Source organism: Mesorhizobium huakuii, from assembly GCF_014189455.1.
GTDB lineage: Bacteria > Pseudomonadota > Alphaproteobacteria > Rhizobiales > Rhizobiaceae > Mesorhizobium > Mesorhizobium huakuii_A.
Genome location: NZ_CP050296.1, coordinates 5,169,322 through 5,225,812 on the forward strand (window position 1 = coordinate 5,169,322; position 56,491 = coordinate 5,225,812).

The 56,491-nt window shown below is 62.4% G+C and carries 52 protein-coding genes, 1 tRNA gene and 6 pseudogenes (2 of these 59 running past the window's edge); 35 read left to right on the top strand and 24 right to left on the bottom strand.

Annotated elements, in window-relative coordinates; all coding sequences use genetic code 11:
• The 5 genes from HB778_RS24820 to HB778_RS24840 form a co-directional block, all read right to left on the bottom strand.
• On the bottom strand, positions 1-456 hold the 5' portion of the coding sequence (locus HB778_RS24820; RefSeq protein ID WP_183457771.1) for an O-acetyl-ADP-ribose deacetylase. The gene continues 75 nt to the left of window position 1, outside the view; the window shows 456 of its 531 coding nt (coding positions 1-456); its start codon is at positions 454-456; its stop codon lies beyond the left edge, outside the window.
• Position 457: 1 nt separating this feature from the next.
• Complete coding sequence (locus HB778_RS24825; protein ID WP_183457773.1) at positions 458-2,065, bottom strand: carboxyl transferase domain-containing protein; 1,608 nt, start codon at positions 2,063-2,065, stop codon at positions 458-460.
• Between the two features lie 2 nt (positions 2,066-2,067).
• On the bottom strand, positions 2,068-3,231 hold the full coding sequence (locus HB778_RS24830; RefSeq protein ID WP_183457775.1) for an isovaleryl-CoA dehydrogenase: 1,164 nt from the start codon (positions 3,229-3,231) through the stop codon (positions 2,068-2,070).
• Between the two features lie 73 nt (positions 3,232-3,304).
• On the bottom strand, positions 3,305-3,946 hold the full coding sequence (locus HB778_RS24835; RefSeq protein WP_183457777.1) for a TetR/AcrR family transcriptional regulator: 642 nt from the start codon (positions 3,944-3,946) through the stop codon (positions 3,305-3,307).
• A gap of 82 nt (positions 3,947-4,028) precedes the next feature.
• Positions 4,029-4,313, bottom strand: coding sequence for an acylphosphatase (locus HB778_RS24840; RefSeq protein ID WP_183457779.1), 285 nt, complete (start codon positions 4,311-4,313; stop codon positions 4,029-4,031).
• 182 nt (positions 4,314-4,495) lie between these two features.
• Here HB778_RS24840 and HB778_RS24845 point away from each other — a divergent pair, with 182 nt between their 5' ends.
• Positions 4,496-5,026 (top strand): MarR family winged helix-turn-helix transcriptional regulator, encoded by a 531-nt coding sequence (locus HB778_RS24845; protein ID WP_183457781.1) that lies wholly within the window; start codon positions 4,496-4,498, stop codon positions 5,024-5,026.
• Here HB778_RS24845 and HB778_RS24850 read toward each other — a convergent pair.
• From HB778_RS24850 to HB778_RS24865, 4 genes are all read right to left on the bottom strand, one after another.
• Entirely contained in the window at positions 5,023-6,135 is a 1,113-nt protein-coding gene (locus HB778_RS24850) for a pyridoxal phosphate-dependent aminotransferase (protein ID WP_183457783.1), read from the bottom strand. The genes HB778_RS24845 and HB778_RS24850 overlap by 4 nt on opposite strands.
• Positions 6,136-6,506: 371 nt before the next feature.
• Positions 6,507-7,688 carry a porin gene (locus tag HB778_RS24855; protein WP_183457784.1) on the bottom strand — a complete coding sequence of 394 codons (1,182 nt, stop codon included), beginning with the start codon at positions 7,686-7,688 and terminating at the stop codon, positions 6,507-6,509.
• Between the two features lie 97 nt (positions 7,689-7,785).
• Positions 7,786-8,037 carry a GIY-YIG nuclease family protein gene (locus tag HB778_RS24860; RefSeq protein ID WP_183457785.1) on the bottom strand — a complete coding sequence of 84 codons (252 nt, stop codon included), beginning with the start codon at positions 8,035-8,037 and terminating at the stop codon, positions 7,786-7,788.
• A 93-nt stretch (positions 8,038-8,130) separates the two neighbouring features.
• Positions 8,131-8,221, bottom strand: a tRNA-Ser gene (locus HB778_RS24865).
• 450 nt (positions 8,222-8,671) lie between these two features.
• On the opposite strand from HB778_RS24865, the gene HB778_RS24870 reads away from it, so the two are divergent.
• Complete coding sequence (locus HB778_RS24870) at positions 8,672-9,844, top strand: porin (protein WP_183457786.1); 1,173 nt, start codon at positions 8,672-8,674, stop codon at positions 9,842-9,844.
• A gap of 241 nt (positions 9,845-10,085) precedes the next feature.
• Positions 10,086-11,161 (top strand): annotated as a pseudogene (locus HB778_RS24875) (tyrosine-type recombinase/integrase).
• 234 nt (positions 11,162-11,395) lie between these two features.
• On the opposite strand, the gene HB778_RS24880 reads toward HB778_RS24875, so the two are convergent.
• Positions 11,396-12,280 (bottom strand): alpha/beta fold hydrolase, encoded by an 885-nt coding sequence (locus HB778_RS24880; protein ID WP_183457787.1) that lies wholly within the window; start codon positions 12,278-12,280, stop codon positions 11,396-11,398.
• Between the two features lie 108 nt (positions 12,281-12,388).
• Positions 12,389-14,419 (bottom strand): lytic transglycosylase domain-containing protein, encoded by a 2,031-nt coding sequence (locus HB778_RS24885; protein ID WP_183457788.1) that lies wholly within the window; start codon positions 14,417-14,419, stop codon positions 12,389-12,391.
• 410 nt (positions 14,420-14,829) lie between these two features.
• Here HB778_RS24885 and dapA point away from each other — a divergent pair.
• From dapA to HB778_RS24900, 3 genes and pseudogenes are all read left to right on the top strand, one after another.
• Positions 14,830-15,713, top strand: a pseudogene (dapA, locus tag HB778_RS24890) (4-hydroxy-tetrahydrodipicolinate synthase).
• 25 nt (positions 15,714-15,738) lie between these two features.
• Positions 15,739-16,218 carry an SsrA-binding protein SmpB gene (gene smpB / locus HB778_RS24895; RefSeq protein WP_006202221.1) on the top strand — a complete coding sequence of 160 codons (480 nt, stop codon included), beginning with the start codon at positions 15,739-15,741 and terminating at the stop codon, positions 16,216-16,218.
• Between the two features lie 87 nt (positions 16,219-16,305).
• Entirely contained in the window at positions 16,306-17,016 is a 711-nt protein-coding gene (locus HB778_RS24900; protein WP_183457789.1) for a glycoside hydrolase family 25 protein, read from the top strand.
• 153 nt (positions 17,017-17,169) lie between these two features.
• On the opposite strand, the gene HB778_RS24905 is transcribed toward HB778_RS24900, so the two are convergent.
• On the bottom strand, positions 17,170-17,532 hold the full coding sequence (locus HB778_RS24905; protein ID WP_183457790.1) for a winged helix-turn-helix transcriptional regulator: 363 nt from the start codon (positions 17,530-17,532) through the stop codon (positions 17,170-17,172).
• 110 nt (positions 17,533-17,642) lie between these two features.
• Between HB778_RS24905 and HB778_RS24910 the strand changes: the two genes are divergently transcribed.
• Positions 17,643-18,656, top strand: a complete 1,014-nt coding sequence (locus HB778_RS24910; RefSeq protein WP_183457791.1) for a zinc-binding alcohol dehydrogenase family protein — start codon at positions 17,643-17,645, stop codon at positions 18,654-18,656.
• A gap of 7 nt (positions 18,657-18,663) precedes the next feature.
• Here HB778_RS24910 and HB778_RS24915 read toward each other — a convergent pair whose 3' ends face one another.
• Together HB778_RS24915 and HB778_RS24920 are read right to left on the bottom strand one after the other, a co-directional pair.
• Entirely contained in the window at positions 18,664-19,320 is a 657-nt protein-coding gene (locus HB778_RS24915; protein WP_183457792.1) for a uracil-DNA glycosylase, read from the bottom strand.
• An 11-nt stretch (positions 19,321-19,331) separates the two neighbouring features.
• Positions 19,332-19,913 carry an NYN domain-containing protein gene (locus tag HB778_RS24920; RefSeq protein WP_010915096.1) on the bottom strand — a complete coding sequence of 194 codons (582 nt, stop codon included), beginning with the start codon at positions 19,911-19,913 and terminating at the stop codon, positions 19,332-19,334.
• 324 nt (positions 19,914-20,237) lie between these two features.
• On the opposite strand from HB778_RS24920, the gene rpoZ reads away from it, so the two are divergent.
• From rpoZ to HB778_RS25010, 18 genes and pseudogenes are all read left to right on the top strand, one after another.
• Positions 20,238-20,639, top strand: a complete 402-nt coding sequence (rpoZ, locus tag HB778_RS24925) for a DNA-directed RNA polymerase subunit omega (protein WP_183457793.1) — start codon at positions 20,238-20,240, stop codon at positions 20,637-20,639.
• Between the two features lie 128 nt (positions 20,640-20,767).
• Positions 20,768-22,996 (top strand): RelA/SpoT family protein, encoded by a 2,229-nt coding sequence (locus HB778_RS24930; RefSeq protein WP_183457794.1) that lies wholly within the window; start codon positions 20,768-20,770, stop codon positions 22,994-22,996.
• 30 nt (positions 22,997-23,026) lie between these two features.
• A complete protein-coding gene (pyrE, locus tag HB778_RS24935; RefSeq protein ID WP_183457795.1) occupies positions 23,027-23,605 on the top strand; it encodes an orotate phosphoribosyltransferase in 579 nt (192 codons plus the stop codon).
• Between the two features lie 13 nt (positions 23,606-23,618).
• Positions 23,619-23,999: a VOC family protein gene (locus HB778_RS24940; protein WP_183457796.1), complete on the top strand. Its 381-nt coding sequence runs from the start codon at positions 23,619-23,621 to the stop codon at positions 23,997-23,999.
• A 263-nt stretch (positions 24,000-24,262) separates the two neighbouring features.
• Entirely contained in the window at positions 24,263-24,862 is a 600-nt protein-coding gene (locus tag HB778_RS24945) for a DUF2062 domain-containing protein (RefSeq protein WP_183457797.1), read from the top strand.
• Positions 24,859-25,272: a holo-ACP synthase gene (gene acpS / locus HB778_RS24950; protein ID WP_172230668.1), complete on the top strand. Its 414-nt coding sequence runs from the start codon at positions 24,859-24,861 to the stop codon at positions 25,270-25,272. The genes HB778_RS24945 and acpS overlap by 4 nt, the downstream gene beginning before the upstream one ends.
• Positions 25,273-25,349: 77 nt before the next feature.
• Positions 25,350-26,099 carry a signal peptidase I gene (gene lepB, locus HB778_RS24955; protein ID WP_183457798.1) on the top strand — a complete coding sequence of 250 codons (750 nt, stop codon included), beginning with the start codon at positions 25,350-25,352 and terminating at the stop codon, positions 26,097-26,099.
• Between the two features lie 2 nt (positions 26,100-26,101).
• Positions 26,102-26,815 carry a ribonuclease III gene (gene rnc / locus HB778_RS24960; RefSeq protein ID WP_183457799.1) on the top strand — a complete coding sequence of 238 codons (714 nt, stop codon included), beginning with the start codon at positions 26,102-26,104 and terminating at the stop codon, positions 26,813-26,815.
• Positions 26,800-27,732, top strand: coding sequence for a GTPase Era (gene era / locus HB778_RS24965; RefSeq protein WP_096456325.1), 933 nt, complete (start codon positions 26,800-26,802; stop codon positions 27,730-27,732). Before rnc ends, era begins: the two co-directional genes overlap by 16 nt.
• Positions 27,733-28,624, top strand: a pseudogene (locus HB778_RS24970) (aminoglycoside phosphotransferase family protein). It begins immediately after the preceding gene.
• 598 nt (positions 28,625-29,222) lie between these two features.
• Entirely contained in the window at positions 29,223-30,401 is a 1,179-nt protein-coding gene (locus HB778_RS24975) for a porin (protein ID WP_183457801.1), read from the top strand.
• A 132-nt stretch (positions 30,402-30,533) separates the two neighbouring features.
• On the top strand, positions 30,534-31,295 hold the full coding sequence (gene recO / locus HB778_RS24980; protein WP_183457804.1) for a DNA repair protein RecO: 762 nt from the start codon (positions 30,534-30,536) through the stop codon (positions 31,293-31,295).
• A 200-nt stretch (positions 31,296-31,495) separates the two neighbouring features.
• Positions 31,496-34,240, top strand: a complete 2,745-nt coding sequence (locus tag HB778_RS24985; RefSeq protein ID WP_183457806.1) for a DUF2339 domain-containing protein — start codon at positions 31,496-31,498, stop codon at positions 34,238-34,240.
• Between the two features lie 174 nt (positions 34,241-34,414).
• A complete protein-coding gene (locus tag HB778_RS24990) occupies positions 34,415-34,933 on the top strand; it encodes an RNA polymerase sigma factor (RefSeq protein ID WP_056563409.1) in 519 nt (172 codons plus the stop codon).
• Positions 34,930-35,720: pseudogene (locus HB778_RS24995) on the top strand (anti-sigma factor family protein). The gene HB778_RS24990 and the pseudogene HB778_RS24995 overlap by 4 nt, the downstream one beginning before the upstream one ends.
• Before the next feature lie 208 nt (positions 35,721-35,928).
• A complete protein-coding gene (locus HB778_RS25000; RefSeq protein WP_095203278.1) occupies positions 35,929-37,035 on the top strand; it encodes a peptidase C39 family protein in 1,107 nt (368 codons plus the stop codon).
• The gene (locus HB778_RS25005; RefSeq protein ID WP_095203252.1) at positions 37,032-38,498 is read left to right on the top strand and encodes a RimK family protein; all 1,467 of its coding nucleotides are present in this window, start codon (positions 37,032-37,034) and stop codon (positions 38,496-38,498) included. The genes HB778_RS25000 and HB778_RS25005 overlap by 4 nt, the downstream gene beginning before the upstream one ends.
• An 89-nt stretch (positions 38,499-38,587) precedes the next feature.
• On the top strand, positions 38,588-38,860 hold the full coding sequence (locus HB778_RS25010; protein ID WP_095203253.1) for a DUF3303 domain-containing protein: 273 nt from the start codon (positions 38,588-38,590) through the stop codon (positions 38,858-38,860).
• A gap of 18 nt (positions 38,861-38,878) precedes the next feature.
• Here HB778_RS25010 and HB778_RS25015 read toward each other — a convergent pair whose 3' ends face one another.
• Entirely contained in the window at positions 38,879-39,796 is a 918-nt protein-coding gene (locus HB778_RS25015; RefSeq protein WP_183457808.1) for a LysR substrate-binding domain-containing protein, read from the bottom strand.
• 113 nt (positions 39,797-39,909) lie between these two features.
• Here HB778_RS25015 and HB778_RS25020 point away from each other — a divergent pair, with 113 nt between their 5' ends.
• Positions 39,910-40,800: a fatty acid desaturase family protein gene (locus tag HB778_RS25020; protein WP_183457810.1), complete on the top strand. Its 891-nt coding sequence runs from the start codon at positions 39,910-39,912 to the stop codon at positions 40,798-40,800.
• Between the two features lie 59 nt (positions 40,801-40,859).
• Here the strand turns inward: HB778_RS25020 and HB778_RS25025 are convergent, their stop codons facing one another.
• Positions 40,860-41,615 carry an SDR family oxidoreductase gene (locus HB778_RS25025; RefSeq protein WP_183465216.1) on the bottom strand — a complete coding sequence of 252 codons (756 nt, stop codon included), beginning with the start codon at positions 41,613-41,615 and terminating at the stop codon, positions 40,860-40,862.
• Positions 41,616-41,709: 94 nt separating this feature from the next.
• Here HB778_RS25025 and HB778_RS25030 point away from each other — a divergent pair, with 94 nt between their 5' ends.
• On the top strand, positions 41,710-42,630 hold the full coding sequence (locus tag HB778_RS25030) for a LysR family transcriptional regulator (protein ID WP_183457812.1): 921 nt from the start codon (positions 41,710-41,712) through the stop codon (positions 42,628-42,630).
• Positions 42,631-42,653: 23 nt separating this feature from the next.
• Here HB778_RS25030 and HB778_RS25035 read toward each other — a convergent pair whose 3' ends face one another.
• The 3 genes and pseudogenes from HB778_RS25035 to HB778_RS25045 form a co-directional block, all read right to left on the bottom strand.
• Positions 42,654-44,795 (bottom strand): putative bifunctional diguanylate cyclase/phosphodiesterase, encoded by a 2,142-nt coding sequence (locus HB778_RS25035; protein WP_183457814.1) that lies wholly within the window; start codon positions 44,793-44,795, stop codon positions 42,654-42,656.
• Between the two features lie 63 nt (positions 44,796-44,858).
• A pseudogene (locus HB778_RS25040) lies at positions 44,859-45,496 on the bottom strand (hydrolase).
• Positions 45,493-46,353 carry a YgfZ/GcvT domain-containing protein gene (locus tag HB778_RS25045; protein WP_183457816.1) on the bottom strand — a complete coding sequence of 287 codons (861 nt, stop codon included), beginning with the start codon at positions 46,351-46,353 and terminating at the stop codon, positions 45,493-45,495. Before HB778_RS25045 ends, HB778_RS25040 begins: the two are co-directional and overlap by 4 nt.
• Before the next feature lie 74 nt (positions 46,354-46,427).
• Between HB778_RS25045 and HB778_RS25050 the strand changes: the two genes are divergently transcribed.
• Positions 46,428-47,759, top strand: coding sequence for a dihydroorotase (locus tag HB778_RS25050; RefSeq protein WP_183457818.1), 1,332 nt, complete (start codon positions 46,428-46,430; stop codon positions 47,757-47,759).
• 34 nt (positions 47,760-47,793) lie between these two features.
• Here HB778_RS25050 and HB778_RS25055 read toward each other — a convergent pair whose 3' ends face one another.
• From HB778_RS25055 to HB778_RS25070, 4 genes are all read right to left on the bottom strand, one after another.
• A complete protein-coding gene (locus HB778_RS25055) occupies positions 47,794-48,582 on the bottom strand; it encodes a hypothetical protein (RefSeq protein WP_183457820.1) in 789 nt (262 codons plus the stop codon).
• Positions 48,583-48,653: 71 nt separating this feature from the next.
• Positions 48,654-48,911 carry a hypothetical protein gene (locus tag HB778_RS25060; RefSeq protein ID WP_095203263.1) on the bottom strand — a complete coding sequence of 86 codons (258 nt, stop codon included), beginning with the start codon at positions 48,909-48,911 and terminating at the stop codon, positions 48,654-48,656.
• A gap of 350 nt (positions 48,912-49,261) precedes the next feature.
• Entirely contained in the window at positions 49,262-49,639 is a 378-nt protein-coding gene (locus tag HB778_RS25065; RefSeq protein WP_183457822.1) for a TIGR02301 family protein, read from the bottom strand.
• A gap of 62 nt (positions 49,640-49,701) precedes the next feature.
• Positions 49,702-50,136, bottom strand: a complete 435-nt coding sequence (locus tag HB778_RS25070; protein ID WP_183457824.1) for an NUDIX hydrolase — start codon at positions 50,134-50,136, stop codon at positions 49,702-49,704.
• Positions 50,137-50,262: 126 nt separating this feature from the next.
• Between HB778_RS25070 and HB778_RS25075 the strand changes: the two genes are divergently transcribed.
• Positions 50,263-51,024, top strand: a complete 762-nt coding sequence (locus tag HB778_RS25075; protein ID WP_183457826.1) for an SOS response-associated peptidase — start codon at positions 50,263-50,265, stop codon at positions 51,022-51,024.
• A 126-nt stretch (positions 51,025-51,150) separates the two neighbouring features.
• Here the strand turns inward: HB778_RS25075 and HB778_RS25080 are convergent, their stop codons facing one another.
• The gene (locus HB778_RS25080; protein ID WP_095203266.1) at positions 51,151-51,306 is read right to left on the bottom strand and encodes a hypothetical protein; all 156 of its coding nucleotides are present in this window, start codon (positions 51,304-51,306) and stop codon (positions 51,151-51,153) included.
• 417 nt (positions 51,307-51,723) lie between these two features.
• On the opposite strand from HB778_RS25080, the gene cysS reads away from it, so the two are divergent.
• The 6 genes and pseudogenes from cysS to cimA all read left to right on the top strand — a co-directional run.
• A complete protein-coding gene (cysS, locus tag HB778_RS25085; RefSeq protein ID WP_183457828.1) occupies positions 51,724-53,157 on the top strand; it encodes a cysteine--tRNA ligase in 1,434 nt (477 codons plus the stop codon).
• A complete protein-coding gene (locus HB778_RS25090; protein WP_183457830.1) occupies positions 53,154-53,540 on the top strand; it encodes a VOC family protein in 387 nt (128 codons plus the stop codon). Before cysS ends, HB778_RS25090 begins: the two co-directional genes overlap by 4 nt.
• Positions 53,541-53,543: 3 nt before the next feature.
• Positions 53,544-54,035 carry a GFA family protein gene (locus tag HB778_RS25095; protein ID WP_183457832.1) on the top strand — a complete coding sequence of 164 codons (492 nt, stop codon included), beginning with the start codon at positions 53,544-53,546 and terminating at the stop codon, positions 54,033-54,035.
• Positions 54,032-54,508: a GFA family protein gene (locus HB778_RS25100; protein ID WP_183457834.1), complete on the top strand. Its 477-nt coding sequence runs from the start codon at positions 54,032-54,034 to the stop codon at positions 54,506-54,508. The genes HB778_RS25095 and HB778_RS25100 overlap by 4 nt, the downstream gene beginning before the upstream one ends.
• A complete protein-coding gene (gene pip / locus HB778_RS25105) occupies positions 54,505-55,470 on the top strand; it encodes a prolyl aminopeptidase (RefSeq protein ID WP_183457836.1) in 966 nt (321 codons plus the stop codon). The genes HB778_RS25100 and pip overlap by 4 nt, the downstream gene beginning before the upstream one ends.
• A gap of 2 nt (positions 55,471-55,472) precedes the next feature.
• Positions 55,473-56,491, top strand: a pseudogene (gene cimA, locus HB778_RS25110) (citramalate synthase) (it continues 599 nt past the right edge of the window).

Genomic DNA, 56,491 nt, shown 5'->3' on the forward strand with positions numbered 1-56,491 from the left:
GGTTTCGGGCATGTTTTTCTCTTCGACGACCATGCTGACCGTGCTGACGGCGATCTCGGTCGCCTCATCTTTCGGGTAGCGATAAACACCGGTCGAGATCGCCGGAAACGCCACCGTGCGGCAGCCATTGGCGGCCGCGAGTTCCAGCGACCTGCGATAGCAGGAGGCCAGCAGTTCGGCTTCGCCCTTGCCGCCGCCTAGCCAGACTGGTCCGACCGTGTGGATGATGTGCCGAGCCGGCAGTTTATAACCCTTGGTGATCTTGGCGTCGCCGACCTTGCATCCGTTCAGCATCCGGCATTCGAACTCGAGTTCGCGGCCCGCCGCGCGATGGATGGCGCCATCGACCCCGCCGCCGCCCAGCAGCGACGAATTGGCGGCATTGACGATGGCGTCGACATCCAGTTTCGTGATGTCGCCGATGTGGATGCGGAGCCTGTCCAGCGCCTTGCTCATCTCACATCCTGAACACGCCGAAGCGCGTGTCCTCGATTTCGGCGTTCAGCGCCGCGGACAGGCTGAGCGCCAGCACCTCGCGCGTCTTCGCCGGGTCGATGATGCCGTCATCCCAGAGGCGGGCGGACGAGTAGAGCGGATGGCCCTCATGCTCGTATTTCATCAGGATCGGCTTCTTGAATTTCGCCTCCTCCTCCGCGCTCCACTCCCCGCCCTTGCGCTCGATGCCTTCGCGCTTGACCATGGCAAGCACGGTCGCCGCCTGCTCGCCGCCCATCACCGAGATGCGGGCGTTCGGCCACATCCACAGGAAGCGCGGCGAATAGGCCCGGCCGCACATGCCGTAGTTGCCGGCACCGAACGAACCGCCGATGATGACGGTCACCTTCGGCACCCTGGCGGTGGCAACCGCCATCACCAGCTTGGCGCCGTCCTTGGCGATGCCGCCTGCCTCGTACTTCCGGCCGACCATGAAGCCGGTGATGTTCTGCAGGAAGACCAGCGGGATCCTGCGCTGGCAGCACAATTCGATGAAGTGCGCGCCCTTCAGCGCGCTTTCGGAGAACAGCACGCCGTTGTTGGCGATGATGCCGACCGGCATGCCGTGGAGATGGGCAAAGCCGGTAATCAGCGTTGTGCCGTAGTTCTGCTTGAACTCGTCGAATTCGGACCCGTCGACAAGGCGCGCGATCACCTCGCGCACATCATAGGGCTGGCGCAGATCGGTCGGCACGACGCCATAGAGTTCGTCCGCCGGATGAAGTGGCGGAATCGATCTCTGTAAGTTCAGACTTACGGTCTTGTTCCGATTTAGGTTTTTGACGATGCGACGGCAGATGGCGAGCGCATGTTCGTCGTCCATCGCATAGTGGTCGGCGACGCCGGAAAGCCGCGTATGCACATCCGCGCCACCCAGATCCTCGGCGCTGACATCCTCGCCGGTGGCCGCCTTCACCAGTGGCGGTCCGCCGAGGAAGATCGTCGCCTGGTTGCGCACCATGATCGTCTCGTCCGACATCGCCGGCACATAGGCGCCACCCGCGGTGCAGGACCCCATGACGCAGGCGATCTGCGGGATGCCGGCGGCGGACATGTTGGCCTGGTTGTAGAAGATGCGGCCGAAATGCTCGCGGTCGGGAAACACCTCGTCCTGGTTGGGCAGGTTGGCGCCGCCGCTGTCGACCAGGTAGATGCAGGGCAGATTGTTCTGCAGCGCGATCTCCTGGGCGCGCAGGTGCTTTTTCACCGTCAGCGGATAGTAGGTGCCACCCTTCACCGTGGCGTCGTTGACGACGATCATCACCTCGGTGCCCTCGACCCGGCCGACGCCGGCGATCATGCCGGCCGAGGAAATCTCCTCGCCATACATTGACCACGCCGCGAACTGGCCGATCTCGAGGAACGGCGAGCCGGTGTCGAGCAATTGCGCGAGCCGTTCGCGCGGCAACAGCTTGCCGCGGCCGACATGGCGCTCGCGTGCCTCCTCCGAGCCGCCGCGCTCAACGGTGGCAGCCTTTTCGGCGATATCAGCGACCAGTTCGCGCATGCGTTCGGCATTGGCGCGAAAGGTGTCGGAGGAGGGGGAGATCTGGGTTTGCAGGACGGCCATGCTCACACCCCCTCCGCCATGATCTCGCGGCCGATCAACCAGCGCCGGATTTCGCTGGTGCCGGCGCCGATCTCGTAGAGCTTGGCGTCGCGCAGCAAGCGGCCGGTCGGATAGTCGTTGATATAGCCATTGCCGCCCAGCAGCTGAAGCGCGTCGAGCGCCATCTGCGTCGCCTTCTCGGCGGCGAACAGCACGCAGCCGGCGGCATCCTTGCGGGTCGTCTGGCCGCGGTCGCAGGCGGCCGCGACGGCGTAGACGTAAGCGCGCGCGGCGTTCATCACCGTGTACATGTCGGCCAGCTTGCCTTGCACCAGCTGGAATTCGCCGATCGGCTGACCGAACTGCTTGCGGTCGTGCACATAGGGGATCGCCACATCGAGGCAGGCGGCCATCAGGCCGATCGGGCCGCCGGCAAGCACCGTGCGCTCGTAGTCGAGGCCCGACATCAGCACCTCGACGCCACGTCCTTCTTCATGCAGCACGTTGTCGAACGGCACCTCGACATCCTCGAACACCAACTCCCCGGTGTTGGAGCCGCGCATGCCGAGCTTGTCGAGTTTCTGCGCCACGGAGAATCCCGTCATCGCCTTCTCGACGATGAAAGCGGTGATGCCGCGCGATTTCCGCTCCGGATCGGTCTTGGCGTAGACGACCAGCGTATCGGCGTCCGGCCCGTTGGTGATCCACATCTTGGTGCCGTTGAGCACATAGCGGTCGTTGCGCTTTTCGGCACGCAGCTTGAGCGAGACGACGTCGGAGCCGGCGCCGGATTCCGACATCGCCAGCGCGCCAACGCGCTCGCCCGAACACAGCGGCGGCAGGAATCTTTCCTTCTGCGCCGGCGTTGCCCAGCGGTTGATCTGGTTGACGCAAAGATTGGAATGGGCGCCGTAGGAGAGGCCGACTGAAGCCGAGGCGCGGGAAATCTCTTCCACCGCGATCACATGGGCGAGGTAGCCCATGCCGCTGCCGCCGAAATCGGGATCGGCGATGATGCCGAGCAGGCCGAGTTCTCCGAGCTCGCGCCACAGATGCGCCGGAAATTCGTTCTGGCGATCGATGTCGCCGGCGATCGGCGCGATCCTGTCCTGGGCGAAGCGCCGCACCAGGTCGCGCAACGCCTCGATGTCCTCGTCATGCCCGAAGCTGAGCGTGTTCGTGTACATGGCGTTCCTCCTGCCGCATGACCCCGAAAATCGACTTCGATTTTCGGAAAGGATCATGCGCAAAATTCAAGTGCTACAGCGTCCTTTGCACGTCCGAGGGGCGTGCGGCGCTGTAGGTATCCATCCTCGCGCCAACCAGGCGCATTGTCATCGAAAGATATGTCGCTGTTACTTCAGGAACCGACAGCCGCTCGCCAGGGCGATACCAGACGATGACGCCGGTCATCATCTGGATTAGCGCCATGGCCGTCAGGCCGGTGTCCTCGATGCTGAAGGCGCCGGTCTCGGCGCCATCGCGCAAGATGGTGCGCAGTTCCTTTTCGTAGGCCGTGCGCATGCGCAGCATTTGTGTCAGCCTGTCGGGCGACAGGCTGCGCAATTCCATGTTCGACACATGCGTGGCGTGCCGGCGCTCGATGTGGAAAGCGATATGGTTGCGCACATAGGCCGCAAGCTGCTCTGTCGGATCGGCGCCGGTTGGCCTGATATGTTCCCAGGCCTCGCGAAGCCCTTCCATGTGCTCGCGCATCAGGGTGAACAGCAGGTCTTCCTTGGTTGGGAAATAGCGGTAGAGCGCGGCCGCCTGCACGCCGACCTCGGCGGCCAGCTGGCGCATCGACATGGCCTCGTAGCCGTGGCGCGCGATCAAATTGACCGCCGCTTCGCGGACCGCCGCTTCAGTTCGCCCGCCGTCGGATCCTGTGGTGCGCGCCATGATCACCTCGTTAAGGCGAAGATAATAAAACGAACGTTCAATTAATTCAAGGGCATCCGATGAATTCAAGACGCGCATGCACCTATGCGACGATCCTGAAGTCTCCAGGCGCGGTCCAGGTCTCGAACTCCTCCACGTCGACCCGTGAGACCGAAGCGCCTGCCGGGCCTTGCCAGAGCCGTTCGATCATGGCCGAAACCGCCGCGTCGGCGCCGGCAAGCCATGCCGTCACCGAGCCGTCTCTTTCGTTGCGCACCCAGCCCACCAGCCCAAGCCCGGCCGCTTCGCCTCTCGCCCAGATCCTGTAGCCGACGCCTTGCACTCTGCCGTGTATGCGGGCCTGCACTGCCCGTTTCCGATCGTTCATCGCTCGCTCCCTTGCACAGAGTCTGGCGCAGGATCGAACGAAGGCAACTGGCTTGAACGGAGGATGCTATCAAATTGAGTCATCGCTTGTCCTGAGATAGATGACTTGCGCCAATAAATAATTGACTAAGTCAACTTTTTCGCGATGATCCGGCAGCATGGAAATTGTCTGGGACGCTTGACATGCCAACCGATCGGAATGCCTTGGTCCGCGACCTCAGGTGCTTCAACCGGTTCTATACCGGCCTGATCGGGCTTCTCGACGAAACTTTGACGCACAGTGCCTATACGTTGACCGAGGCGCGGGTGCTGTTCGAACTGGGCCGTCGGCCCGGCTATATTGCGACCAGCCCTGGCGGCAAGGCAGGCTTTCTCGCACGGGCGCTTCAGATCGATTTCGGACCGGCAGCGTCCGACATTGCCCGGGAGCTCCAGCTGGATCCTGCCTATGTCACGAGAATCCTTCGAAAATTCTCTTCCGCCGGCCTGATCGAAACGCTCCCCGGCTCCGATGCTCTGCGCCGGCGTGTCCTTGCGCTCACCGTCCGCGGTGAGGCCGCGCTTGCCGCACTCCAGGCGGCGGCGGATCGCGATCTTACCCGCCTGACCGCGGGCCTGGGCGACGAGGAGGCCGCCGAGTTGTCGGATATGCTGGCACGCGTCAGGGATCTGCTAGGCGGAGCGCCGGCATCCGAACGCCGCGAAATTGGCTAGTTCCCTCGCGCCGCCGCCAAGGCGCCGGGCAATTCCTCGGCAAAAATGTCCAGCTCGTGGTCGAGGCCGACGCTGACGCGGACGCAGCGGTCGAGCCCTGGCGCCATCGGCTTGCGGATGAACACATCGCGCGACAGCAGCCCCTGCAGCACTTTCAGCGCGAAGGCACCATCATGGCCACAATCGATGGTGACGAAATTGGTCGCCGAGGCCAGCGGCTGCAACCCGTTCTGCTCGGCGATCGCCGCGATGCGCCGGCGCCCGGCAGCCACCCGCGCCACCACCGTCTCGAGATAGGCCCGGTCGGCAAGCGCCTCGACGCCGGCGATCTGCGCCATGCGGCTGACGCCATAGTGGTTGCGGATCTTCTCGAAGTCGCGGATCACCTGGGTCTCCGCAATCGCATAGCCGCAGCGTATGCCGGCAAGCCCGTAAGCCTTTGAAAAGGTTCGCATGCGGATGACATTCGGCCGCGAGACATCGATCGGCGGCAAAGCCGAGGCCGGCCCCAATTCGCCATAGGCCTCGTCGAGCACCAGCATGGTGGTCTGCGGCAACGCTTCGATGAAGCGGATCACCTCGTCCGCTTCCCACCAACTGCCCATCGGATTGTCCGGGTTGGACAGATAGACCAACGGTGCCTTCTCCTTGACGACAGCCGCGAGCAAACCATCCAGACTTTCGTGGTCGTTCACGTAGGGGACGGCCACCAGCCGCCCGCCGACGCCGGCAACATGGAAGTTGAAGGTCGGATAGGCGCCGAGCGAGGTCACCACCGCATCGCCAGGCGCCACATACATGCGCGCCACCAGGCTGAGCAGGCCATCGATGCCTTCGCCGACAACGACATTCTCGATTGCCACGCCGTGATGCGCGGCCGCCGCCACCTTCAACTCGTAATTATCGGGATCGCAATACATCCACTGGTCGCGCGCAACGCGCTCCATGCGGGCGATGACGCGTGGCGAAGGGCCAAAACTGCTTTCATTGGCGCCGATGCGGGCACGAAAAGCCCGCCCGCGCTCGCGCTCCTGTGCTTCCGGGCCGACAAACGGCACGGTTGAGGGGAGTGCTGCAATGATCGGCGAGAGGGCAGGGCGCTGACGCATGGTGGGAGCTCGCTTGGAAAGGGAGTTTCTTGCTAGCGTGGCGGGGGGTGGTGCAAGTCCGGAGGAGGCGTCGGCAGGGAATGCGATGTGTCCTTGGAGGTCAGCATCACGTCGGATTTGCCGGATTCTCCCGCCCCTTTTGCCGGCGAGACAAGATGGGCAGCCGCTCGCCTGGTCAATGTACCTGAAGGTCCCAACCCTCGGCCAAGACGGTAGGGGCGAAGGCCGCACCACCAAGGCGTTCTTCGACTGCCCCGCTTCACATTTATTCTCCCCGATATCCATGCCACCATCTGATGGTCGAGGGTCGTGCCGGCAACGAAAACCCGGCGGTTGCCCGCCGGGTTTCTTGTCTCCGAAAGTATCTGGTCTTAGAAGTCGCGCTGGAAGCGGATGATACCGCCGACGCTGTTCTTCTTGGTGGCGCCGGTCCAGTTCGAGTTGTCGGCCTCGTCGAACTTGCCGTCGTGAAGGTAGTCAACTTCGCCGGTGACCGTGAAGCCCGGAACGAGAGTGTAGGCAACGTTCGCCGCGACCCCGTAATTCTTCCACTGATCACCCGACACCTGGAGATTGAACGAGGTCTTCTCGTTGAACTTGTAGGTGCCGCCGGCCCAGAATGCCCAATTGCCGCCCCACTGTTTGTAGAAGCCGCGGCCGCCCGCGGGGCTACCAACGATGAAACCGCCGCTATCGCGATTAACATCATTGAGCTTGCCGTCAGAGCCGTAACCACCGATGACGAACAGCGACAGTTCGTTGGAGACGTTGACGTCCAAGCGAATCTTGCCGGCCACCGACTCATAGTTGCTGTCATAAGCAACGACGCCGCTGATGCCGCCCCAGCCCTGCGTCCACTTCACGCCGCCGACGACATGCGGAACATAGCTATCAATCGTGCCCACGCCGTAGAAGCCAGGAGTGCCGCCGCCCGCACCTTCTTCCAGCGAAACCACGGCCGAGAAACCGTTGCCGGCGTCGAAGTAATACTGGATCTCGTTCGTCTGGAAATCGCCATAAGGAACCAGCGTATCGTTGATGACGTTGCCGGCGTAGCCGATGAACGTATCGAAGGCCGATTCGTCGAGACCAACGCGCAGACCGCCGAGCTGCACCCAGGCGAAGTGCAAGTCGAAGTCCTTGTTGCCGGCGGAATTGACATCGTCATCAGCGTTATGATTACCGAAATTCATGCGCATTTCGGTGTAGGTCTTCAACGTGCCGAGCTCGGTTTCCTGGCCGGTCCAGGTCTTCAGCGTGAAGCGGGTGTTCTTGAACCAGGTGCCCTGGTCCTTGCCGCTCGTCACGTCACCAGTGCGAGCACCATCGAACGAGCCGATATCGCCGCCGGCGGCATCGTAACGGACATAGCCGCCGATGCGCAGGCAGGTCTCGGTGCCGGGGATGTAGAAGTAGCCAGCGCCGTAGACGTCGCAGATCTTGACGTATTCAGCGGGTTCCGGCTCGGCGACGACGACGGCGTCGGCGGCGCGCGCACCGGAAACTGCGATCAGGGCCGCAGCGGAGCCGAGAAGAAGGCTCTTGATGTTCATTTTCTGACCTCCAGTCAGAATCGAGATCGGAGGTCAGCGAAAAGCAGATCGGATGGCCGTTTCTCGTTTTATCTCAGATAGATAGCGTCATGGGCCATCAGTGGGGCTCAGATCGCCAAAATCGCTTGCTCGCAAAAGCCTTGCCCGATCCGGTCTTGAAATATCGCTCGAGCTGCCGTGCATTGGCCTCGGTTTCGACCGCAATATACGTCTTCAAGGCGACAGGCAGATGAGCCTTGGTCGAAGTCACATAGCCCGACTGATGTGATTCGAACCGGCGTCGAAGGTCGTTTGTCGACCCAACATAGACGTCACCATTATGGAGCTGCAGGAAATAAACGTACCACATAGTCCCCCTACGCTACTTCGTAGCTTCGGGCGACACCCCACGCCCAAATGCGGCTTCGGGTGGCCTGCCACCCGAAGCCCGCAGGGCGTAGGGTGGCGGAGAGGATGGGATTCGAACCCACGAGAAGCTTTTGACCTCTACTCCCTTAGCAGGGGAGCGCCTTCGACCACTCGGCCACCTCTCCGTTGCGCCGCTGGATAAAGAAAAGCGCCGGCACAATCAACAAGCCCGCGTCATTATATGGAAAAATAACGGCGCACCGAACCGCGGCTTTCCCAGGTGCGGCGGTTCTGCGGCAATTCCCGGGCCGGTGACTCGCGGCCTTGCCATGATTCCGTCGGCCGGTTGCCGGATTCGGCTGGAAATAGGCCGCTGCGGCGGAGCCAATGGTTAACGAGAGCTTTCTGAGTGAGGCCAAATCGTGTCATTTGTGCAACAACGCTGGGGGATAGCAGCCGAACAGCCCTTTCGCAGGTACGATCGTGGTTGAACGCCGCCGCCTCATGGGTAATGTCGAATTCGAAGGAGCGGCGCGGTGCGCATCTTTTTCGGTAGTGGGGATGGGGCAGGGAACGCTGTCCTTCAGCAAAGAATACCCAGACCCGTTTTTTAACTTTTGACTGGAGGTCAGAAAATGAACATCAAGAGCCTTCTTCTCGGCTCCGCTGCGGCCCTGATCGCAGTTTCCGGTGCGCGCGCCGCCGACGCCGTCGTCGTCGCCGAGCCGGAACCCGCTGAATACGTCAAGATTTGCGACGTCTACGGCGCTGGCTACTTCTACATCCCCGGCACCGAAACCTGCCTGCGCATCGGCGGCTATGTCCGTTACGACATCGGCGGCGGCGACATCGGTTCGTTTGACGGTGCGACAAGCGCCGATCACAGGGATGGTAGCAGCAACGACACCTGGTTCAAGAAGGCCCGCTTCACGTTGAAGACCTGGACTGGCCAGGAAACCGAACTCGGTACCTTGAAGACCTACACCGAAGTCCGCTGGAACTTCGCCAACCATCAGTCCGACTTGGGTGCTGACCCTGACGGCCCCGGTCCGCTCACCAACTCGCTCAATGAGGCCGGCAACAGCACCTCGCTGAACTTCGCCTGGATCCAGCTCGGTGGTCTCCGCGTCGGTAAGGACGAATCGGCCTTCAATACGTTCATCGGCTACGCCGGCAACGTCATCCAGGATACGCTGGTTCCGTATGGTGATTTCGACACCAACGTCATCCAGTACTACTTCGACGCTGGCAACGGCTTCTCGGCCGTGGTCTCGCTCGAAGAGGGCTCCGGTTTCCATACGATCGACAGCTACGTTCCGCATGTCGTCGGTGGCGTGAAGTGGACTCAGGGCTGGGGCGCGATCACCGGCGTTGTGTCATACGACAGCAACTACGAAGAAGTGGCCGGCAAGGTTCGCTTGGACGTGAACGTCAACGACGCCATCCAGCTGTGGGTCATGGGCGGTTACGGCTCCGACAGCAACCTCTCCGACGATGCCGGCAATGCGTTCGACGCGCACGGCCGCGGCTTCTACAAGCAGTGGGGCGGCAACTGGGCAGTGTGGGGCGGTGGCACCTACAAGTTCAACGAGAAGACCTCGTTCAACGCCCAGATTTCGTATGACGAGTGGAAGAATCTCGGCGTCGCCGCGAACATCGCCTACGACATCGTTCCCGGCATGACGATCACGGCCGAAGTCGACTACCTCAATGCAGGCAAGTTCGACGACGCCGACTTCTCCAACTGGACCGGTGCAACCAAGAAGAGCAGCGTCGGCGGTCTCCTCCGCTTCCAGCGCTCCTTCTAAGGGCTGGTTCCTTACAGGTGAAATCCAGCCCGGGCGCACAAACGCCCGGGCTGTTTTTGTTTCGTGACTGGGTCAACGCAACAGAAGGAACAGGGGGAATCGGTAGCTGAATAAATCCGCGGGACGATGTCGTGGGATCCGTTGATGGGCGGATGGGATCACAACCGCGTGATTAAAATCTCTTGAAAGGACGCTTCCAAGCGGATAGGGCTGATCTATCCACTCGGGGGTGTGATCAATTATGACCAACGAAGCGATTCAAGAGGGTAGCCCCCGGATCCGTTTTCGATGTTTTCTTCTCAGAACTCAAAGATCAAGTACACCTACAACAAGATAAGAGAAGTAAAATCGTACAGGGTCGGAGAGCTTTTTTCAGCTTACCGGGATATACTTTGGGATGATGGGCGGCATAAATACAATGTCAGCTCTTTCATCGGCGAGATAGACGAGATCCTCCTTGGGGAGCGTTTCAGCGCCTTTGACCAAAGTACCCTTGATAACCTTATCGGCACCTTGCGCCAGCGCGGCAACAGCAATGCAACCATCAATCGAAAGATGGCTGCCCTCAGCAAACTGCTGCGCAAGGCTTACAAGATGGGAGATATCCACAGCCTGCCCGAGTTCCGCCGCCAGAAGGAGCGGGCGGGGCGGATTCGCTTCCTCGAGAGGGAGGAAGAGGCAAGGCTGTTCGCTGCCATCAGAAGCCGCAGCGAGGATGCCTACAGGCTTTCGGTTTTCCTGGTCGACACCGGATGCCGCCTTGGCGAAGCACTCGGACTGATCTGGAATGACATCCAGGAACATCGCGTCTCCTTCTGGATCACCAAATCCGGCCGCAGCCGCACCATTCCGATGACCGAGCGGGTCAAGGAAGTCATCAAACTGCCTCCGACCGAAGGCCGCCGGCCCAAAGGCCCGTTCACCAAACTTAGCCAGGCACAGTTCCGTGCGATCTGGAACGAGGCGAAAGCCGAAGTTGGCCTTGGCGCCGACGATCAGGTCGTGCCGCACATCCTGCGCCACACCTGCGCCTCGCGCCTTGTCCAGGGCGGCATCGACATCAGGCGCGTGCAGATGTGGCTTGGTCACCAGACCTTGTCGATGACCATGCGCTATGCCCATCTGGCCACCAACGATCTCGATGGCTGCGTCGTGGTGCTGGAAACGCCGAGAAGCGAAGAGTCGCCGCGCGGTGCCGAAAGCTCGGTGTTTTCGTCTCCATTGACCGCGGCTTCGACGCCAAAGCGGGGCCAGACAGGCGAGGCGGCCGCGGCGAAGCCGGCCAAAGCGTCCGGGAAAAGCTCGAAGGCTAAATAGTTCCCCTGGCTGCATATACTGTCATGATGATCCCAGGACCAGATCTGGTCTTGGGGTTTACTTTGTTTGGTCCAGAGCATGATGCCGAAAGTGTGAAGCGGCTTTCGGACGACATCATGCTCCAACTCCAATGCATATCGTCTAGAAGTGACCTCGGTTTTGGGAGAACGACATGCATAGAACAAAGACCTAGACTAAAGCGCGTCGCATAGATCCGTTCAGACGCGACGAGCCTTAGCGCTCAGCCCGATCAAGGAAGGCCGCTATATCGGCGGGCAGGTTGCCGGTTTCGAGGAATGGCGCGTGACCTTGGCTGTCGACCGTGATCGTTTCCATCGCCGTGTGGTGCTCACGCATCTGCCGCATGGTGTCCGCGGAGAGCACTCGCGAATTGGCGCCGCGGATGGTGAGCAAGGGAATGGCCGCCAGTGCCTCGAATTGCGGCCACAAGGCGGGCAATGGCTGCGACAGGTCGATATTGGCAACCGTGTCGACCAGTTTCGGGTCAAAATCCGGCAACAGCCCTTGATCCGTGTCGCGGTAGAGCGCCGACACCATCCGTGTCCAGTCGGCGTCGGTGAGCATGGGAAAATCCTTGCCGTGAACGCTGCGCTGGGCATCCACCGCCTCGGTGAAGGTTCTCGGCTTCGGCGCTCGTTCGAGATAGGACTGGATGTGGGCGAGACCGGCCGGCGCGATCACCGGCCCGATATCGTTGAGAACAATGGCTTTCAGCGCGGCCGGCCGCAAGGCGCCAAGCACATGGATGATCAACCCGCCGCGTGAGGTGCCGATGAAAGCCGCCTCCTCGATGCCGAGTGCGGCCAGTCCGGCAAGGATGTCGCCAGCCTCGACGCCGACATTATAGTGGCTGACATCGGGATCGTGGGCCGATTGTCCGCGTCCGCGATAGTCGAAGGCAACCACCTGGCGCGCTACCGGAGATCGCGTCGAAAGATACAGTGCCAGCTCATGAAAATCCCGTGCGTTGCGGGTCAGGCCAGGCAGGCAGACGACCGGCCAGTGTCCGGAATTCGCTTCGCCATAGACGCGCGCATGAAGTCTCAGTCCATCCGGCGCGCTGTAGAAGCAGTCGGAAAAAACTTCGGTGCTCGACATCTGAAATGACTCCCTGGCCGGATCGTCTCCGACTGCTACAGACGAGGGCAGGGATGGTCAAATGAAGGTCTTCCCTTCTCCCACAAGGGGAGAAAGGACAAAAAGGCCTCAGCTGCGCCCGTTCACCAGGTCGCCGACAATGTCGTATTTGCCGGAAATGCGCATCTTGTAGACCTCGTAATTCTCCATCACGCGCTGCACGTAACTTCTTGTTTCCGTGTAGGGAATCCGCTCGATCCAGTCGACCACCGCATCGATGTCCTTGCCGCGTGGGTCGCCGTATTTCGCCACCCACTGGCTGGCCCGGTTGGGGCCGGCATTGTAGCCGGCGAAGGTCAGCACATAGGAGCCGTTGAAGCGATCGAGCTGCTCGCCAAGGAAGGCTGAACCGAGTGTCGCGTTATAGCCGGCGTCGGTGGTCAGGCGTGCCTGCGAAAACTGCAATCCGGCCTTCTTCGCCAATTGCTTGGCGGTTCCCGGCATCAGCTGCAGCAGCCCGCGCGCGCCGGCACTTGATACGGCGCCGACATTGAACTCGCTCTCTTGCCGGGCGATTGCATAGGCCAGTGCCTTGCCCGAGCCGGAAATATTGGCCGAATCAGGGATGACGCCGAGCGGATGCGACAGCGCGCCGACATCGATGCCGCGTGCCCCGGCGATCTTGCCGACCTTCAACGCCATGAAGTGGTTGTCCTGCTTTTCGGCAAGGACAGCGAGCAGCGCCAGTTCGCCCGGGCTGGTCAACTGCCCGGCAAGGTCGCGATAGAGCGTTTCGGCATAGCGATCATAGCCTGCCTCCTGCAGCCGCTTGATGGCGCTGACGGCTTCGCGGCCGGCAAAATTCTGCCGGTCGGCGGCACTGGGCGTGGGATAGACGATGTTGAGTGCCTGCCGGCCGACACGTTCGGCGGCAAGCTGGCCGTAAAAGGTCGTGCCGTAAGTGGCGGCGCGCCCAAAATAGTCCTTGGCATTGCCGGGGCCGCCGACTTCCGCGGCACGGCCGAGCCAGTAATAGGCACGCGACAGGGTCATCGGCCCCTGGGCAAGATCGGCGATGCGCGAAAAATGCGTTGCGGCGAGCTTGGGGTCGTTGAGGCCGCGCAACGCGTACCAGCCGGCATGGAACTCGGCCTCCGCTGCATTGGCGGCACTTTCGGTGGCATGCGTGGCGACAATTTTATACGCCGTCTTCATGTCGCCCTGGTCGACCAATTCGCGCGACAGCACTCGGCGCTCGACCCACCAGGCGTCCGGATCGACCAGAGCCTCGCGGTCCGTCGGCGCCTTCATCACGACGGCGGCGGCGCCGGCAAAGTCCTCCTGTTTGCGCAGGTATTCTGCCTGCGCGAAGAAATAGCCGGCCGAACGCTGGGATGCCGGCACCGCCTTCAGCTGTTTCAGCGCATTCTTGTCGCCTCTGTCGGCCGCGGCCCAGGCCTCGGCAAACTGTTGGGCGCCGGCAAGGCCAGCGACGCGCAGCGCGGAATTCACCCGATCGGCATAGAACATACGGTCCATGCGAAAACGGTGGTCGGCGGCAGGGATCAGACTGCCGAATTCCTTGATCAGCGCCGTCTCGTCCTTGGCTTCCAGGATCGTGGAGCGCCAGAACGGCGACAGCACCGAGCGTGCCGCCTTGACATTGTTCGTCGCCACATAGGCGCGGGCGAGAACCATGACGCCTTCGAATGTCTGCGGCTGGCTGCCGTCGAATGCCGCAATGACGATGTCGGGGGCGGGGTTCTCGCTATAGAGCGCCCGCTCGCTGTTCTTGCGCAAGGCAATTGTGCCCGGCCAGTTGGGCAGCATCTTCGCAGCGGCGGCAATGTCGCCGCTCGGCACCTTGTCGCCGCCGTAAAGCGCGATCGCCCAGGCCAGTATATGCTGGTCGAGCGATTGAGCGGGAAGCGTGTCACGCACGCCACGGGCGGTAGGAATGTCTCCGGCCGCCAGTGCATCCAGCCCGCTTTTCAACAGCGCAACGCTGAGCGAGGGGGCCTGCTGCGCATTGTCCTGCGGGCTCGGCATCGGGATCGCCGAGGTGACCCGCGCATCGACGCTGCCGCTGATCGCCACGCCGGGCATCAGCGCGGCGATGGCGCCAAGCAGCGCGAAGAGGTGGGGCCGACGGGTCGGCATGATCTCGTGTCTTTCCCCTAATCCAGCATTCTACCAGCCGGCGAAGATGCCTCGAAGCCTAAACTTAGGTCGTGAAGGGCTCGTAAACAAAGAGTTATCGAGGCCGTTCGAATTGCGCTTGCTGGCACCATGGCAATGCTTGCCGCGCAACCATGTCGAGACTATGGTGCGCCGCTTCGCTTTCGGTTAGAAGGCGCGCACGACGAAAACACCAATGCATGTCGTCCAAAAGTGGATACCGGCTTTGGGCAACGACATGCATAAACCAAAGATGCATGTCGCCCAAAAGTGGATACCGGTTTTGGGGACAACGACACGCATAAACCAAAGATGCATGTCGCCCAAAAGTGGATGCCGGTTTTGGGGACAACGACATGCATAAACAAGGAAGTCCCAAGGAGTTGGACGACATGCTGAGAGGCTCGCTTACTGCGCTCGTGACACCGTTCGAAAAGAGCGGGCGTTTCGACGAGAAAGCCTTTCGCGCGTTTGTCGAATGGCAGCTCGCAGAAGGCACGACAGGCTTGGTTCCCGTGGGCACGACCGGCGAGTCGCCGACGCTGTCGCACGATGAGCACCGCCATGTCGTCAAGGTCTGCATCGAGGTGGCCAAGGGCCGCGCTCCGGTCGTCGCCGGCGCCGGTTCCAACAACACCGCGGAAGCCGTCGGCCTCGTGCAATACGCCGAAAAAGGCCGGCGCCGATGCCGCCCTGGTCGTCACCCCCCTATTACAACAAGCCAACGCAGCGCGGCCTCTACGAGCATTTCGCTGCCGTCGCCAGGGCGACCAAGCTGCCGATCATCATCTATAACATCCCGCCGCGCTCGGTGATCGACATGATGCCGGAGACGATGGGCCGGCTGGCGCACGACTTCAAGAACATCGTCGGCGTCAAGGATGCCACCGGAAAGGTCGAGCGTGTGTCCGAGCAACGCATGACCTGCGGCAAGGACTTCATCCAGCTTTCCGGCGAGGATGCCTCGGCGCTCGGCTTCAACGCCCATGGCGGTGTCGGCTGCATCTCGGTGACGTCGAATGTCGCCCCGCGGCTCTGCGCCGAATTCCAGGAAGCGACGCTGTCCGGCGACAGTGCCAAGGCGCTCGAGCTGCAGGACCGTCTCTTGCCGCTGCACAAGGCGATCTTCCTGGAGCCCGGCGTGTCCGGCGCCAAATACGCGCTGTCGAAGCTCGGTAAGGTCGAGAATGTGCTGCGGTCGCCGCTTGTCACGGTCGAGGAGTCGACCGCCGCGAAGATCGATGCGGCGATGAAGCACGCCGGCTTGATTAATTGAGGATGAGGCGCCACCTCTCCACATCATGAATCAAGTCAGAAAAGCCGATCCCAACAACAAGACCGTTGCGGAAAACCGCAAGGCGCGGTTTTCCTATGAGGTGCTCGACACGATCGAGGCCGGCTTGGTGCTGACCGGCACCGAGGTCAAGTCGCTGCGCCAGGGCCAGGCCAACATCCAGGACAGCTATGCCTCGGTGGAGGGCGGCGAGATCTGGCTGATCAATTCCTACCTGCCGGAATATCTGCAGGCCAACCGCTTCAACCACGAGCCCAGGCGACGCCGCAAACTCCTGCTCAACAAGCGCGAGATGGCCAAGCTGTCGCAGAGCGTCGACCGTGAAGGCATGACGCTGGTGCCGCTAAAAATCTATTTCAACGACCAGGGCCGCGCCAAGCTCTTGCTCGCCGTCGGCCGCGGCAAGAAGCTGCACGACAAGCGCGAAACCGAGAAGCAGCGCGACTGGTCGCGTGAGAAGGGCCGACTCTTGAAGGAGCGCGGGTGAGGAACATCGCGCGGTAGCCCTAGAAAAGCCTGCTTGGCTTTCAAGTTTCGTGCAAGCGCGGTCGGCAGATGCCAGAGGGGGGCAGCCTTGAAGAACCGGATCATCCTCTGGGGATCGGTCACTTTGGTTTTTGCAGCGCTGGCCGTGGCCGGTGGCTTCATCTACTTCCACACCTATTCTCCCGACCGTGGCAAATATCCGGTCAGGGGCATCGACGTCTCCCATCATCAGGGCCAGATCGACTGGCAACGCGTTGCTGCCGACGATGTCGCCTTCGCCGTCATCAAGGCGACCGAGGGCGGCGATCATGTCGATCGCGCCTTTGCCACCAATCTGCGTGAGGCTCGTGCGGCTGGCATCGCTGTCGGCGCCTATCATTTCTTCACCTTTTGCCGGCCCGGCGCCGACCAGGCGAAGAATTTCATCTCGGTCGTGCCGCAAGATCAGCCCTTGCTGCCGCCGGTCGTCGACGTCGAGTTCGGCGGCAACTGTCCGCAACGTCCATCGCCCGAACAGTTGAATGCCGAACTCCAGGCTTTCCTTGGCCCCGTCGAGGCGGCGTTCGGCAAGACGGCAATCGTCTATCTGACCGATGAGGCTGAGGCCGCCTATGCCGGACAGATCGCCGCTCGCCCGCTCTGGCTTCGCTCGCTGCTGATGGAGCCGGACCGCCACGACTGGATCTATTGGCAATACCACAACAGGGGGCGCGTGGACGGTATTGTGGGTGACGTCGACCTCAACGTTTTGCAGGGCGGGCCGGAGAAATTGGCGGCGCTGTTTGCATCAGCACATTGAGGTCTTCCGGCCGACGCGATCAGGGCCACATGCCCGAATCAGTTTCTTCGAAAATCGAACTATGCTGTTGCAAATATTGACGATCCGGCTGCTGCCGGCATCGTCAAACCACGTGGTTGCACGTCCCGCCATTGCTGAGCAGCTGCCGCCGCTTCAAGCCGCGGCCTGGGATATCTCCGGCGCTAGCGTCACGTTCGCATCGCCCCACGCTTTCAACGCTGTGATCACCGGTTCCAGGCTCCTGCCGCGCGGCGTCAGGCTGTACTCCACCTTCGGCGGCACTTCCGGATAGATCTTGCGGGCAATCAGTCCATCGGCTTCTAGTTCGCGCAACTGGTTGGTCAGCATGCGCTGCGTGCAGTTTGGAATGCGCCGACGGATCTCGTTGAAACGCAGCGTGCCCTCGAACAGATGGTAGAGCACGACACCTTTCCACTTTCCGTCGATATAACGGAGCGTTCCCTCGACAGTGCAGCCGGGGCTGCAGTCGAATCGCTCATGGCGAATGCGCGGCATAACGGTATCCTTTTCGAGACTATGTGCTTTATATGTGCATTCTTGCGCTTCGCGTACATAATCCGCATCTCAGCCCCACACAACGCTCAACAGCAATCGCGGAGACCAGAATGCGCGCCGTCGGCTATCAAATCCCAGCCCCCATCACCGATGAGGCCTCCCTTGTCGACATCGACCTGCCCAAGCCGGAGCCGAAAGGCCGTCAACTGCTGGTCGAGGTGAAGGCAATTTCGGTCAATCCGGTCGACACCAAAATCCGGAAAAGTGCCAAACCCGAAGCGGGAGCGTGGCGGGTGCTTGGTTGGGACGCCGCCGGTCGGGTCGCGGCGACAGGTTCCGATGCCAGCCTGTTCAAGCCTGGTGACGATGTCTTCTATTCCGGTGCGCTCGCGCCGCAAGGCACCAATGCCGAGTTCCACCTTGTCGATGAGCGTCTTGTCGGCCGCAAGCCAGGCTCGCTCGACTATGCGCCGGCGGCGGCGCTGCCGCTGACGGCCATCACCGCCTTTGAGGCGCTGTTCGACCGCCTTGACGTGAAGAAACCGGTCGTGGGCGCCGCGAATGCCATCGTGATCATCGGCGGCGCCGGTGGCGTCGGCTCGATTGCGGTCCAGCTCGCGCGCCAACTGACCGACCTGACGGTGATCGCCACCGCGTCAAGGCCAGAGACACGCGACTGGGTGCTGGATCTTGGCGCCCATCATGTCGTCGATCATTCCAAGCCGTTGGCTGCCGAGGTCGCTGCCCTCGGCATCGGCGCACCAGCCTTCGTGTTCTCGACGACCAACACCGACCGGCACCTGGCCGAGATCGCCGAATTGATCGCGCCGCAAGGCCGATTCGGGTTGATCGACGATCCCCAGACGCTCGATATCAATCCGTTCAAGCGCAAGAGCGTTTCGGTGCATTGGGAACTGATGTTCACCCGCTCGCTGTATGAGACGCAGGACATGGCCGCGCAGGGCGAGCATCTGAACGAGCTGTCGCGGCTTGTCGACGCCGGCACCATCCGCACCACCCTGGGCGAGACGTTCGGTCCGATCAATGCCGCCAATCTGAAGCGCGCCCATGCGCTGATCGAGACCGGCAAGGCGAAGGGCAAGATCGTGCTGGAAGGGTTCTGAACAAGCGTTATTTCCGCAGGAACGCCGCGATCTGGCCGAACACGTTGACGAACATTTCCTCCGTCAAGACACCGGTGTTGGTGTTGTAGCGCGAGCAGTGATAGCTCGAAAACAGCGTGATGCCGCCGGCCGGCAATTGCCCGCCATGTTTGAACGGATGGGCGGCAACGCGCCCGCCGAGCGCGCGCACGGTGGACTGGTGCGCGATCGATCCCAGCGCCAGCACGGCGCGCAGGTTTGGGAAGCGGGCGATCGTCGGCACCAGGAATGTCCGGCAGGTGGAGATTTCGGCGCCGACCGGCTTGTTCTCCGGCGGCACGCAGCGCACGGCATTGGTGATTGCCGTGCCGACGAGCTCCAGCCCGTCATCTGGCCGCGCTTTGAACTCGCCACGAGCAAAGCCGTGCGCGATTAGCGTCGAGTAGAGCAGATCGCCGGCATAGTCGCCGGTGAAGGGACGCCCGGTGCGATTGGCGCCGCGCAGGCCGGGCGCCAGCCCGACGATCAGAAGCTGGACGGTATCCTCGCCGCCCAATGGCAGGAAGGTCGGCACCGGTGCGTTGAACCAGGACGGCTCGCGCTGCCGCCACTGCGCAATGAAATCATGCAGCCGCGGGCAGAGCGGGCAGTCGCGGTTCGGTTCGGCAGCCGGAAGGGCGGTCAAGGCGACCGGCCTCAGTAATCGTCCTCGTCGACTTCAGCCGGTTCGGGCCGGCGCACGGGCCGCTCGGAAGGATCACGGCCGACCTCGTTCTTCAGCGTCGTCAGGTCGATGAAATGGTCGGCCTGGCGGCGCAGATCGTCCGAGATCATCGGCGGCTGCGAGGCCATGGTCGAGACGATTGACACTTTGCGGCCACGCCGCTGCAGTGCCTCGACCAGCGTGCGGAAGTCGCCGTCGCCAGAGAAGATGACATAGTGATCGACGACATCGGCGAGTTCCAGCGCATCGACGGTGAGCTCGATGTCCATATTGCCCTTGATCTTGCGGCGGCCGGTCGAGTCGGTGAATTCCTTGGCCGGCTTGGTCACCACCTTGAAGCCGTTGTAATCGAGCCAGTCGATCAGCGGGCGGATCGAGGAGTATTCCTGATCCTCGACCAGCGCGGTGTAATAATAGGCGCGCAAGAGATAGCCGCGCTTCTGGAAGCTCGACAAGAGCTTGCGATAGTCGATATCGAAGCCGAGCGCCCGCGACGTCGCATAGAGATTGGCGCCGTCGATGAACAGGGCGATTTTTTCACGAGGGTCGAACATGGAAAATATTCCTTTTCGAAAAATGCGGCCGTCTAAACGAAATGCGGTAGCGACTATCGGTCAGGCTCATAATAAACCGGCTGACCTTGTCCATCCGAGATAACGCCAGTTTGCTGGCAATCCAAGGCGAGATGGGGCAATGCAAGCAATTGTGATCGCGGCGTCGGACGCCATGGGCACAACGGCGTTTGCTTCAATCGGGTGTTTGACCACAGGATTGCGTGTCCTGCAGCGCCGACTTTGGCATGATGCTTGTATTTTGGCGGCGTTCGGGTTATGGACCGCGCCTGTTTCCATCAAATCCAGGCATGAAAGGGGCAGTCCATGGCCCGCGTAACCGTTGAAGATTGCATCGACAAGGTCGACAACCGCTTCGAGCTGGTGCTTTTGGCCGGCCACCGTGCTCGCCAGATCAGCCAGGGCGCGCAGATTACCGTTCCTCGCGACAACGACAAGAACCCGGTCATCGCACTGCGCGAGATCGCCGACGAGACGCTGTCGCCCGACGACCTCAAGGAAGATCTGATCCATTCGCTGCAGAAGCATGTCGAGGTCGACGAGCCCGAAGCCGATGGCGAGGTGATCGCCGACCAGACCGGCGCCGCCGTTGCGGCCGCCGACACCGATGACGCCGAGGAGAATGTCACGTTCGATCGGATGACCGAGGAAGACCTGCTCGCCGGCATCGAGGGTCTGGTTCCCCCGGAAAAGAGCGACGACTACTAAGCGAGCGCTCTGGACCTGCCCGGAATACGTTTCCGGCACTTCCGTCCAGTCAGTTTCGTGGCTATCTATGAGATGCGCCGTACGCTAGTGCGGCGCATCAATCATTTCAGCACCGCGAGATTCCGCCCATGATGCGTCAGTATGAGCTTGTCGAGCGCGTCCAGCGCTACAAGCCTGACGTCAACGAGGCGTTGCTCAACAAGGCCTATGTCTATGCCATGCAGAAGCATGGCCACCAGAAGCGCGCTTCCGGCGACCCCTATTTCTCGCATCCGCTCGAAGTCGCCGCCATCCTCACCGAAATGCACATGGATGAGGCGACGATCGCTGTCGCCCTGCTGCACGACACCATCGAGGACACGACCGCGACGCGGGCCGAGATCGACGATCTGTTCGGTCCTGAAATGGGCAAGCTGGTCGAGGGCCTGACCAAGCTGAAGAAGCTCGATCTCGTCTCCAAGAAGGCCGAGCAGGCGGAGAACCTGCGCAAGCTGCTGCTGGCGATCTCGGAAGATGTGCGCGTGCTGCTGGTCAAGCTCGCCGACCGCTTGCACAACATGCGCACCCTCGACCACATGCCCGAGGCCAAACGCTTGCGCATCGCCGAGGAGACGATGGACATCTACGCGCCGCTGGCCGGGCGCATGGGCATGCAAGGCATGCGCGAGGAGCTGGAAGAGATCGCTTTCCGCTTCATCAATCCGGAAGCCTACCGCGCCGTCACCGCGCGGCTTGCCGAGATTTTCGAGCGCAACAAGGACGTGCTGACCGACATTGAAAAGGCGCTGTCGGCGCTGTTTGAAAAGCATGCCATCAACGCCAGCGTGAAAAGTCGGCAGAAGAAGCCCTGGTCGGTGTTCCGCAAGATGGAAGCCAAGGCGCTGTCCTTCGAGCAGCTGTCCGATATTTTCGGCTTCCGCGTCGTCGTCGATACGGTCGAAGACTGCTATCGCGCGCTCGGCGCCATCCACACCACATGGTCGATGGTTCCTGGCCGCTTCAAGGACTACATCTCGACGCCGAAGCAGAACGACTATCGCTCGATCCACACCACCATCGTCGGGCCGTCGCGCCAGCGCGTCGAACTGCAGATCCGCACCCGCGAGATGAACAAGATCGCCGAATACGGCGTCGCGGCGCATTCGATCTACAAGGACACCGGCGGCAAGACGAACGGCGCGGCCCATGCGATCTCGAAGGAAACCAATGCCTATGCCTGGCTGCGGCGTACCATCGAGCAGCTCGCCGAGGGCGACAATCCCGAGGATTTCCTCGAAAACACCAAGCTCGAACTGTTCCAGGACCAGGTGTTCTGCTTCACGCCGAAAGGCATGCTGATTGCTCTGCCGCGCGGCGCCACGCCCATCGATTTCGCCTATGCGGTGCACACCGATGTCGGCGACACCTGCGTCGGCGCCAAGGTCAACGGCCGCATCATGCCGCTGATGACGGAACTGAAGAATGGTGACGAGGTCGAGATCATCCGTTCCAAGGCGCAGGTGCCGCCGGCCGCTTGGGAATCGGTCGTCGTCACCGGCAAGGCGCGCGCCGCCATCCGCCGGGCCACCAAGAACGCCATCCGCAAGCAGTATTCGGGCCTCGGCGCGCGCATTCTGGAGCGCGCTTTCGAGCGGGCCGGCAAGAGTTTCACCAAGGAGAGCCTGAAGCCGGTGCTGCACCGGCTGGCGCGCAAGGATATCGAGGACGTGCTGGCGTCGGTCGGCCGTGGCGAACTGGCCTCAACCGACGTCATGAAGGCGGTCTTCCCAGACTACAAGGACGAGCGTGTCACGCCAGCAGCGCCCAAGCAGCGCGAGGAGGGCTGGTCGAAGATCCGCAACGCCGCCGGCATGCTGTTCCAGATTCCGGGCCGCGCCGCGCGCAAGGACAAGGACCAGCCGCGCGACGGCGCCGTGCCGATCCGCGGTGTGCGCGGCGACCTGCCGGTGCGCTTCGCGCCGGAAGGCGCGGTGCCGGGCGACCGTATCGTCGGCATTGTCCAGCCGGGCACCGGCATCACCATCTATCCGATCCAGTCGCCGGCGCTGCAGGCTTTCGACGACCAGCCGGAGCGCTGGATCGACGTGCGTTGGGACATTGACGAACGCACCAAGGAACGCTTTCCGGCGCGTGTCTCAGTCACCGCCATCAATGCGCCGGGGTCGCTCGCCGACATCGCCCAGGTCGTTGCGTCCAACGACGCCAACATCCATACGCTGTCAATGGTGCGCACCGCGCCCGATTTCACCGAAATGCTGATCGATCTCGAGGTCTGGGATCTGAAGCATCTCAACCGGCTGCTGTCGCAGCTCAAGGACAATTCGAGCGTCAGCGACGCACGGCGCGTGAATGGCTGACATGGCTGATCTATCTGGGGGCAGGCGCAGATGAAGACCGATGAAGTGCTGGGCATTTTCCGCGAGGCCGGTGCTGTTCTGGAGGGGCATTTCATCCTGACATCGGGCCTGCGCAGCCCGGTCTTCCTGCAGAAGGCAAGGGTGTTCATGCATGCCGACAAGACCGAGCGGCTGTGCAAGGCGCTGGCGACAAAGATCCGCGCCGCGGTGCCGGGCAAGATCGACTATGTCGTCGGCCCGGCGATCGGCGGCCTGATCCCGGCCTACGAAACCTCGCGTCATCTCGGCGTACCGGCGATCTGGGTCGAGCGGGAAGGGGGCGAGTTCCGCCTGCGCCGCTTCGAAATCGCCAGGGGTGCGCGCGTCGTCATCGTCGAGGACATCGTCACTACTGGGCTCTCGATCCGCGAAACCATCGACTGCCTGCGCGAGCTTGGCGCCGAGGTGGTGGCCGCCGCCTGCATCATCGACCGTTCGGCTGGGAAAACCCATGTCGGCGTGCCGCTGATCGCACTCGCCGAATATGAGGTTCCGGCCTATCCGCCGGACCGGCTGCCGCCGGAACTTGCCGCGATACCGGCGATCAAGCCAGGAAGCCGCAATATCTAACGAGGAGGTCGAAATGATCGTTGGCATCGATCATTTCGTGTTGACGGTCGCGTCGCTCGAAGCAACCTGCGCCTTTTACCAGCGCGTGCTGGGCTTTGAGCGCATCGACACGCCGGGCCGGCCGACCGCGCTGGCTTTTGGCAGCCAGAAGATCAATGTCCATGAGATCAGCCGCACTTTCGAGCCGAAGGCGAAGGTGCCGACGCCAGGGTCAGGCGATTTCTGCCTGATCACCGAACGGCCGCTCGACGAAATCCGTGCCCGGCTCGACGCTAACGGCGTTGTGCTCGAGCTGGGACCGGTCGAACGCATCGGGGCGCAGGGTCCAATGATGTCTGTCTATTTCCGCGATCCGGACGGCAACCTTGTCGAAGTCAGCCAGTACTTGCGGTAGTGTCTCAAGCATCCGGCTGCGACAATAAGCCGAAGGCATTCTCAAATTCGCCGTGATTGTCCGGTGTTGGAAGAGGGAACCTTACCAAAAATTATGGCGGTGCGGTCGCTGAGCAGCTGGCCTTTGGTTGTTGTGGGGGTTGGAGATGGCTATATCAAAGTGGCGATTGCCTTTGGGCGATCGTAAAGCGCAAGATGTGGCGGTCGAAGCCTGGCTGGAAACAGTCGGCATGTAAGCTGCAAGTTGTCGGGAATAGGAAAAGAGTGCTTTTTCGTCGCCGCAAGCCTGATGGCCTTTTTGAGCGGGTGCGCACCTATCTGTGGCCGCGCCGGTCGTTTTCGCGCTCGCTTCAGTATTTCTCCAAGCGCATCCTGCGGCTGAAGGCCACGCCGCATGCGGTGGCCGCTGGTGTCGCGGCCGGTGTCTTCGCTTCGTTCTTTCCCGTGGGCTTCCATTTCATCATTGCCGCCGTTCTGTGCTGGGTGATCGCCGGCAATCTGGTGGCGGCGGCGCTCGGCGCTGTTTTCTTCGGCAATCCGCTGACTTTTCCGATTCTGTGGGGCGCATCCTGGGAGACCGGCAAGCTCATCCTGCACGATCGCCTGCCGGCGCATGGTCCGCCAGCGCATCTGGGCGAGATGTTGCACACGCTTTCCTTCGCGAAACTATGGCATCCTGTGCTGGAGCCCATGCTGATCGGCGCGGTACCGCTCGGGCTGGTGTTCGGCCTGCTGTTCTACGGTGTGACGCGCTGGGGCATGACCGTCTTTCGCGAGCAAAGGCGCAAACGGCTGGCTGAGCGCGCAAGCCGTGGTCAGCAGCCGCCTCATCCCGGTGCGAGCATCGGTTCCGCCGCACGATGATCATCGGCATCGGCAGCGATCTGATCGATATCAGGCGTATCGAGAAATCGCTTGAGCGTCACGGCCAGCGCTTCGTCCAGAGGATCTACACCGAGGTCGAACAGGCGCGTTCGGAGAACCGCCGTGCCCGTGCCGCCTCTTACGCCAAGCGCTTCGCCGCCAAGGAGGCCTGCGCCAAGGCGCTGGGCACCGGCCTGGCGCAAGGTGTCTTCTGGCGCGACATGGGCGTCGTCAACCTGCCCAGCGGCGCGCCGACCATGGCGCTGACCGGCGGCGCGCTGGCGCGGCTGCAAAAGATCCTTCCGAAAGGCCATCGGGCGGCGATCCACCTCACCATCACGGATGATTTTCCGCTCGCTCAAGCCTTTGTGATCATCGAGGCGTTGCCCGTCGAAGAAGCGCCACATTGATTGCATCTGACGACCGGCATTGACGTTGCCCAGCGCGCGCCGAGACTCTATACATCCAACGCACAATCGAGGACGACATGAGCGTGGCTGAAAAATCCCAGAAGAAATCCGGCGGGCTTGGCGAAACCGTCAGCGTCATCGTCCAGGCGCTTTTGCTCGCCCTGGTCATCCGCACGCTCTTGTTCCAGCCCTTTTCGATCCCGTCGGGATCGATGCGGCCGACGCTTCTGGAAGGCGACTATCTGTTCGTCACCAAATGGTCCTACGGCTATTCGCGTTATTCGCTGCCTTTCGGACCGGACATTTTCTCGGGCCGTATCTGGGGTTCCGAGCCCAAGCGCGGTGACGTGGTGGTGTTCAAGTTCCCGCCGGATCCGTCCGTCGACTATATCAAGCGGGTGGTCGGCCTGCCCGGCGACAAGATCCAGATGAAGAACGGCCAGCTGTTCATCAATGGCGTCGGCGTGCCGCGGGTGAAGACCGGCCAGATCGACAATCCCGATATCACCGAAATGCCTCAGCCGATCGACGTCTACCGGGAAACCCTGCCCAACGGCGTCAGCTACGACACGCTCGACCTCAATCCGAATTCGATCGGCGACAACACGCGCGAATTCGACGTGCCGCCCGGCCACTATTTCATGATGGGCGACAACAGGGACAATTCCGCCGACAGCCGGTTCACCGTCGGCTACGTTCCGGCCGAGAACCTGGTTGGCCGCGCCAACCTTGTCTTCTTCTCGATCGGCGGCAAGGCAAGCCCTCTCGAAATCTGGAAATGGCCGTCGCTGATGCGCGTCTCGCGCCTGTTCCATTTCGTCAACTAGGGATGGCAGCGGCAAAACGGCTGACCGCCGACGCGCTCGCCGAAGCGCTTGTGGAACGCACGGGCCATGCCTTTGCCGACCGCCAGCGCCTGCAGCGTGCGCTGACCCATGCCAGTGCCCGCGGTGCCAATGCCGGCACCGACTATGAGCGTTTCGAGTTTCTCGGCGACCGGGTTCTCGGCCTGGTCGTTGCCGACATGCTGCTGGCCGCGTTTCCCGATGCGGCGGAAGGCGAACTGTCGCTGCGGCTCAATGCGCTGGTCAATGCCGAGGCTCTCTCCGAGATCGCCGAACATATCGGGCTGCCGGACCTGATCCGCGCTGGATCGGACGTGCGCGGGCTCGAGGGTCGCAAGCGCGTCAATCTGCGCGCCGACGCCTTGGAATCGCTGATCGCCGTACTCTATCTCGACGGTGGGCTGGAGGCGGCACGCGCCTTCATCCATAAGTACTGGCAGCCGCGTTCGCAGGCTTCCGGCGCGGCGCGGCGCGACGCCAAGACCGAATTGCAGGAATGGGCGCATCAAGCGGCGAGTGCCGTTCCGGCCTACCAGATCGACAGCCGCGAGGGACCGGACCACGATCCGCTGTTCACCGTCAGCGTCAGGGTTGGCGCTTTTCAGCCGGCGACCGGCAGCGGCCGTTCCAAACGTGAAGCGGAGCAGGCAGCTGCGGCTGCCCTTCTGCTGCGCGAAGGTGTATGGAACGCGGCATGACAGATATTGAAACTGCTGAAGCTCCCGCCACGCATTCCGGCTTCGTCGCGCTGATCGGCGCGCCCAATGCCGGCAAGTCGACGCTGGTCAACCAATTGGTCGGCGCCAAGGTGTCGATCGTCACCCACAAGGTGCAGACGACCCGTGCGATCGTGCGTGGCATCGCCACGCATGACAATGCGCAGATCGTCTTCGTCGACACTCCGGGCATCTTCAAGCCGAAGCGGCGCCTCGACACCGCGATGGTGACCACCGCATGGGGCGGCGCCAAGGATGCCGATATCGTGCTTTTGCTGATCGATGCCGAGCGCGGCATAAGGGGCGATGCCGACGCCATCCTCGAACGGCTGAAGGATGTGCGCCAGCCAATGGCGCTGATCCTCAACAAGGTCGACCGGGTCAAGCACGAGACGCTTCTGGCCCTTTCCGCCGCGGCGAACGAGAAAGTACCGTTCAAGCGCACCTTCATGGTCTCGGCGCTGACCGGCTCCGGCTGCAAGGACCTGCTCGATTATCTGGCGCAAGCGCTGCCGGCCGGCCCCTGGTACTACCCGGAAGACCAGATTTCCGACCTGCCGATGCGCCAGTTGGCGGCCGAGATCACCCGCGAAAAACTCTATCTCAGGCTGCATCAGGAACTGCCCTATTCCTCGCATATCGAAACCGAGAAATGGGAAGAGAAGCCGGACGGCTCGGTGCGCATCGACCAGACCATCTATGTCGAGCGCGACAGCCAGAAGAAGATCGTGCTTGGCCATAAGGGCGAAACCATCCGTGCCATCGGCCAGGCGGCACGCATGGAGATTGCAGGCATCCTCGAGCAGAAGGTGCACCTGTTCCTGTTCGTCAAGGTGCGTGAGAACTGGGGCGATGATCCCGAGCGTTACCGCGAGATGGGGCTCGAATTCCCGCATTAAATGGACGGCAAGCTCGCCATCGACACGGCTCTGGCCCGCCGGTTGGTCGCCGCGCAATTCCCCCAGTGGAGGGATCTTACCGTCAGGCCGGTCGAACCTGGCGGTTGGGATAACAGGACCTTTCATCTTGGCGATGAGATGACCGTGCGACTGCCGAGCGCGGCCGCCTATTCCCTACAAGTGGAAAAGGAACATCGCTGGCTGCCGAGGCTGGCGCCGCTTTTGCCGCTGCCCATCCCGGTACCGCTGGCGATGGGCGTTCCAGCCGAGGATTATCCCTGGCATTGGTCCGTCTGTGGCTGGATCGAAGGTGAGACCGCGAGGCGGGAGAACATCGCCGACCTGTCGCAATTCGCGGCTGACCTTGCCGAGTTCCTGATTGCATTGAAACGCGTCGACCCATCAGGCGGGCCGGCGCCAGGGCAGCATAACTTCTTTCGCGGCGGACCGCTGAGCGTCTATGACGGTGAGGCAAGGCAAGCGAATCACGGCACTCTGTGGCCGTATCGATGCCAGTGCGGCGAGTGCCGTTTGGGAAGAAGCCCTTGCCGCGACCTGGCAGGGACCGCCTGTCTGGTTTCATGGCGATGTTGCCTCGGGAAATTTGCTCGTCGAGGACGGCCGCTTGAGGGCCGTGATCGACTTCGGCATCTTTGGCGTCGGCGATCCCGCATGCGACCTCGTGATCGCCTGGACCCTGTTCGAGGGCGAGAGCAGGGAGGTTTTCCGCGCCGACATCGCTGTCGATGGCGCGGCCTGGGCACGCGGACGTGGCTGGGCGTTGTGGAAGGCGCTGATCACCGCCGCCGGTCATATAGACAACCCGGTTGAAGTCGACAAATCCTGGCGCGTCATCGCCGCGGTGCTGGCCGATTACCGACGCTGGACGTGATGTGATTCCTTGATCGTCCTTGTTTCTGCTCGCCTGCGTTTGTCGCATTGAGCTTGAGAAAGCGGTCCCGTGCCGGCTCACGGTGAGCGGGTGGCTGTCACAATCGATACGCTGGAGCGTGTGACAGCCTGTTTCGACCGCCTTGGCGAGATTTGGCCGACTTAGCAGGCGGTGTTGGAATTCCCTTGCGTCATCGCGGGCAGAGGACGCCTGCTTCACATCTGTGGCAGGCAATGTAACGGTTACTTTTCAATCTAAGTAGCCAAAAAATACCATTTTCAGCCTATTAATTGGAAATATCTCGTGCTGAGCGCATAGTTAGCCGAGAAACTATCCGAATATATATTGAATATATGACGTTGTGCCAATTGTGCCAGCCGCTAGATTGGTAAGTGTTATTTCTGCAACACAGCATTAATCTGTTCGCGGAATCAACGTTATTTCAAAAACCGTCATTGAAGGCGGAGGTTTGATGGGTATGTTCGCCGCGAAAAGGGGACGCGGTGCGCGCCTTTTTCGTTGTGGGGGTGAGGCGGGAAAACATATCCGCCAGCCACAAATCCGAAGCCATTTAAACTATGACTGGAGAGGTCAGAAAATGAACATCAAGAGCCTCCTTCTCGGCTCAGCCGCGGCACTGATCGCGGTCTCCGGCGCTCGCGCCGCGGACGCGGTTGTCGTCGCCGAGCCGGAACCGGCCGAATACGTCAAGATCTGCGACGTCTACGGCGCCGGCTACTTCTACATCCCGGGCACCGAGACCTGCCTGCGCATCGGCGGCTATCTCCGCTATGACATGGGCGTTGGCGATTCGGGTACGTTCGATGGTGTCAATAACGTTGCCGATCACATGGATGGCGGCAGCCACGACACCTGGTACAAGAACATGCGTTTCACGCTGAGGACTTATACCGGCCAGGAAACCGAGCTCGGCACGTTGAAGACCTTCACCGAGACCCGCTGGCAGTTCGGCAATTCCTCCGGCGACTATGATGGAAGCGCAAGCACTGGCTGGCAGGCCGCCAATACCAAGGCAGATGGAACCAGCAAGACTTCGCTGAACTTCGCTTGGATCCAGCTCGGCGGCCTGCGCGTCGGTAAGGATGAGACAGCATACGATGCATTCATCGGTTACGCCGGCAACGTCATCCAGGACACGATCATCCCGTATGGCATCAAGGACACCAACGTCGTCCAGTATTATTTCGACGCTGGCAGCGGCTTCACGGGCGTGGTCTCACTCGAAGAAGGCACCGGCACCAGCACGATCGACAGCTATGTTCCGCATGTCGTCGGCGGCTTGAAGTACAAGGGCGACTGGGGTGCGATCACCGGCGTCGTCGCTTATGACAGCAACTATGAAGAAGTGTCCGGCAAGGTTCGCCTGGACGTCAACGTCACCAAGGAGCTGTCGCTCTTCGTCATGGGCGGCTACGGCACCGACGACAATTCCAAGGACGACGCTGCCAACTTCCTCAAAATCCATGGCCGCACCCAATACAAGCCATGGGGCGGCAACTGGGCCGTCTGGGGCGGCGGCACCTACAAGTTCAACGACAAGACCGCGTTCAACGTCCAGGCCTCGGCTGACGACGACAAGAACTACGCCTTGGCTGCGAACGTAGCTTATACCATCGTCCCCGGCTTCACGATCACGACCGAAGTCGACTGGGATCACTACGGCAACTACGGCAACCCCTCCGTCTACGGCAACTGGTCCAAGGCCGACAAGAAGGACGGTATCGGCGGCATCGTCCGCTTCCAGCGCAACTTCTAATCGATCGACTGACCTTACCAGGCCGCCCGCAGCGATACGCTGCGGGCGGTTTTTTATGTGTTCTCGCGAGCGTTGGCCCCGGTGCCGGGCCCATACCTTGATTTCGTCACCCGATCGGTGAAAAGCTCCGGCATGGAATGGCGCGACGAGGGAATCATTCTCGGCACCCGCAAGCATGGCGAAACCAGCGCCATCCTCGAGGTGATGACGCGTGCGCATGGCCGCCATCTCGGTCTCGTGCGCGGCGGTCGTTCGCGCAAGCAGCAGCCCGTTCTCCAGCCAGGCAATCGCGTCGATCTGTTATGGCGGGCGCGCCTTGACGAGCATCTCGGCACGTTCCAGGCCGAGGCCATCGAGATGAATGCCGCTCGGCTGATGGACAGCGCCGTCGCCGTCTATGGCCTGCAGACCATGGCCGCGCATTTGCGCCTCTTGCCCGAGCGTGACGCCCATGGCGGCCTTTACGAAGCGCTCGCCGTGATGATCGCCCATCTCGACGATGCCGATGCCGCAGGCGAACTGGTGGCGCGCTTCGAACTTCTGATCCTCGATGAGCTCGGCTTCGGCCTCGATCTCAGCCAATGTGCCGCCACCGGCACGAGGCAGGATCTGGCCTATGTCTCGCCGAAGTCGGGCCGCGCAGTGTCGCGCGAAGCCGGTGCGCCGTGGCGCGACAAGATGCTGGTACTGCCGGCCTTTTTGCAGCGCGGCTCCGGCCTGCGCGCCGATCCTGCGGCGGTCGAGGACGCCTTCCGGCTGACCGGGTTTTTCTTCACGCGCCACGTCTATGAACCGCGTGGTATCGACCAGCCCGATGCCCGCGCCGGCTTTCTCGCCGCACTGCGCAAATATCACGCAGCGCGCAAGGCTATTGCCGGAGACAATGCTGCATGAGCGAAGTCGTCTATCCAGGCTGGGTTGGTCTCGCCGCTCTGCCCTGGAGGCAAGCTCTTGGCTTTCGGCACCGAGACATGTTCGATATTTCCAGCCGCCAATCTGGCGGCACGTTGAGTTTTCCAGCCGTTTAGCCGCCGCATTTGGATGTCAGTGAGATGAAACGTCAGTGAAAACTGGCCTGGTTTGGGGGAACCGCCATGTTTGAAAGCCTGATCGGGCTTGTCGCCATCATCGCCTTGTTCGTCATCATTTCGCGCCAGCAGAGCCGCATCGGCCTTATCGAGCGCGAACTTGGCGCACTGCGCAGTCTCGTCCTTTCGGGCGCGGCGCCGCCGGTAGCCAAGCCGGCAGAACGGATAGCGGCCGATGCCAAGGCCGACGCGGCGCCGATGGCTGCGGCAGCGGCCGATATCGCCTCGCCAGTGGTGAGCGAACCGGTCACGCAGGCGCCAGCTACAGAAACGGAAGCTCCGGCCGGCGAGGCTTTGCCCGGCCCCTGGTCCGCGGGCGAGGCTCCGAAGGCAGCAGAACCTGTCGAGCCGATTGCAGCGGCCAAGGCCCCCGGCAAGCCGGATATCGAAACGGCGCTCGGCACGCGCTGGGCGGTCTGGGTCGGCGGCATCGCACTGGCGCTGGGTGGTCTGTTCCTGATCCGCTACACCATCGAGGCCGGCATTTTCGGCCCTGGCGTGCGGCTCACCATGGCGGCGGTGCTCGGGCTGGTGCTGGTCGCCGGCGGCGAGTTCATTCGCCGCACCGGCTTCAAGGTGCCGGTGCAAGGTGTTGCCGGCGCCTATATTCCGGCGATCCTGACGGCGGCCGGTGCCTTCATCCTGTTCGGCACCGTCTATGCCGCCCATGGCATTTACGGCTTCATCGGCCCGGCGCTTGCCTTCACGCTGCTCGGCGCCATCGGCGTCGCGACGATCGTCGCTGCTCTCGTTCACGGTCAGGCCCTGGCCGGCATTGGTCTCGTAGGCTCCATGGCGACGCCGGCGCTTGTGTCCTCGCAGGCGCCAAATCCATGGGCGCTGTTCGTCTATCTGGCGATCGTGCTTGCCGCCACAGCGGCGATCGCCCGCATGCGCGACTGGAAATTCCTGATAGCGGCCGCTTTCTTCGGCACCGGCGCCTGGACCATCGCCTACATGACGAACGCGCCCGGCGCCGACCTTGCCGTCATCCTGTTCATCGACGCCGTGACGCTTGCGGTGCTTGCCCTTGTCTGGCTGGGCAGTCGTGGCGGCGAAGAGGAAACGGCAAAAAAGGGTTTCGACTGGCCGTCGATCGTGCCGGGCGTTTTTGTTGCGTTTTCGGCGCTGGGCCTATCCGTCGATTCCACACTTGTCGCTGCCGGCGATGCCTTGCCGGGCGCCCTGGTCATCGTCGCCCTTGTCGCCACCGCGCTCTACCGACCGCGCGCGGTGCCGCTTCTGCATGCCGCGGGTCTGGTGAGCGTGATGATCTATCTCGGCATCATTCCGCCCACCACCATCGGCTCCGATTTGTCCCAAGGCAATGTAGGCTTTGACGGCCTGCGGGTGGCGGCCGGAAATCCCTTGACGCTGCGTATCGGCATTGGTCTCGGCCTGGTCTTCGTCGGCGCCGGTTTCTGGGCCGCCCGCCGTTTCGCCGCTGTCGCGCAGATCCGCGCGGCATGCTGGGCGGCATGGGGCATCGCTGCGCCGCTGGTCATCCTGCTGGCGCTGTGGCTCACCTACGGCAATCTCGACCGCGACTTTGTCTACGCCGCCGCAGCAGCGCTGCTGGTGGTGGTTTTCGCCGGCGGCGGCGAGTGGATCGCGCGTGCCGAAGAGCCGCCGCTCAAAGGCGGCATGGCCGTGTCGTTTGCCCTCGGTGGCGCGGCGATCGCCGGCCTCTTGATGCTGCACATGGCCTTCAATTCCGGCTGGACCACCATCCTGCTCGGTGCCGCTGCCATCGTACCGGCGCAGGCAACGCGTTGGCGCTCTTACCCGGTGCTTGGCTGGATTTCGGTGGGCGCGGCGATCGCCGTGCTTGGCCGCGTTGCCTTCGATCCAACCATCGTCGGCGCCGAATTCCTCTCCAAAACACCGGTGTTCAACTGGCTTCTGCCGGGCTATGGCGTCCCGGCGCTGGCCTTCGGCTTCGCTGCCTGGCAGCTCGTCCGCACCACCAACGGCCGGCCGCGCCTCGCCATGGAAGCGGCAGCCGCGCTGTTTGCGCTGCTTGCCGTTGCCATGCTGGTGCGTCACGCCATGCATGGCGGTGTCATCGACACGGGGGCGATGACGCTTGCCGAGCAGGCGATCTACACCCTGATTGCCATCGGTGCCGGCGCCATCCTGGTCGCCGTCGACATGCGCTCGCCAAGCTCGGTGCTACGCTATGGTTCGATGGCCGCCGGCGTGGTTTCGGTTGCCTTCATCGTCATCCGGCATTTCGTGGTGCTGAACCCGCTGCTCACCGACGAATCGACAGGCCAGATCCCGGTGTTCAACCTGTTGTTCCTCGCCTATCTCCTGCCGGCCATCGCTGCCGGCGGGCTGGCGCTGTATGCCCGCGACAAGCGGCCGAAATGGTATGCGCAGATGTTGGCGGTGGTGGCGGCCGTGCTTGCCCTGGCCTATGCCACGCTGTCGGTGAGGCGGCTGTTCAAGGGCGAGTTCATCGGCCTGTGGAGCGGGCTCGGCCAATTGGAGACTTACACCTATTCGGCGCTCTGGCTGGTGATCGGCGTGGCGCTGCTCACCGCCGGCGTCTGGCTGAAGTCGCAGGTGCTGCGCATTGCCTCGGCCGCGCTGATCGCGATCGCCGTGCTGAAGGTCTTCCTCTTCGACATGTCGGAACTGGAAGGCGTGCTCAGGGCGCTATCCTTCATCGGCCTGGGCGCCGTGCTGATCGGCATCGGCCTGTTCTACCAGCGGCTTTTGACCAGGGCAGCGAGGGAAAACGGATAAAGGCAAACAAGAACAATAAGATTTCAGTCCGACCGGGAATAAACCGGCACCCGCCGGCGTTGTCTCATTGCTTGGGTGACCGGGGCGGTGGACCGCTTCGCGCTGGCCGCTTGCGTCGCGCCCGGAAGGCGCGTTGAATCGGGATCAATGAGGGCGATTTCAGAACCAGCGGTCATGGACGAAAAGAAGGCAGCAATCCTTGGCGAAATACCGCGCCTGCGCCGCTACGCACGCTCGCTGTTGCGCGACCGCGATTCTGCTGACGACCTCGTTCAGGACTGCCTCGAGCGCGCGCTCATGCGGCTCGACAACTGGCAGACGGGAGAAAGCCCCAGGAGGTGGCTGTTTACGATCATGCATCATTTGTTCATCGACCAGATGCGCAAGGTGAACCGTCGCGGCGAAGCGGCGATGCTGCCGCTCGAAGCCGGCGAGGCGGTGGCCCAGCCTGCCGAGCAACTGGAGGGCATCGCCTCACGCGAGATCATCGACGCGCTGCAGGCGATCAGCCCCGATCGCCGCGCCGCCCTTGTCATGGTCGCCATCGAAGGCTTTTCCTATGCCGAGGCCGCCAACATTCTGGGCGTGCCCGCCGGCACGCTGATGTCGCGCATTGCGCGCGGGCGTGAGGAATTGCGCGGCTTGCTGGATGACACGGCGCGCCGCCGCGCGATAAGGATCGTCGAGAAATGATCCGCCGCGATTTTTCAGAACGTGACATCCACATGGCGCTCGACGGCGAACTGCCGACCGACGAGCGCGCCGCCTATGATGCCTGGCTCGATGCCAATCCCGAGATGAAGGCCAGAAGCGCCCGCTTCACAGCTGACCGGGAGGCATTGCGCTCGGCCTTTGCCGGCGTGCTGGATGAGCCTGTTCCCGCGCGCTTGCGCAAGGTGGTGCTCGGCGAAGCGCCTGTTAGGGCCGCGGTGCCACGCTCGCGCTGGTGGCTTGCCGCTGCCGCGGCCGTGCTTTTGGCCACGGGCGGATTTGGCGGCTACTTTGCCGGCATTGATGGCATCGGACAGGAGGATCCGGCGGAGGATCGGCTCGCCGAACAGGCAATTGCCGCCCATGTCATCTACGCCGCCGAGAAGCGGCATGCGGTGGAAGTGCCGGCCAGCGACAAGGATCATCTGCAGACCTGGCTGTCCAACCGGGTCGGGCTGAAGCTGGTGGCGCCGGATCTGACCGCGAACGGTTTTCAACTGGTCGGCGGCCGGTTGCTGCCGGCCGGCGAAGCCAAGGCCGCGATGCTGCTCTACGAGGACGACAAGGGCGAGCGCATATCGCTTTTCGTCACCGCGAATCGGCTGAGAATGCCAAGGGCACCTATGCTTCGGCGCAGGACGGCCCGCAGGCCGTCTACTGGCTGGACAAGGGCTATGGCTGCGCTGTCGTCGGCTCGTTGCCGCGCGAGCAATTGGCGGTCGTGGCCAAGAGTGCCTATGGCCAGCTTCTGGCAGGCCTCGCAAGCTGAGTGGGCCGCAATTGTTCACGGCCGGTGGCCTATCAAAACAGCGATCCTGTTCAAAGCCCGCGGGCTTCCTTGCCGGCGCGGAAACTGTCACAATTCGGCCCTAATCAAGGAGCGATAGCGCTTGATGAATACCGGCGCTTCAGCCGGTGTTTGCGACGCTTTTGACCGGGGCCGTTTCCGCAACGCAATCGAGGTTTTCTCAAGTCGCATGCCTGCCGAGATCCGCACGGCCCGCGCGTCTGACGTCGATGATCTCGCCGCCATCGAGAAAGCCGTTTTCTCGAGCGATCGCATTTCCCGTCGCTCCTTTCGCCTGTTCATTGAGCGCGAGACCGCCGAGACGCTGGTCGCCGAAGTCGATGGCCGAGTCGCCGGCTACGCGATCGTGCTGTTTCGCAAGGGCAGTGGGGTGGCGCGGCTTTACTCCATAGCCACGGGTCCATTTTTTGGCGGGCTGGGTGTCGGCCGCATGCTGCTCGCGTCGGCGGAAGACGCAGCCTTCGAACACGACCGCATGATGCTGCGCCTCGAAGTGCGTGAGGACAACAGCCGGGCCATCCGCATCTACGAGCAGGCCGGCTACCGCAAGATTGGCCGTGAGCCGGGCTACTATGAGGATGGCGAGACCGCACTTCGCTATGAGAAAACCTTGCGCGGCGACGTTCCGATCGCCACCAGGGTGCCGTTCTATCAGCAGACCTGCGAGTTCACCTGCGGCCCATGCTGCCTGATGATGGCCATGGCCAATTTCGACCGCGCCTTCGTGCCCGATCCCGTGATGGAAATCCGCCTCTGGCGCGAGGCGACGACCGTCTTCATGATGTCGGGGCCGGGCGGCTGCGAGCCGTTTGGCCTTGCTGTGTCGGGGTACGAAAGCGGGCTCGCGGCGGAGATTTTCGTTTCCTTCTACGGCGCGCTGTTCCTGCAATCGGTGCGCAGCGAGGACAAGCGCCGGGTCATGGAACTGGCCCAGGTCGACTTTCGCCGCCGCGCGGAACTATACGGCATCCCGGTGAATTACCGCTCATTCAGCATCGATGACATCCGAACCGCGATCGCTGCGGGAAAACTGGTGCTGGTGCTGATCAGCGGCTTCCTGATGTTCGGCAAGAAGGTACCGCACTGGGTGCTGGCCATAGGCGATGATGGCGATCATATTCTGATCCACGATCCCTGGGTCGAGGACGAAAGGCAGGAAACCATCCTTGATGCCGCCAACATTCCCGTGCCCTACGGCATCTTCATGAACATGGCGCAGTTCGGCCGCGACGGACTGCGTGCCGCCATAACTTTGGGGAAGCGCGACACACAATGACCTGGGTCATCCTTACCGGCCGGCAGAGCGATCTCGACCAGGTGGCGACACCGCACAAGATCATCACCAATCGCGATTATCTCGCGCATCCGTCGCTGTTCCGCGGCCAGCGGCCGAAGGTCATCAACCTGTCGAACAACTATGGCTACCAGAGCCGCGGCTACTATGCCTCGCTGCTGGCGAGTTCGCGCGGCCACAAGGTCATCCCGACCGTCGAGACGATGATCGACCTGTCGGAGCGCAAGCTCTACGAACATGCGCTGCCGGAGCTGGAACTGGCGCTCAACAAATGCCGCAAGGACCTCGGCGGCGCCTTTCCGGCCAAGGTGTGCATCTTCTTCGGCATCGGGCCGTCGAAGGTGTGGGACCGCTTCGCGAAGCTCCTGTTCGACTGGTTCCGGGCGCCGGCGCTCGAGGTCCATATCAAGGACAGCGCCGAATGGGCGTCGATCCGCAAGATCGGCTTCCATCCGCTGGCGCGCATGACCGAGGACGAAGAAAAGAGCTTCATCCAGTGCCTGGAGACCTACACCAACCGCGAATGGCGCGACACCAAGGGGCGCACGCCGGCGCGCTACACTTTCGCCACGCTGGTCGATCCGCATGAGGAATTGCCGCCGTCGGAAATCTCGTCGCTGCGCTACTGGGCCAAGATCGCCGAAAAGATGGGCGTCGAAATCGAGCCGATCACCAAAAAGGATCTCGCCAAGCTCGCGAACTACGATGCGCTGTTCATCCGCGAGACCACCTCGATCTCCAACCACACCTATCGCTTCGCCCGCCGCGCCCAGCAGGAAGGCATGCCGGTCATCGACGATCCGCTGTCGATGATCCGCTGCACCAACAAGGTCTATCTCAACGAACTGATGTCCTACAACAAGGTGCCGGTGCCGCCGACAGTGATGATCGCTGGCACCTCTGACTTCGAACTGGCGGCACAGACGCTTGGCTTCCCGCTGGTGTTGAAGATTCCGGACTCCTCCTTCTCGCGCGGGGTCAAGAAATGCGAGAACCTAGAGGAACTGACACGGCTTGCGACCGAATGGCTGGAGGATTCCGACCTCCTCATCGCCCAGAAATTCATTCCAACCGAATATGACTGGCGCGTCGGCGTGCTCGGCGGCCAGCCGCTGTTTGCCGTGCACTATCTGATGGCCAAGAAGCACTGGCAGATCGTCAACCACAAGGCCAATGGCAAGCCCGACCAGGGCGGTATCAAGACCTTCACCCTGAAGGAGACGCCGCCCCATGTCGTCGAGACCGCGGTCAAGGCGGCACGCTGCATCGGCGATGGCCTTTACGGCGTCGACCTCAAGGAGACCAAGGACGGCGTCTTCGTCATCGAGGTCAACGACAACCCCAATCTCGACCATGGCTGGGAGGATTCTGGCGAGAAGGACGAGGTCTGGGTGCGGTTGACGCAGTGGTTCCTGGAGCGGCTCGACCGGCCAGGACGACAATAGTTCAACTGGAGCCGCTCTATCTCTTTGTTTTGAAGCAATTCCTGTGGGAAAACCGCTTCACACTTTTCCTGGAATTGCTCGGGGGAAACATGCAGTTCATCGTGATCGAGGATTTCACCGACTGCGATCGCAAGGATATCTATCGCCGCTTCCGCGATCGGGGCCGCCTGAAGCCGGAGGAACTTGTCGTGCACCACAGCTGGATCGCGGCGGATATGAGCCGCTGCTTCCTGCTCGTGGAGACGGACGACGTCACGCTGCTGCAGCGCTGGGTCATCGAATGGGCTGATCTGGTCGAGTTCGAGATCATTCCCGTGGCGACGAACAAGGATATGGTGGCGGCCTTGAGCGGGCACCTCTGATCATCGCAGTCTGTGAGATCAACGCAGCGCCGGCGAGCCCACCGCGCGCTGGCATTCGTTGATCAGCCAATCGCGGAACGCTGCCACGACATCGCGCCTGGCGCTGCGCTCCGGAATGGTCAGGCAATAGGGCAGACGCAACGCGATCGCCCTGGCGGCGGGCCGGACAAGCCTGCCATCCTCCACCGCTTGCGCACAATAGACCCCTTGCGCCAGCGCCACACCCAGCCCCGAAATGGCGAGATCGAGTGCCGCACGCGACGAGTTGGCCGACAGGCCGCGTTGCGCTGCCCGGCCGGGCTGGACACCGGCAGCTTCGAACCAGTTGCGCCAGGACGGAAACGAGGCGCCGGTCGGCCCCCAGTCGGTATGGATCAGCGGCAGCCCGGCGAGCGGACCGCCATCCGCCTTGATCGCGCTGGCAAGGCCCGGCGCGCAGACGGGATAGACGGCGTCCCGGGCGATGTCCTCTGTCGGGTGCTCGCGATAGTGCGGACCGTAGGAGAGCCTGATGTCGATCAGCTCACGATCGAACGGCACCGGGTCGTCGTCACCGCGCAGAGATATGTCGGCGGCGCCATGGCCGGCGACGAAGCCGGCAAGACGCTGCGAGAGCCAGCCCATGGCCATGGATGGCGGCACAGAGACCACCAGGCGCGGGCGGAATGCATCGCCGCCCAATTCGCGCGAGACACTGCCGATTTCCTGGAAGGCCATGGTCAGCCGCGGCAGCATCTCCACGCCAGCCTCGGTGAGCACAACTCTGCGGTTGACCCGATGAAACAGCTTGCGCCCCATCTGTTCCTCGACGGTGCGGATAAGCTGGCTGACAGCTGCCGCCGAGACCGAAAGCTCCTCCGCCGCCGCGGCAAAGCTGCCCGTGCGCGCCGCGGCCTCGAAGGCCTGAAGTCCTTTCAGGGATGGAGATGTGACCATGATTCCCAAATAGATAAGGTAAGCTTATTCAAATCGCAGGAATCGTCGTTTTTGGAAAGCTTTTTCAACGATTAGAGTAGGCCTCATCAAATCGCCAGCTTGGATCGAAGCCGATGGACCATCGCGACATCATCGCGTCACTAACCCCGGAAGAGCGCAGTCGCCTGACCGCCAAGTCCGATGCTGCGGGTCTCGTGCAGCTCGGCGCCCACTGGGGTGCGATTGTGGCCCTTGGATCGCTGATTGCAGCCAAGGTACCATTCTGGCCGTTGCTGATGCTGCCGCAAGGCATCCTGATCGTGTTCCTGTTCACGCTGCTGCACGAGACGGTTCATCGCACCGCCTTCGAGACGCAGTGGTTGAACGATGCCGTGGCGCGGATCTGCAGCCTGGCGCTGGCGCTGCCGGCCGACTGGTTCCGCTATTTCCATTTCGCCCATCACCGCTTCACGCAGGACCCCGAGAACGATCCGGAGCTGGCCTTTCCCAAACCGGAAACGCTGCGGCAGTATCTCGTGCATGTTTCCGGCATCCCGCTGTGGTGGGGCCATCTCAAGACGCTCTACGCCAATGCCTTTGGCGGCAGCCAGGAAAGCTATGTGCCGCCGAAAGGCCGGCCCAAGGTGCGAGCCGAAGCGCGTGCCATGATTGCCTTCTATGCCGTCGTCTTTCTGCTCGCCGTTTATTTCCGGCTCACCGTGCTTCTCTATGTCTGGATCATTCCCGCTCTGCTCGGCCAGCCGTTTCTGCGCCTCTATCTCCTGGCCGAGCACGGCCGCTGTCCGTTCGTTGCCAACATGCTGGAGAATACAAGAACCACGCTGACCAATTGGGTGGTGCGCAAGTTGGCGTGGAACATGCCGTTCCATGCCGAGCATCATGCCTATCCCGGTGTGCCCTTTCATCAATTGCCGCAGTTTCACGCGCTGATCGAGCGGCATCTGAAGGTGGTCGAGCCCGGCTATGTCAGCTTCCACGAGAAATATCTGGAAGCGCTGCGTTGATGATGATGCGCAGTCGGCAGCCGGTCGCCCCCGCTTGAGGACGCGACCGGCGTGATGGGCTAGACCTGGGCGGTGCCGCCGTCGACGAACAGCTCGGCTCCGGTGACAAAGCTGGAATCATCAGAGGCCAGGAACACTGCCGCCTTGCCGATCTCGTTAGGGTCGCCGAGCCGCCCCATCGGCACCTGGGTAGCGAGGAAATCAAGCAAACCCTTCTGCTGTTCGGCTTCGGGTCCGGCAAGCTCGGCGAGGCCTGTCGTACGGGTCGGACCGGGGCTGAGGATGTTGACGCGGATCTGTCGCTCCTTAAGGTCGATTATCCAACTGCGGGCAAAATTGCGCAGCGCAGCCTTCGACGCGCTATAGACGCTGAACGCCGCCGCGCCGGTTGAGCCAGCGGTCGAACCGGTCAGGATTACCGAGGCACCGTCGGCCAACAGTGCGAGCGCTTTCTGCACCGTGAACAGTACCGCCTTGACGTTGCGGTCGAATGTCTCGTCGAAGTGCTGTTCGGTTATCTGGCCGAGCGGCAGCATGGAACCACCGCCGGCGTTAACCGAGAGCACATCGATACGGCCGCTTTGCGCTTTCACCTGAGCGTAGAGACGGTCGAGATCGGTGAAACTGGTCGAGTCGGCCTGGATACCGGTGGCGTTTTTGCCGATTGCCGCGACGGCCTTGTCGATCTCGGCCTGTCGCCGTCCGGTAATGTAGACATGCGCACCTTCCGCGGCGAAGCGCTTGGCAATGCCAAGGCCGATACCGCTGCTGCCGCCGGTAACCACGGCGATCTTTCCTTCGAGTTTGTTTGTCATTTTCGTCACTCCTTGTTGTGGGTGACAGAGACATATGGACAGGTCGATCCTTTCGAAATAGCAATGCTTGCAAACAATCATTGCAGAATTGCTAATGTCGAAAGCCCCGGATTTTGAAGGTTTGGCAATGTTTGCCAAGGTCGCGGAGGAGCGATCCTTTGCCGCCGCGGCACGTGTGCTTGGCCTGTCGGTGGCGACGGTGTCACGTGGCGTCAGCCGCCTGGAGGAGCGGCTTGGCGCGCGGCTTTTCAACCGGACGTCGCGCCGCCTGGCCCTCACGGATTTCGGTCATCGACTCGCCGAGCGTGCGTCTCGCCTTTACCGCGACGCGGAGGATGCCGAGAACGCGGTGCGAGAACTGTCGGCCAGTCCTCGCGGCCTTGTACGTCTGGCCGTTCCAATGTCGTTCGGGCTGAGGTGGGTGGCGCCGCTGCTTCCTGATTTCTTCAAGCTCTATCCTGACGTGTCGATCGACATGCATCTAAGCGATGCGGTCGTCGATCTGATCGGCGAGGGGTTCGATGCAGCTTTGCGGATTGCCGTGTTGCCGGATTCCTCGTTGGTTGCCCGGCGCTTGTGCAACATTGCGCCGTTCATCGTTGCGGCGCCATCCTATCTTGCCAGGCATGGCCGGCCGAGCACGCCACGCGAACTCGACGCACATCACTGTCTTGGCTACGCCTATCGGCCGCGGCAGGACGTTTGGCATTTCAGCAATGCTGCGGGCGATGAAGAGGTTGTCACACCGTCCGGACCGTTGCGGGTCACCAATTCCGACGCCCTTGTTCCGACCGTGCTGGCCGGAACTGCGATCGCCGAACTGCCGGAGTTCATTGCCAGCGAGTATCTTGCCGACGGGCGTCTGGAAGCGATCCTGACCGATTGGACTTTGCCCAGGGGCGCGCTGTATTTTGTAACGCCGTCGGCCCGCGCGCGCCCGGCCAAAGTCGAGGCCGTCGCCGGTTTCATGGCTGCCCACCTGTCAAAACCGAGCTGGCAACCGATCCATCAATAGAGGGCAGGGCGCCCTCGGACGAATCAGCCGGCGTGGCTGTGCAGCGCACGCGACTTCAGCAGGCGCTGGATGTCCGTAGCCTTCGACGGCACGCCGATCAGATAGCCTTGCGCCTCGGCACAACCATTGTCGCGCAGCATGTCAAGTTGCACCTCGGTCTCGACGCCTTCGGCAGTGACGACAATGCCAAGCTCGGTACCGAGCCCGATAATGGTGCGAACGATCGCCGCCGTGTCGCGATTGCCCATGTCGTGAATGAAGGAGCGATCGATCTTGATCTTGTCGACCGGGAAACGCCTGAGATAGCCGAGCGAGGAATAGCCGGTGCCGAAATCGTCCAGCGCGATGCGGATGCCGAGATCGCGCAGCTGGCGCAGCGTCTTCAACACGGCTTTGCTTTCGTCCATCAGCACGGTTTCGGTGATTTCCAGTTCCAGCTGTCCGGCCGGCACGCCGGAAAAGGCCAGAGCCGAGATGACGCTGCGGGCAAACCCACCGCTTTTGAGCTGCACGGCCGAGACATTGACCGCGATGCGCAAGCCCGGAGGCCAGCTTGCCGCCGCTGCGCAGGCTTTCCTCAGCGCCCACTCGCCAAGCGGCACGATCAGCCCTGTTTCTTCGGCGACCGGAATGAACGCGTCCGGCGCGACCGTGCCGCGCGCTGGCGAATGCCAACGCATCAAGGCCTCCGCGCCGATGATCTCGCCGGAAGCGATGTTCATGATGGGCTGGAAATCGAGATCGAACTCCTGGCGCGGCAGCGCCGCCTCTAGGTCGACCTCGAGCGCCCGGCGGGCCTGGACTATGGCGTCCATTGCGGGTTCGAAGAAGCGATACAGGTTGCGCCCTTCGCTCTTCGCCCGATAGAGCGCCGTATCGGCATTTTTCAGCAGCGTATCGACGTCCCTGCCGTCTTCGGGGAAAACGGCAATGCCTAGGCTGATGCCGACATGCATGTCCCGGCTCTTGTCGCGAAATGGTTTTGCGATTGCCTCGACGATGCGCTTCGCCAGTTTTTCAGCATCGGCAATGCCCCTGGAATTGAACTGCATGACGACGAACTCGTCGCCGCCGAAGCGGGCGACGATGTCTGTTTCATTGCGCACACAACGCTGCAGCCTCTCGGCCACGCTCTTCAACAGCCAGTCGCCGGCAGGATGTCCCCAGGTGTCGTTGATCGCCTTGAAGCGGTCGAGATCGAGCGAGAAGATCGCCAACGGTGTGGCCGCCGCCTCCTCCAGCGCAAGGTCGAGCCGTTCGCGGAACATCGAGCGGTTGGGCAGTCCGGTCAGCGTGTCATGATGTGCAAGATGGATCATGCGCTCTTCGGTGCGGCGACGTTCGGTGACGTCGTCGAAAGTCACCACCCAGCCACCGCCGCTCATCGGCTGGCGTGTGACCAGAACCGTCCTGCCGTCGGTAAGATAGCGATAGGCCGAATGCGGTTTTGCCGCCAACAGGCAGGCTTCGGTCTTGGCGACCTCGCTGTCGACGTCGATCTGCTGATAGATGCCGAGTTCCAGCAATTTTTCGAGCGCGTCGCGGTGCGTCGTTCCGAGCGGAAAGTCCGCCGCGGTGACGTTATAGAGCTCCAGAAAACGCCGGTTGCGCACGATCATCTTGCCGTCGGCGTCGTACATCAGCAGGCCTTGCGACATGTTGGCGAGTGCGGCGTCGAAACGGCGATGCTGCTCCTTGAGATCCTGCTCGGCGCGCCGCTGTTCGGTGATGTCCTCGTAGATCGAGACCCAGCCGCCCAGGGCCAGCGGGCGATGCGAGATGTTGATGATGCGACCATCCGACAGCGTCTCTTCGTAGGTCGAGGGCTTCGCCTGGTCGATATAGGGTTTGCGGATGGCATAGAGTTCTTCGGCGCTTTGCGAGGCGATGCCGATGTCGACGCTGTGCCGCAGGATGTCGAGGAAGCGGATGCCCGGTCGTACCAGCTTGGCGTCGAGGCAGAAGATGTTGAGGTAGTTGCCGTTGCAGATGATCATGCGCTCGTCGGCGTCGAACATGCACAGGCCATGCGACATGTTCTCGACAGCGGCTGAAAAGCGTTCGTTCTGGTCGCGCAGTTCGTCTTCCATACGTCGCGGGCGCTCCACGCCTTCGGGCGCCCGCTCGGGGACGATCGAACCATCCTTGACATCCACGACGGGCATGAGGCGCGCCTGCGGTGTGATCGAACACCACACTGTTGCCGTTTCCGGTTAATTTAGCGTTCTCTACCCTACCGCCGACGTCGCAACTGGGTGCCGCGACTTCTCGATCGCCGAAAATCGCTTCAGGAATGCGTTCTGCGCCCAGGTTACCGAGCGTGGCGTGAAGTCGAAGCGCTCGGCGGAAAAACCGCGCGGACGGCCGAAGAATTCGGTCGCCTCTGCGGTTGAGAAGCCGGCAAGCAGAGTCGCCTCGAAATAGGCGGCGATCTGGTCGGCGCGCTTGATGTCCCTGCGCAGCGCCGCGCCGGTTCGGCAGGCAGCGAAAAGCGCAGATGGATGGCGCGCTGCAGGCGCAACTCGCAGTCCTTGTAGCTGCCGCCCATCACCGACTTGAACGGTGAGATCATGTCGCCGATGACATATTCAGGCGCATCGTGCAGCAGAGCCGCGAGCCGATCGGTGGCCGAAGCCTGTGGCACCAGATCGTTGAACAGCGACTCGACCAGCAGCGAATGCTGGGCGACCGAGAACGCATGCTCGCCGCTGGTCTGGCCGTTCCAGCGGGCAACGCGGGCGAGCCCATGGGCAATATCCGAAATCTCGATGTCGAGCGGCGAGGGGTCGAGCAGGTCGAGCCGGCGGCCGGACAGCATGCGCTGCCAGGCGCGTGGCGGCGCACCGGTGCGGTCTGCCGCCATCAGGCTTCCTCCGCGCTGACGGTTTCCTGCGGAAAGCTGAATTTGGCCCAGGCGGGAATGGCCACCGTCACCGGCACATCACCGGCCAGGATCGGCTGGCCGGCGTCCAGCGCCGCCTTGACTCTATCGATGCGGGCAATGGCAAGCCCGGTTGTGCCGGCACTCGAGCCGAGCGTGCCGACCGCCCGTCCCTCGACGGTGAGTTCGGTGCCGGAAGCCGGCAGGGGAAGCTCGGCTCGGACGATCAGCACACGCCGCCGCGCCGTGCCACGATGCTGCATGCGCGAGACCACTTCCTGGCCGACATAGCAGCCCTTCCTGAAGCCGACGCCGCCGGTCTCGTCGAGAAGCACGTCATGCGGGAAGGCGTCGCCCAACGCGTAGTCGGCGCCGCTTTGAGCAATACCGTGCGCGATGCGGAAGGCCTGCCATGCGGCGATGTCGCCTGCGTCCGCAGTGTCGGCATAGGTTCGCGTGACGCTTTCATCGCGAAAGCGCCTGTCGGCAAGCGCGGTTGAATCATTCTCTGAGGCGATTGACTCTTTTCCCCACGCAACAGTGACAAGCGCCTGTTCCGACTTGGCAATCTCGACCTTGGCGCGAAGCTTGTAGAGCGTCAGCCGGCGAATGAAATCATCTGAAATGTCGGCCCGGCATTCCAACCGGAAGGCATTTTCACCGGCGCGCGAGATCAGGAAGTCGAACAGGATCTTGCCTTGCGGCGTCAACAGCGCGCCGGGCTTGGCTTCGCCGGCGCCGAGCGTATCGAGATCGGTGGTCAGGATGTTTTGCAGAAAGTGCTCGGCATCCGGGCCGGAGACGGAAATGAGCGCGCGGTCTTTCAGCAGGGCAAAGGGCATGGGGAGGATAAAAGCCTGATCTTGCAAAACGGTTGGCCATTACGTAAGCCGCTGACACTCCCCCGCAAGAGAGCATGGCCATGACCTACGACCTCATCCTGACAGGCGGCACAGTGGTCAACCATGACGGCGAGGGGCCACGTGACATCGGCGTGAAGAGTGGGCGCATCGCCGCAATAGGCGATCTCCGCCAGGCCTCGGCCGGCGAGGTGATAGACTGCCGCGGTCTGCACATCCTGCCGGGCGTCATCGACAGCCAGGTGCATTTTCGCGAGCCGGGCCCGGAGCACAAGGAAGATTTGGAAACGGGCTCGCGGGCGGCGGTGCTTGGCGGCGTCACCGCCGTGTTCGAGATGCCCAACACCAATCCATTGACCACCAGCGAGGCAACGCTGGCCGACAAGGTTCGGCGCGGCACCGGCCGCATGCATTGCGATTTCGCGTTCTGGGTCGGCGGCACCCGCGACAACGCCGGGGATGTCGGCGAGCTCGAGCGGTTGCCGGGTGCGGCGGGAATAAAGGTTTTCATGGGCTCGTCCACCGGCGACCTGCTGGTCGAAGATGACGAAGGCGTCGCCTCGATCCTGCGAAACACCCGCCGCCGTGCCGCCTTTCATTCCGAGGATGAGTTCCGTCTGCGCGAGCGCCTTGGCGAACGCATCGAGGGCGACCCGTCATCGCATCCGGTCTGGCGCGACGAGATCGCCGCCTTGCGCTGCACCGAACGCCTGGTGCGCATCGCGCGCGACGCTCGCGCCCGTATCCATGTTCTGCACATCTCGACCGCCGAGGAAATCCTGTTCCTCGAACAGCACAAGGATGTCGCGACCTGCGAGGCGACACCCCACCACCTGACGCTGAGCGCCGACGATTATCTCAGGCTCGGCACGTTGATCCAGATGAACCCGCCGGTGCGCGCCTCCCGCCACCGCGACGGCGTCTGGCACGGCATCGCGCAAGGCATTGTCGACGTGCTCGGCTCCGATCACGCACCGCACACGCTGGCCGAAAAGGCAAAACCCTATCCGGCCTCGCCCTCGGGTATGACCGGGGTACAGACGCTGGTGCCCATCATGCTCGACCACGTCAACGCCGGCCGGCTGACCCTGCAGCGTTTCGTCGATCTCTCCAGCCACGGCCCGCAGCGTATCTTCGGTATGGCCAGAAAAGGCCGCATCGCCGCCGGCTACGACGCCGATTTCACCATCGTCAACATGAAGCGGCGCGAAACCATCACCAATGCGCAGGCCGGCTCGAAGGCCGGCTGGACGCCCTATGACGGCAAGCAGGTCATCGGTTGGCCAATCGGCACCATCATTCGCGGCCGGCGCGTGATGTGGGAAGGCGAGATCGTCACTCCGGGCCAGGGCAGGGCAGTGGAGTTTTCCGAGGCTTTGTCGGCTTAGCCTTCCTTACTCTCCCTTGCGGAGGTAAGCCCGCTCAATCTCCCGCGACGAAAAATGTCCACTGCCCGGCGGGCGTGATGCCGACGCGATAGAAAATATAGGCGCCGAACTGCTTCATGTCGTCGAAATCGCCTGCGGTGACGATCTTGAACAGTTCGACCCGCTGCTTGGCGTCGAGCTTGTCCAGCGGCAGCGCGAAGAAATACGGCCAGACATAGAGTTCCTGCGGTGTTCCGGCGTCGACATGGACATAGCCGGCGCTGAGCACTTCCTCCAGGATGGCCAGGATCTCCTGGCCGTCAGGGTCGCCGGACAGCCCTTTGAGGAAGGCGATGGCGTCGCCGTCGATGTCGGCCAGCGACAGCTGGGTCATGCTGTCGCCCTTGCCGATCAAGGGCCGGAGCTTTTCGATGTCGCCGCTCTTGCAGGCTTCGATGATCAAATCATGCATGCGCCGCACGGGCTCGGGCAGCTTGCTGAGATCGTAGACCACCTCGGGCAAGGGCGCTTCGGGATCGACTCGCGGCCTGTTGGTGCCGCCATCGGATGGGCTCTCGGGCTCCGCGGCGTCCGGAGCGGTCGGCTGCTGGCCGGTCGAAGGCGGCGTTCCCGCCGGGTCAGGCATGGGAATCGCGCCGCCGGGCGAAATGTCGTCATTCGTCGACGGTGTGACAGGCGAGGGAAGCTCTTCGCGCTGGATCTCGCTCAGCGCATAGGCCGGGCTGCTTGCCAGGCACGTCACAAAGGCAATCGTGGCACAGCAAGTGGCGAGGCGGATGTAGAGGACCAGGCCCTTCGGCCCGCCTGACATCGGAAAATTCACTGCCCGTATCTCCTTGGCTCCCGGGCATGATGCCCAAACGGCACTCGATCGTCAAAGAACCGGATATCGGTTCAGTGCCGCAGCCGCTCGGGTTCGAAGGCGCCAGCAATCACCTTTTCACGCATGCGGTCGAGCAGGGCAAGGGCCGATGTCTCGCCGTTGGCGCGCAGCATTTCACCGAATGCGGTCTCAAGCGCCGCCTCGGCAATGATCTCGGGCTCGATGCCGGCCGAAAGGCCTTCCGCCCAGGCTTCGCTGTGGCTCTCCACCGCCGTCAGGCGCTTCTCTTCCCTGACCAGCGCGTCGATGTCGTTGGCAGCTTGTTCCATAAGCGATGTCCACCCTTTCAAGCGGCGATCCATCCGTGCGGATCAGGCTTGATCTGTTCCGTTACACGCAGCCTCAAGTAAGTATCTGTAAATACGACATTTTTTTGATCGTCTTTTACAGAGGCGGCTGCATTTGGCGAAGCTGCGTTTCAACCCGGATCAAACTTAGCCGATTAGACCGGCCTGCGGGGCGAAAACCTTCAGTTTGAGTTAATTTCGCATTCGCGCGGTAACGTTTGATTAACGCTGTTGCAGAAGCGCAACATCAGGATTGCACCAAGACACAGACCGGTACAAGCCGGATTTGATCGACATGGCCAGCGACGGGCCGGATATCTGTTGACGGATGCCTAGTTTCCGTAGCGCGAGGCGATATCGCGCGACAGCGTCTCGCCTTCCTTCATGTAGCGGCTGATGGCTTCGGTGGCCGAAGCAGTGCACTGCGTATAGGTGCCACCGAAGGAACGATAGCCGCGATTGAAGCTGGCGATGAAGCCGGCGCGACGCTCCGGGTCCGGATTTTCCGAATCGAGCAGTTTTTCCATCTCGCCACGCCATTGGTCGCCCTTCTCGCCGCACAGATTGCGCAGGAAATGCAGCGAGCCCAGAACCTCCGCCAGCCGCATCAGCCCCGGCTCGAACGGCGACTCGGCACTGAACGCCGGCCGCACGGCCACGGCCGTGCTGACGGCAAGGCATAAAGCGACAAGAAAAGGAGCGCGGCTCATAAGTCTATGTGGCCAAACAATTTGTCGCCTGCAAGGCGTTTCCGGCGCGGCGGTTGAGGAATTCAGCGGCTTTCAGGGGAACCAGCAGATCGGCCAAGCAGACCTTCCGCCACCGCGAACACTGGACCGGCAAGCGGCAACGCCGCCATCTCGCGCAGCGTGTAGAAGGCGGCTGTCTCGGCATCGTCGCTGGCCACGGCCTCGCCGCCAATATAGGCAGCGCCGAAGACCGTGAGGCGGTAGTCGACTGGATGTAAGTCGTCCCTGCCGTCGATATGGATTTCCCTAAGCGGGCGGAAACCGGTGGCACGTAAGCCGGTCTCTTCCAGCAACTCGCGCCGTACCGCATCCTCCAGTGTTTCGCCGGCCTCGACCTTGCCGCCCGGAAAAGCATACAGCCCCTGTGAGGGCTGCCGCGCTCGCTTGACCAGCAGCACGGTGTCACCACGCACGACGGCCACCGAGACGGCCGGAAGTGTCTTGCGCTGTTCGTTCATGGTGTCCGATCGGGCTTGATGGCGGGTCTGTTGTGGACCGCCCAGCATGAGGAAGCTTTAGCGGTTGCGCAACGCCGCTTCCATCGCCACCTTCAACCCGAACCATTCGAAGGGCATCAATCGACAATGTGCGGACGTTTTGCCTTGACCGCGACGCCGGACCAGACCGCTGCCTTTCTGGGCTTGGCCGAGCTTGAGGATTTCCCGGCACGCTACAACATCGCGCCGACCCAGCCGGTGCTGATGGCCACCGCCGGCGCGCCGCGCGCGCCGGGCTCCAATCTGCCGGACCGGCAGCCGATGCTGGTGCGCTGGGGGCTCATTCCCGCTTGGGTCAAGGACACAAGGGAGTTTCCGCTGCTGTTCAATGCGCGCTCGGAAGGCGCAATCGAAAAGGCTTCGTTCAAGGCTGCCATGCGCCATCGCCGTGCATTGGTGCCGGCATCGGGCTTCTACGAATGGCGGCAGACTGGGGGCAAGAAGGGGCAACCCTATTGGATCCGGCCCAGGCATGGCGGGCTGGTCGCCTATGCCGGCCTGATCGAGACCTATGCCGAACCGGGCGGTTCGGAAATGGACACCGGCGCCATCCTGACGGTCAACGCCAATGCCGACATCGCCCATATCCACGACCGGATGCCGGTGGTGATCGATCCCAGGGATTTCGCCCGTTGGCTGGATTGCCGCACGCTCGAGCCGCGCGATGTCGCCGACCTGTTGCGGCCGGCGCAACTCGATTTCTTCGAGGCTATCCCCGTCTCCGACCTCGTCAACAAGGTCGCCAACACCGGCCCGGAGATTCAGGCGAGGGGCGAGATCGGGCCGGAGCCCGAGAAGGCCAGGCGCCAGAAGCCTGGCGCGGACGACAGTCAGATGACGTTGTTTTAGAGCATGATCCCGAAAAGTGGCCCCCGGTTTTCGGGAAAGATCATGCTCAAACGAAGGATTGGATACTGTTCGAGGCGTATATGAGCGCCTCATATCCGGCGCCTTTGGCGCCGGTCGCGCACCGCTTCAGGCTGCGCGGGGCGATACGATCTTCGGTGCCGGCTTCTTCTTCTTGGCGGTGTGAAGAAGGGCAGCGACAATCGCGGCCGGGCCGATCGCGCGATAGTGGCTGGCCAGCGCCGGTTGCTTGGCGCGGGTGGCTTCTTGCTTGCTTCGAGGCATGTTTCTCTTCCCAGGTAACGTTTTCGTGTTCGCGTTTGACCGTTGAATCGGACCAAATCGTGACGCTTGGTGATCTAGCCGGCGAATGTTTCATGACTGTGCCGACATGTTTAATAAAATGTTTCACTGCCTGATTCCGCGTGATCGGGCGACGCGTTTGCCAACCTTTACGGCGTTTTTCTCGGAAGCAGCGACTTGACGGCAACACTGGTCGAGGCGATAAAGCCGCGCATGAAAACGTCTTTCGCCATTTGTGGCATTTGCATTATTGGCTAGCCTCGCGCTGGTCCGGACGTTTTCGCCTCATCTTTCCCCAGATTGGACAAACGCCCCGGCCAGCAGGCTGGAGTCTGATTTGCGCATCGGCGCGCGGCTGGCTCCATCCAGATAAAAAGTTCTGAAACGGGAAGGCATGGAATGTCCGACGCATCGCAGGGCCTGCGCCTCTACAACACGCTGACGCGCACGAAAGAGAATTTCGTTCCGATCGATGCGCTCAACGTGCGCATGTATGTCTGCGGCCCGACCGTCTACGACTTCGCCCATATCGGCAATGCCAGGCCGGTCATCGTCTTCGACGTGCTGTTTCGCCTGCTGCGCCATCTCTATGGGCAGGAACATGTCACCTATGTGCGCAACATCACCGACGTCGACGACAAGATCAACGCGCGTGCGCTGCGCGATTTCGGCGGCGAAATCTCCGCCGGAAAGCTGTCGCTCAACGAAGCCATCCGGCGGGTGACCGAAAAGACCGCCGACCAGTTCCACAGGGACGTCGCCACGCTCGGCTGCCTGGAGCCAACTGTGGAGCCGCGCGCCACCGAATTCGTCGAGCCCCGCGCCGACGGCAAGGCCGACATGATCACCTTGATTCAAAGCCTGATCCAACGCGGCCATGCCTATGTCGCCGCAGGCGAAGTTCTGTTCGACACCGCATCGATGCCGGACTACGGCCAACTGTCGAAGCGCAATCTCGACGAGCAGCAGGCCGGCGCCCGCATTGCCGTCGACGCGCACAAGAAGAACCCCGGCGATTTCGTGCTGTGGAAGCTGTCTTCGCCGGAAGAGCCGGGCTGGAATTCGCCATGGGGCAGGGGCCGGCCGGGCTGGCACATCGAATGCTCGGCCATGTCGGCGGCCTATCTCGGCGAGGTTTTCGACATCCACGGCGGCGGCCTCGACCTGATCTTCCCGCATCATGAGAACGAGATCGCCCAGTCGCGCTGCGCCCACGGCACATCAGTCATGGCCAATGTCTGGATGCACAACGGCTTCCTGCAGGTCGAGGGGCAGAAGATGTCCAAGAGCCTCGGCAATTTCTACTCGATCCATGAGCTGCTTGAGACCGAGACCTTCGGCGGCCGCAGCTGGCCGGGCGAGGTTCTGCGGCTGGCGATGCTGATGACGCACTATCGCGAGCCGATCGACTTTTCCGTGCGCAAGCTGGAGGAGGCGGAGAACACGCTGCGCAAATGGAAACGCGCGGCGGATCTGGCGTCGACGGTCGGGCAGCTGCCGGCACAGGTGGTCGATGCCTTGTCGGACGATCTCGCCACCTATGCCGCCTTCCAGATTTTGACGCAACTGGCCAGCGAGGCAGCGGAAGGCAACGAAGCCGCCGCTGCGCTGAAGGCGTCGCTGCTGTTCCTCGGCTTTGATGTCGCCTCGGCAAAGGTGGATGAGGACAAGGTCGCCGAGGCAATCGCCAAGCGCCTCGCTCTCATCGCCGCCAAGAACTGGGCCGAAGCCGACCGCATCCGCGACGAGCTTCTAGCGCAAGGTGTACAATTGAAGGACGGCAAGGATCCGGCCACCGGCGAACGCATCACCACCTGGGAGGTAAAAAGATGATCGACCATCTCGGCATCGACGTCGCCGATTTCGACGCTTCGAAGGCTTTCTACGACAAGGCGATGGCGCCGCTGGGCGCTTCTCTGCTCTACATGGTGCCGCTGGAATATACCGGTGGCGCCAAGGTCGGTGGCTACGGCCGCGATCGGCCGGTGTTCTGGCTGCAGGAAGGCAAGGACAAGCCCAAGGCCCATCAGCATGTCGCCTTCACCGCGCGCAGCCGCGCCGAAGTCGACGCCTTCCATGCGGCGGCCCTTGCTGCCGGCGGCAAGGACAATGGCGGACCGGGTCTGCGCCCGCACTATCATCCGAACTATTACGGCGCCTTCATCTTCGATCCCGACGGCAACAATGTCGAGGCCGTCTGCCATGATCCGGAGTGAGCCATGAGCCTCGACAACCGGCCGGTCTACTCAGGCGGCTGCCAGTGCGGCGCGGTGCGCTTCCGCGTCGAGGGCACGCTTGGCGACGCGTCGGTCTGCCACTGCCGGATGTGCCAGAAGGCAAGCGGCAATTTCTACCTGCCGCTGGTCTCGGTGCGTGACGCCAAGGTCGACTGGACACGCGGCGAGCCCAAGCGTTTCCGTTCCTCCAATGCCGCCTGGCGCGGCTTCTGCGCCGAATGTGGCACGCCGCTGACCTTCGAGGCGCCCGACGGCATGGCGCTGGCGATCGCCGCTTTCGACGATCCGGCTGGTATCGCGCCGACCATTCAATGGGGTACGGAGGCAAAACTGCCTTATGTCGACACCATTCCGCAACTGCCGGGCGAGGACACGATGGCGGATATGGGGTCGGCTCCCTATCTCGCCGAGCTTGTCTCCTACCAGCATCCCGATCACGACACCGACCAATGGCCGCCGGAGGAAAGACCATGACCGAGACTGTCCGAACCGGCGGCTGCCAGTGCGGCGCCGTGCGCTTCCGCATCAAGGGGGCGCTCGGGCGCCCGTCCATCTGCCATTGCCGCATGTGCCAGAAGCAGTTCGGCTCGTTCTTCGGCGCGCTGGTGACGGTGCCCAAGGACGGTGTCGAATGGACCCATGAGGAGCCGAGCTATTTCCAGTCGTCGGTCAACATCGATCGTGGCTTCTGCGCCCGCTGCGGCACGCCGCTGACCTACCGCCAGCCCGGCGGGCTCGAGATCGCCATCGGCGCCTTCGACGACCGCTCGGATCTGGCGCCGCAAATCCAGGTCAACTATGCGGCCCGGCTGCCCTGGGTGGAAACTATTTTCGACCAGCCGGTCCACCAGGATCCCGACTATTACGCCAGGCAGGAGCAGATCATCTCCTTCCAGCATCCCGATCACGAAACGGCCAACTGGCCGCAACAGGGCCTGAAACTATGACCGTTCACAGCACTTCCTTGCGTACCCTCTATCCCGAGATCGAACCGTTCGACTCAGGCATGCTCGATGTCGGCGACGGCCACACGGTCTATTGGGAGCGTTCCGGCACCAAGGGCGCCAAGCCGGCCGTGTTCCTGCATGGCGGGCCGGGCGGCACCATCTCGCCAAAACATCGACGGCTGTTCGATCCAAAGCTCTATGACGTCATCCTGTTCGATCAGCGCGGCTGCGGAAAATCGACGCCGAATGCCTCGCTGGAGGCCAACACCACCTGGCATCTCGTCGCCGACATCGAGCGCCTGCGCGCAATGGCCGGCTTCGATAAATGGCTGGTGTTCGGCGGCTCCTGGGGCTCGACGCTGGCGCTCGCCTATGCCGAGACGCATCCCGATCGCGTCAGCGAGCTGGTGGTGCGCGGCATCTACACGCTGACCCGTGCCGAACTCGAATGGTACTATCAGTTTGGCGTCTCGGAAATGTTCCCCGACAAGTGGGAGCGTTTCGTGGCGCCGATCCCCGAGGCCGAGCGCGGCGACATGATGGCCGCTTACCGCAAGCGGCTGGTCGGGTCCGACCGCAAGGCGCAGCTGGAAGCAGCCCGCGCCTGGAGCCTGTGGGAGGGCGAAACCATCACGCTGCTGCCCGAACCAGAAACCAGCGGCAGGTTTGGCGAGGACGACTATGCCGTCGCCTTCGCTCGCATCGAGAACCATTATTTCGTCCATGCCGGCTGGCTGGAGGAGGGACAGCTTCTGCGCGATGCCTGGAAGCTCAAGGACATTCCCGGCACCATCGTCCATGGCCGCTACGACATGCCGTGTCCGGCGCGCTACGCCTGGGCGCTACACAAGGCCTGGCCGAAGGCCGATTTCCATCTGATCGAGGGCGCCGGCCATGCCTATTCGGAGCCCGGCATCCTCGACCGGCTGATCCGCGCGACGGACAAATTTGCAGGCAAATGACCATGACCCGCGAGCGCCTCTATCTCTTCGACACCACACTGCGCGATGGCCAGCAGACGCCAGGCATCGACTTTTCGGTCGAGGACAAGATCGCGATTGCAAAACTGCTCGACGAATTCGGCATGGACTATGTCGAAGGCGGCTATCCCGGCGCCAATCCGACCGACACGGCGTTCTTTCAGCAGAAACGCACGGCACGCGCCAAATTCGTCGCCTTCGGCATGACCAAGCGGGCGGGGGTGTCGGCGTCCAACGATCCCGGCCTTTCGTCGCTTGTACAGTCGAAATCGGACGCCATCTGCTTCGTCGCCAAGAGTTGGGACTACCATGTCCGCGTGGCGCTCGGCTGCACCAACGAGGAGAATCTGGAGTCGATCAAGACTTCGGTCGAAACCGCTGCCGCCGCCGGCAAGGAAGCGATGGTCGATTGCGAGCATTTCTTCGACGGCTTCAAGGCCAATCCGGACTATGCGTTGGCCTGCGCGAAGGCGGCATACGAGGCCGGCGCGCGCTGGGTGGTGTTGTGCGACACCAATGGCGGAACGCAGCCATCGGAGGTGCGTACCATCGTCGGAAAAGTCATCTCCTCAGGCATACCCGGCGATCATCTGGGCATCCATGCCCATGACGACACTGGCCAGGCGGTTGCCAATTCGCTGGCCGCGGTCGAGGCCGGCGTGCGGCAGATCCAGGGCACGCTGAACGGCATCGGCGAGCGCTGCGGCAATGCCAATTTGATCTCGATCATCCCGACACTGGCGCTGAAGCCGGCTTTCGCGGATCGCTTCGAGACCGGCATTTCGGCCGAGGCGCTGACCGGCATTTCGCGTCTGTCGCGTGCCTTCGACGAGTTGCTGAACCGTGCCCCGGAAGCACAGGCGCCCTATGTCGGCGCCTCGGCTTTCGCCACCAAGGCCGGCATCCATGCATCGGCGCTGGCCAAGGAACCGGCGACCTATGAGCATGTGCCCCCCGGAATCCGTCGGCAATCGCCGCCGCGTCATGGTTTCCGACCAGGGCG

What these genes read in the sequence shown, in the direction of transcription:
- HB778_RS24825 (WP_183457773.1), bottom strand. Translation starts at nt 2,065, where the DNA reads ATGGCCGTCCTGCAAACCCAGATCTCCCCCTCCTCCGACACCTTTCGC.
- HB778_RS24830 (WP_183457775.1), bottom strand. Translation starts at nt 3,231, where the DNA reads ATGTACACGAACACGCTCAGCTTCGGGCATGACGAGGACATCGAGGCG.
- HB778_RS24835 (WP_183457777.1), bottom strand. Translation starts at nt 3,946, where the DNA reads ATGGCGCGCACCACAGGATCCGACGGCGGGCGAACTGAAGCGGCGGTC.
- HB778_RS24840 (WP_183457779.1), bottom strand. Translation starts at nt 4,313, where the DNA reads ATGAACGATCGGAAACGGGCAGTGCAGGCCCGCATACACGGCAGAGTG.
- HB778_RS24845 (WP_183457781.1), top strand. Translation starts at nt 4,496, where the DNA reads ATGCCAACCGATCGGAATGCCTTGGTCCGCGACCTCAGGTGCTTCAAC.
- HB778_RS24850 (WP_183457783.1), bottom strand. Translation starts at nt 6,135, where the DNA reads ATGCGTCAGCGCCCTGCCCTCTCGCCGATCATTGCAGCACTCCCCTCA.
- HB778_RS24855 (WP_183457784.1), bottom strand. Translation starts at nt 7,688, where the DNA reads ATGAACATCAAGAGCCTTCTTCTCGGCTCCGCTGCGGCCCTGATCGCA.
- HB778_RS24860 (WP_183457785.1), bottom strand. Translation starts at nt 8,037, where the DNA reads ATGTGGTACGTTTATTTCCTGCAGCTCCATAATGGTGACGTCTATGTT.
- HB778_RS24870 (WP_183457786.1), top strand. Translation starts at nt 8,672, where the DNA reads ATGAACATCAAGAGCCTTCTTCTCGGCTCCGCTGCGGCCCTGATCGCA.
- HB778_RS24880 (WP_183457787.1), bottom strand. Translation starts at nt 12,280, where the DNA reads ATGTCGAGCACCGAAGTTTTTTCCGACTGCTTCTACAGCGCGCCGGAT.
- HB778_RS24885 (WP_183457788.1), bottom strand. Translation starts at nt 14,419, where the DNA reads ATGCCGACCCGTCGGCCCCACCTCTTCGCGCTGCTTGGCGCCATCGCC.
- smpB (WP_006202221.1), top strand. Translation starts at nt 15,739, where the DNA reads ATGAATCAAGTCAGAAAAGCCGATCCCAACAACAAGACCGTTGCGGAA.
- HB778_RS24905 (WP_183457790.1), bottom strand. Translation starts at nt 17,532, where the DNA reads ATGCCGCGCATTCGCCATGAGCGATTCGACTGCAGCCCCGGCTGCACT.
- HB778_RS24910 (WP_183457791.1), top strand. Translation starts at nt 17,643, where the DNA reads ATGCGCGCCGTCGGCTATCAAATCCCAGCCCCCATCACCGATGAGGCC.
- HB778_RS24920 (WP_010915096.1), bottom strand. Translation starts at nt 19,913, where the DNA reads ATGTTCGACCCTCGTGAAAAAATCGCCCTGTTCATCGACGGCGCCAAT.
- rpoZ (WP_183457793.1), top strand. Translation starts at nt 20,238, where the DNA reads ATGGCCCGCGTAACCGTTGAAGATTGCATCGACAAGGTCGACAACCGC.
- HB778_RS24930 (WP_183457794.1), top strand. Translation starts at nt 20,768, where the DNA reads ATGATGCGTCAGTATGAGCTTGTCGAGCGCGTCCAGCGCTACAAGCCT.
- pyrE (WP_183457795.1), top strand. Translation starts at nt 23,027, where the DNA reads ATGAAGACCGATGAAGTGCTGGGCATTTTCCGCGAGGCCGGTGCTGTT.
- HB778_RS24940 (WP_183457796.1), top strand. Translation starts at nt 23,619, where the DNA reads ATGATCGTTGGCATCGATCATTTCGTGTTGACGGTCGCGTCGCTCGAA.
- acpS (WP_172230668.1), top strand. Translation starts at nt 24,859, where the DNA reads ATGATCATCGGCATCGGCAGCGATCTGATCGATATCAGGCGTATCGAG.
- lepB (WP_183457798.1), top strand. Translation starts at nt 25,350, where the DNA reads ATGAGCGTGGCTGAAAAATCCCAGAAGAAATCCGGCGGGCTTGGCGAA.
- rnc (WP_183457799.1), top strand. Translation starts at nt 26,102, where the DNA reads ATGGCAGCGGCAAAACGGCTGACCGCCGACGCGCTCGCCGAAGCGCTT.
- era (WP_096456325.1), top strand. Translation starts at nt 26,800, where the DNA reads ATGGAACGCGGCATGACAGATATTGAAACTGCTGAAGCTCCCGCCACG.
- HB778_RS24975 (WP_183457801.1), top strand. Translation starts at nt 29,223, where the DNA reads ATGAACATCAAGAGCCTCCTTCTCGGCTCAGCCGCGGCACTGATCGCG.
- recO (WP_183457804.1), top strand. Translation starts at nt 30,534, where the DNA reads ATGGAATGGCGCGACGAGGGAATCATTCTCGGCACCCGCAAGCATGGC.
- HB778_RS24985 (WP_183457806.1), top strand. Translation starts at nt 31,496, where the DNA reads ATGTTTGAAAGCCTGATCGGGCTTGTCGCCATCATCGCCTTGTTCGTC.
- HB778_RS24990 (WP_056563409.1), top strand. Translation starts at nt 34,415, where the DNA reads ATGGACGAAAAGAAGGCAGCAATCCTTGGCGAAATACCGCGCCTGCGC.
- HB778_RS25000 (WP_095203278.1), top strand. Translation starts at nt 35,929, where the DNA reads ATGCCTGCCGAGATCCGCACGGCCCGCGCGTCTGACGTCGATGATCTC.
- HB778_RS25005 (WP_095203252.1), top strand. Translation starts at nt 37,032, where the DNA reads ATGACCTGGGTCATCCTTACCGGCCGGCAGAGCGATCTCGACCAGGTG.
- HB778_RS25010 (WP_095203253.1), top strand. Translation starts at nt 38,588, where the DNA reads ATGCAGTTCATCGTGATCGAGGATTTCACCGACTGCGATCGCAAGGAT.
- HB778_RS25015 (WP_183457808.1), bottom strand. Translation starts at nt 39,796, where the DNA reads ATGGTCACATCTCCATCCCTGAAAGGACTTCAGGCCTTCGAGGCCGCG.
- HB778_RS25020 (WP_183457810.1), top strand. Translation starts at nt 39,910, where the DNA reads ATGGACCATCGCGACATCATCGCGTCACTAACCCCGGAAGAGCGCAGT.
- HB778_RS25025 (WP_183465216.1), bottom strand. Translation starts at nt 41,615, where the DNA reads ATGACAAACAAACTCGAAGGAAAGATCGCCGTGGTTACCGGCGGCAGC.
- HB778_RS25030 (WP_183457812.1), top strand. Translation starts at nt 41,710, where the DNA reads ATGTCGAAAGCCCCGGATTTTGAAGGTTTGGCAATGTTTGCCAAGGTC.
- HB778_RS25035 (WP_183457814.1), bottom strand. Translation starts at nt 44,795, where the DNA reads ATGCCCGTCGTGGATGTCAAGGATGGTTCGATCGTCCCCGAGCGGGCG.
- HB778_RS25045 (WP_183457816.1), bottom strand. Translation starts at nt 46,353, where the DNA reads ATGCCCTTTGCCCTGCTGAAAGACCGCGCGCTCATTTCCGTCTCCGGC.
- HB778_RS25050 (WP_183457818.1), top strand. Translation starts at nt 46,428, where the DNA reads ATGGCCATGACCTACGACCTCATCCTGACAGGCGGCACAGTGGTCAAC.
- HB778_RS25060 (WP_095203263.1), bottom strand. Translation starts at nt 48,911, where the DNA reads ATGGAACAAGCTGCCAACGACATCGACGCGCTGGTCAGGGAAGAGAAG.
- HB778_RS25065 (WP_183457822.1), bottom strand. Translation starts at nt 49,639, where the DNA reads ATGAGCCGCGCTCCTTTTCTTGTCGCTTTATGCCTTGCCGTCAGCACG.
- HB778_RS25070 (WP_183457824.1), bottom strand. Translation starts at nt 50,136, where the DNA reads ATGAACGAACAGCGCAAGACACTTCCGGCCGTCTCGGTGGCCGTCGTG.
- HB778_RS25075 (WP_183457826.1), top strand. Translation starts at nt 50,263, where the DNA reads ATGTGCGGACGTTTTGCCTTGACCGCGACGCCGGACCAGACCGCTGCC.
- HB778_RS25080 (WP_095203266.1), bottom strand. Translation starts at nt 51,306, where the DNA reads ATGCCTCGAAGCAAGCAAGAAGCCACCCGCGCCAAGCAACCGGCGCTG.
- cysS (WP_183457828.1), top strand. Translation starts at nt 51,724, where the DNA reads ATGTCCGACGCATCGCAGGGCCTGCGCCTCTACAACACGCTGACGCGC.
- HB778_RS25090 (WP_183457830.1), top strand. Translation starts at nt 53,154, where the DNA reads ATGATCGACCATCTCGGCATCGACGTCGCCGATTTCGACGCTTCGAAG.
- HB778_RS25095 (WP_183457832.1), top strand. Translation starts at nt 53,544, where the DNA reads ATGAGCCTCGACAACCGGCCGGTCTACTCAGGCGGCTGCCAGTGCGGC.
- HB778_RS25100 (WP_183457834.1), top strand. Translation starts at nt 54,032, where the DNA reads ATGACCGAGACTGTCCGAACCGGCGGCTGCCAGTGCGGCGCCGTGCGC.
- pip (WP_183457836.1), top strand. Translation starts at nt 54,505, where the DNA reads ATGACCGTTCACAGCACTTCCTTGCGTACCCTCTATCCCGAGATCGAA.